Source organism: Pseudoalteromonas sp. 78C3 (assembly GCF_002836695.1).
Lineage (GTDB): Bacteria > Pseudomonadota > Gammaproteobacteria > Enterobacterales > Alteromonadaceae > Pseudoalteromonas > Pseudoalteromonas arctica.
Window position 1 is genome coordinate 1 of the sequence record NZ_PJAV01000130.1, and the last position, 43,157, is coordinate 43,157.

General features: G+C 38.3%; 32 protein-coding genes and 1 pseudogene. 22 read left to right on the forward strand and 11 right to left on the reverse strand.

The features are described from left to right. Positions 1–326 precede the first annotated feature (326 nt). Positions 327–1,568 carry a malic enzyme-like NAD(P)-binding protein gene (locus tag CXF76_RS07075; RefSeq protein ID WP_007582028.1) on the forward strand — a complete coding sequence of 414 codons (1,242 nt, stop codon included), beginning with the start codon at positions 327–329 and terminating at the stop codon, positions 1,566–1,568. A gap of 82 nt (positions 1,569–1,650) precedes the next feature. Here CXF76_RS07075 and metJ read toward each other — a convergent pair whose 3' ends face one another. Continuing rightward, positions 1,651–1,971, reverse strand: coding sequence for a met regulon transcriptional regulator MetJ (metJ, locus tag CXF76_RS07080; RefSeq protein ID WP_007586263.1), 321 nt, complete (start codon positions 1,969–1,971; stop codon positions 1,651–1,653). A 289-nt stretch (positions 1,972–2,260) separates the two neighbouring features. Here metJ and metB point away from each other — a divergent pair, with 289 nt between their 5' ends. Continuing rightward, the gene (gene metB / locus CXF76_RS07085; RefSeq protein WP_010553801.1) at positions 2,261–3,508 is read left to right on the forward strand and encodes a cystathionine gamma-synthase; all 1,248 of its coding nucleotides are present in this window, start codon (positions 2,261–2,263) and stop codon (positions 3,506–3,508) included. 5 nt (positions 3,509–3,513) lie between these two features. Beyond that, positions 3,514–5,859 (forward strand): bifunctional aspartate kinase/homoserine dehydrogenase II, encoded by a 2,346-nt coding sequence (gene metL, locus CXF76_RS07090; RefSeq protein ID WP_024589893.1) that lies wholly within the window; start codon positions 3,514–3,516, stop codon positions 5,857–5,859. Between the two features lie 64 nt (positions 5,860–5,923). Here metL and CXF76_RS07095 read toward each other — a convergent pair whose 3' ends face one another. After that, complete coding sequence (locus tag CXF76_RS07095; protein WP_024589892.1) at positions 5,924–8,416, reverse strand: penicillin-binding protein 1A; 2,493 nt, start codon at positions 8,414–8,416, stop codon at positions 5,924–5,926. Positions 8,417–8,546: 130 nt separating this feature from the next. On the opposite strand from CXF76_RS07095, the gene CXF76_RS07100 reads away from it, so the two are divergent. From CXF76_RS07100 to CXF76_RS07140, 9 genes are all read left to right on the forward strand, one after another. Further along, positions 8,547–9,626 carry a pilus assembly protein PilM gene (locus CXF76_RS07100; protein WP_024589891.1) on the forward strand — a complete coding sequence of 360 codons (1,080 nt, stop codon included), beginning with the start codon at positions 8,547–8,549 and terminating at the stop codon, positions 9,624–9,626. Continuing rightward, positions 9,614–10,186 carry a PilN domain-containing protein gene (locus CXF76_RS07105; protein WP_007586268.1) on the forward strand — a complete coding sequence of 191 codons (573 nt, stop codon included), beginning with the start codon at positions 9,614–9,616 and terminating at the stop codon, positions 10,184–10,186. Before CXF76_RS07100 ends, CXF76_RS07105 begins: the two co-directional genes overlap by 13 nt. Beyond that, complete coding sequence (locus CXF76_RS07110) at positions 10,176–10,781, forward strand: type 4a pilus biogenesis protein PilO (RefSeq protein WP_007586270.1); 606 nt, start codon at positions 10,176–10,178, stop codon at positions 10,779–10,781. The genes CXF76_RS07105 and CXF76_RS07110 overlap by 11 nt, the downstream gene beginning before the upstream one ends. Next, a complete protein-coding gene (locus CXF76_RS07115) occupies positions 10,778–11,317 on the forward strand; it encodes a pilus assembly protein PilP (protein ID WP_007586272.1) in 540 nt (179 codons plus the stop codon). The genes CXF76_RS07110 and CXF76_RS07115 overlap by 4 nt, the downstream gene beginning before the upstream one ends. Further along, entirely contained in the window at positions 11,304–13,409 is a 2,106-nt protein-coding gene (locus CXF76_RS07120) for a type IV pilus secretin PilQ (protein ID WP_024589890.1), read from the forward strand. Before CXF76_RS07115 ends, CXF76_RS07120 begins: the two co-directional genes overlap by 14 nt. Before the next feature lie 184 nt (positions 13,410–13,593). Beyond that, the gene (gene aroK, locus CXF76_RS07125; RefSeq protein ID WP_004589350.1) at positions 13,594–14,112 is read left to right on the forward strand and encodes a shikimate kinase AroK; all 519 of its coding nucleotides are present in this window, start codon (positions 13,594–13,596) and stop codon (positions 14,110–14,112) included. 27 nt (positions 14,113–14,139) lie between these two features. Beyond that, positions 14,140–15,210: a 3-dehydroquinate synthase gene (gene aroB / locus CXF76_RS07130; protein WP_010553793.1), complete on the forward strand. Its 1,071-nt coding sequence runs from the start codon at positions 14,140–14,142 to the stop codon at positions 15,208–15,210. Then, positions 15,211–16,554 (forward strand): SPOR domain-containing protein, encoded by a 1,344-nt coding sequence (locus CXF76_RS07135; RefSeq protein ID WP_101163336.1) that lies wholly within the window; start codon positions 15,211–15,213, stop codon positions 16,552–16,554. It abuts the gene before it with no gap. Between the two features lie 53 nt (positions 16,555–16,607). Continuing rightward, positions 16,608–17,465: a Dam family site-specific DNA-(adenine-N6)-methyltransferase gene (locus tag CXF76_RS07140; protein WP_024589888.1), complete on the forward strand. Its 858-nt coding sequence runs from the start codon at positions 16,608–16,610 to the stop codon at positions 17,463–17,465. On the opposite strand, the gene CXF76_RS07145 is transcribed toward CXF76_RS07140, so the two are convergent. Both CXF76_RS07145 and CXF76_RS07150 read right to left on the reverse strand, forming a co-directional pair. After that, positions 17,422–17,607 (reverse strand): DUF2970 domain-containing protein, encoded by a 186-nt coding sequence (locus CXF76_RS07145; RefSeq protein ID WP_081709141.1) that lies wholly within the window; start codon positions 17,605–17,607, stop codon positions 17,422–17,424. The genes CXF76_RS07140 and CXF76_RS07145 overlap by 44 nt on opposite strands. A gap of 3 nt (positions 17,608–17,610) precedes the next feature. Beyond that, a complete protein-coding gene (locus CXF76_RS07150; RefSeq protein WP_024589887.1) occupies positions 17,611–17,913 on the reverse strand; it encodes a hypothetical protein in 303 nt (100 codons plus the stop codon). A 161-nt stretch (positions 17,914–18,074) separates the two neighbouring features. Between CXF76_RS07150 and rpe the strand changes: the two genes are divergently transcribed. From rpe to trpS, 3 genes are read left to right on the forward strand one after another with little or no spacing between them, the layout of a single operon-like run. Further along, positions 18,075–18,758, forward strand: a complete 684-nt coding sequence (gene rpe / locus CXF76_RS07155) for a ribulose-phosphate 3-epimerase (protein ID WP_024589886.1) — start codon at positions 18,075–18,077, stop codon at positions 18,756–18,758. Continuing rightward, entirely contained in the window at positions 18,758–19,423 is a 666-nt protein-coding gene (locus CXF76_RS07160; RefSeq protein ID WP_024589885.1) for a phosphoglycolate phosphatase, read from the forward strand. The genes rpe and CXF76_RS07160 overlap by 1 nt, the downstream gene beginning before the upstream one ends. A 32-nt stretch (positions 19,424–19,455) precedes the next feature. After that, positions 19,456–20,460, forward strand: coding sequence for a tryptophan--tRNA ligase (trpS, locus tag CXF76_RS07165; protein WP_024589884.1), 1,005 nt, complete (start codon positions 19,456–19,458; stop codon positions 20,458–20,460). A gap of 115 nt (positions 20,461–20,575) precedes the next feature. On the opposite strand, the gene CXF76_RS07170 is transcribed toward trpS, so the two are convergent. Continuing rightward, entirely contained in the window at positions 20,576–21,496 is a 921-nt protein-coding gene (locus CXF76_RS07170; protein ID WP_101163337.1) for a TraB/GumN family protein, read from the reverse strand. A 36-nt stretch (positions 21,497–21,532) separates the two neighbouring features. Next, positions 21,533–21,898 carry a hypothetical protein gene (locus tag CXF76_RS07175; protein WP_024589882.1) on the reverse strand — a complete coding sequence of 122 codons (366 nt, stop codon included), beginning with the start codon at positions 21,896–21,898 and terminating at the stop codon, positions 21,533–21,535. Positions 21,899–22,192: 294 nt separating this feature from the next. On the opposite strand from CXF76_RS07175, the gene CXF76_RS07185 reads away from it, so the two are divergent. Further along, positions 22,193–24,334 (forward strand): winged helix family transcriptional regulator, encoded by a 2,142-nt coding sequence (locus CXF76_RS07185; RefSeq protein ID WP_024589881.1) that lies wholly within the window; start codon positions 22,193–22,195, stop codon positions 24,332–24,334. A gap of 405 nt (positions 24,335–24,739) precedes the next feature. On the opposite strand, the gene uvrA is transcribed toward CXF76_RS07185, so the two are convergent. Beyond that, entirely contained in the window at positions 24,740–27,565 is a 2,826-nt protein-coding gene (uvrA, locus tag CXF76_RS07190; RefSeq protein WP_101163338.1) for an excinuclease ABC subunit UvrA, read from the reverse strand. Between the two features lie 162 nt (positions 27,566–27,727). Here uvrA and CXF76_RS07195 point away from each other — a divergent pair, with 162 nt between their 5' ends. From CXF76_RS07195 to CXF76_RS07205, 3 genes are all read left to right on the forward strand, one after another. Next, on the forward strand, positions 27,728–29,095 hold the full coding sequence (locus CXF76_RS07195) for an MFS transporter (protein WP_010553785.1): 1,368 nt from the start codon (positions 27,728–27,730) through the stop codon (positions 29,093–29,095). A 20-nt stretch (positions 29,096–29,115) separates the two neighbouring features. After that, entirely contained in the window at positions 29,116–29,838 is a 723-nt protein-coding gene (gene ssb / locus CXF76_RS07200) for a single-stranded DNA-binding protein (protein ID WP_007586300.1), read from the forward strand. Positions 29,839–30,078: 240 nt separating this feature from the next. Next, complete coding sequence (locus CXF76_RS07205) at positions 30,079–32,808, forward strand: response regulator (RefSeq protein ID WP_101163339.1); 2,730 nt, start codon at positions 30,079–30,081, stop codon at positions 32,806–32,808. A gap of 228 nt (positions 32,809–33,036) precedes the next feature. On the opposite strand, the gene pntB is transcribed toward CXF76_RS07205, so the two are convergent. The 4 genes from pntB to CXF76_RS07225 all read right to left on the reverse strand — a co-directional run bounded on the left by pntB (position 33,037) and on the right by CXF76_RS07225 (position 38,562). Next, complete coding sequence (gene pntB, locus CXF76_RS07210; protein ID WP_101163343.1) at positions 33,037–34,431, reverse strand: Re/Si-specific NAD(P)(+) transhydrogenase subunit beta; 1,395 nt, start codon at positions 34,429–34,431, stop codon at positions 33,037–33,039. A 10-nt stretch (positions 34,432–34,441) separates the two neighbouring features. Beyond that, on the reverse strand, positions 34,442–35,974 hold the full coding sequence (locus tag CXF76_RS07215; protein ID WP_101163340.1) for a Re/Si-specific NAD(P)(+) transhydrogenase subunit alpha: 1,533 nt from the start codon (positions 35,972–35,974) through the stop codon (positions 34,442–34,444). 118 nt (positions 35,975–36,092) lie between these two features. After that, positions 36,093–37,112, reverse strand: a complete 1,020-nt coding sequence (gene adhP / locus CXF76_RS07220; protein WP_197173245.1) for an alcohol dehydrogenase AdhP — start codon at positions 37,110–37,112, stop codon at positions 36,093–36,095. 58 nt (positions 37,113–37,170) lie between these two features. Continuing rightward, positions 37,171–38,562: an NAD-dependent succinate-semialdehyde dehydrogenase gene (locus CXF76_RS07225; RefSeq protein ID WP_101163341.1), complete on the reverse strand. Its 1,392-nt coding sequence runs from the start codon at positions 38,560–38,562 to the stop codon at positions 37,171–37,173. 290 nt (positions 38,563–38,852) lie between these two features. On the opposite strand from CXF76_RS07225, the gene CXF76_RS07230 reads away from it, so the two are divergent. From CXF76_RS07230 to CXF76_RS07240, 3 genes and pseudogenes are all read left to right on the forward strand, one after another. Then, entirely contained in the window at positions 38,853–41,240 is a 2,388-nt protein-coding gene (locus CXF76_RS07230; RefSeq protein ID WP_101163342.1) for a PAS domain S-box protein, read from the forward strand. Then, the gene (locus CXF76_RS07235; protein ID WP_024589873.1) at positions 41,230–41,844 is read left to right on the forward strand and encodes a response regulator transcription factor; all 615 of its coding nucleotides are present in this window, start codon (positions 41,230–41,232) and stop codon (positions 41,842–41,844) included. The genes CXF76_RS07230 and CXF76_RS07235 overlap by 11 nt, the downstream gene beginning before the upstream one ends. A gap of 219 nt (positions 41,845–42,063) precedes the next feature. Then, a pseudogene (locus tag CXF76_RS07240) lies at positions 42,064–43,157 on the forward strand (EAL domain-containing protein); the annotation flags it as partial.

The window sequence follows — 43,157 nt, forward strand, 5'->3', positions numbered from 1 at the left end:
GGTTGATAAAAGTAGCTAACGTGGGCTTATCTGTTTTTAAAGTAGGGTAGTAGGCTGTTATTCTAAGTTTATGCTGATACTTTAAGTATACATTTTATAAGATTTTGATAGGCATAAAAGCACCTTAAAACTTACTTTTTAGGTGAATTTTTATTTATTAAATGTTGATATAATCCTGCAAAGTTACTGAAAAACCTCTTAAAATTAAAGGATATAGCATATAACAGGATAGACCTGATATTGCTTGGAATTTAAAAATAATAAGGGTATCGTACCCCAAGACTCCATCTCTCACTTTAACTTAAATTGCAGGATACCATCGCGTTATGTCTGACTTTCGTGAACAAGCACTACATTACCACTCACATCCCGTACCAGGTAAAATTAGCATTGAGCTTACAAAACCAGCTGAAACGGCTCATGATCTTGCACTTGCGTATAGCCCAGGTGTTGCCGAACCTGTACGTGAAATAGCTGCAGATCCTGCAAATGCTTATAAATATACTGGTAAAGGTAACATGGTTGCGGTTATTACTAATGGTACTGCAATTCTAGGCCTTGGTAATTTAGGTCCTTTAGCGTCTAAGCCTGTAATGGAAGGTAAAGCGCTATTGTTTAAACGTTTTGCAGGGCTTGATTCTATCGATATTGAAGTTAAGCACAAAACAACAGAAGACTTTATTAATACGGTTGCCAACATTGCCGACACATTCGGTGGTATTAACCTTGAAGATATTAAAGCACCAGAGTGTTTTGAAATAGAAAAAGCATTAATAGAGCGTTGTAGTATTCCTGTTTTTCATGATGATCAACACGGTACTGCCATTGTTACGGCTGCTGGTATGTTAAATGCGCTAGAAGTACAAGGTAAGTCAATTGAAGATGCAATTATTGTATGTTTAGGTGCAGGCGCTGCCGCTGTTGCGTGTATGGAGCTGTTAATTAAGTGTGGTGCACTGCGTGAACACATTTATATGCTTGACCGCAAAGGTGTTATTCATACCCGCCGCGATGACTTAAATGAATACAAACAGCTTTTTGCTAACAATACCGATAAGCGTACATTGCAAGATGTAATTGCAGATGCTGATGTGTTTGTGGGTGTTTCTGGCCCTAACTTATTAGCGGCTGAAGATTTAAAGCTAATGGCTGCAAAACCAGTTGTGTTTGCATGTTCAAATCCAGATCCTGAGATTGATCCTGCACTTGCGCACGGCGCACGCAACGATTTAATCATGGCAACAGGGCGCTCTGATTACCCTAACCAAGTTAATAATGTTTTATGTTTCCCGTTTATTTTCCGTGGTGCGCTTGATGTACGTGCAAGTGCTATTAACGATGAAATGAAAATTGCTGCAGTAGATGCTATTCGAAGTATTGCCAAAGAGCCAGTACCTGCAGAAGTTTTAAAAGCCGCTGGAGTAGATAAACTAGAATTTGGTGCGCAGTATATTATTCCAAAACCAATGGATCCACGTTTACTGCCGCGTATAGCAAGAGCTGTTGCACTTGCTGCTATTGAGTCAGGTGTTGCACAAATTGAGCTACCTGAAAACTATATGCAGTAAATCTATACAGTAGAGCTATGCAATAAAATTTAGACATAAAAAAACCTCAGTAATTACTGAGGTTTTTTTGTCTTTGTAATATTTATTCTTCGTTTAAAACGGGTACTTCTAGACCCATTTCTTGCATTATTTTTTTAACTTCTTCTGGCACTTTTTCGGCGTTATCTTTACGTAAGTCATCGTCATTTGGTAAAGGTTGGCCAGTAAAAGCATGCAAAAATGCCTCACATAGCAATTCACTATTTGTAGCATGGCGAAGGTTATTGATTTGACGACGTGTACGTTCGTCAGTTAATACCTTTAATACATTTAGCGGGATCGAAACGGTGATCTTTTTAACTTGCTCTGATTTTTTACCGTGTTCTGCGTATGGGTGAATATACTCACCATTCCATTTAGCCATAAGATGTATCGTTGCCTCAGATTATTAATTTCTCACACGGTATAAAAAGCGTGTAAATATGCGTGAAATTCTATCGATTTAAAAAAGATAGTCAAATAATAGATACAGATCTATCTTAATAAGCCTATTGTAGGTGTAAAGATAAGCACACTTTTGTGAGCTAAAATGTGTTATTCGCAGAGGCCTCTTCTACTTTTAGCCATCTAGAGCTTTAAAATACTTTGACTTATCAAAACGGATAACTTACTCTTTTAGACGTCTAAACATCCAAATTAATCAGGTGACGAATATGAGCGAAAAAAACAAAGCGACCATTGCTGTACGTAACGGCGTTGATGCTGATAAACATCATGGTGCGGTGGTACCGCCAATTTATTTATCGACTACTTATTCGTTTGCCGACTTTGATACTAAGCGTGAGTATGATTATGGTCGTAGCGGTAATCCTAATCGTGATATTTTAGCTGAGACGCTTGCTAAGCTTGAAGGTGGCGCTCGTGGCATAATTACAGCTACAGGCATGGCTGCCGTGCATTTAGCTACTCAGCTACTTAATAGTGACGATACGTTAGTAATTCCACATGATTGTTATGGTGGCAGCTATCGTTTATTTACATCTTTACAAAAACGCGGACTACTAAAGCTCGAAATATTAGATTTAACAAAAGAAGAAAGCCTTCAACAAATTTTAGTAATTAAACCTAAGCTTATTTGGATAGAAACCCCAAGTAACCCAGTACTTCGTTTAACAGATATTAAAGCGGTTACCGATGTTGCAAAGCAATGCGGTGCATTGGTGGCTGCAGATAACACGTTTTTGTCGCCTGCTTTACAAAACCCTATTAAGTTTGGTGTAGATATTGTGGTGCATTCAACCACTAAATACATTAACGGACACTCAGATGTAGTAGGCGGCGCTGTTATTGCCGCAACACAAGAGTTAGGCGATGAGCTTGCTTGGTGGGCTAATAACATTGGAATTACGGGTGCGCCTTTTGATAGCTATTTAACGCTTCGTGGTTTACGTACTTTAAATGTGCGCCTAAGGCAGCATCAAGAAAATGCACTGGCAATAGCTAAGTATCTTGAAAGCTCTGAATATGTAAGCCAAGTTTACTACCCAGGTCTTGAGTCACATCCTCAACATGAACTGGCTAAAGCACAGCAACTTGGTTTTGGTGGCATGGTTAGTTTTGATATTAAAGGCGATATAAATGACGCTGCGGCATTTTTAACTAGTCTTAAAACGTTTAGTTTAGCTGAGTCACTAGGTGGCGTAGAGAGCTTAATTTGTCACCCTGCAACTATGACGCACGCAGGTATGGAGGCAACAGCACGTTTAGAAGCGGGTGTGGGCGATACGCTTATTCGTATTTCGGTAGGTATTGAAGATATACACGATTTAGTCGCTGATTTTGAGCGAGTGTTTGAACTTGTAAAACCAGGGCAAAATAAAAATGTTGGCCGTGTAGGCAAAGGTGCAGGCACTTCTGGTGGGAACGTTAAATTAAGTGCAGCCCGTCCGGCGCTTTGGTGATTAATATGGTCAATTGTGTACATAAATTTGGTGGTTCAAGTTTAAGCTCAAGTGAGCGATACCAAAGCGTAGCAAAAATAATAATTACACATACTCAACCGGGTGATTGTGTGGTGGTATCGGCTGCGGGTAAGACAACCGATACGCTAGTATTACTTTGGCAAAGCTATCAAAAACAAGATACTCAAGCAGTAGCTGATATTTTACTGCAGTTAAATAACCATCAAAGTGATTTAATAAAGCAGCTATTAGAAGCCGATTTCAAACGAAGTGCACTTAAAACACTAAGTATCGAACTTAGCTATATTGCAGAACTTGCTCAAGCTGAGCAGCTAAAAGAGGCTGCATTACTTGCACATGGCGAACTGTGGTCAGCACGTTTACTCGCTACTTATTTACAGCAGCTAAATATTGAGGCATGCGCTCAAGATGCACGTACTCTTTTTACCTTAAATGATGGCGAATTAATGCATGCGCAAAATGCGCAGCAATGTGGGCAGTTAATTTTGCCTAATAAAATAAATGTTGTTACTGGGTTTATTGCCGCAGATATCAAAGGCGAGACTGTAACACTTGGCCGAAATGGCAGTGACTACAGTGCAACACTACTTGCAAATTATTGCAATGCTAAGCAAGTATGTATTTGGACTGATACACAGGGGGTGTATAGCACTGATCCTCGCAAGGTACAAAAAGCGATTAAATACGGCAAAATTTGCCGTGGGCAGGCTAATTTATTAGCTCGTTTGGGTAACCCTGTATTACATGCAAAAACACTATCGCCTCTTAAAAACACAGATATTAAGCTAGCTGTTCGCAGTAGTTTTGACGTACAAGCAAGTCCAACAGATATAGTAAAAGAAGGTTCAGCGAAGAAAAAGCGCTTTATAACTACGTTGCAAAATGTTGACCTATTAATGGTTGAAGGATTAAGTGAAGGTGAGGTTGCAAGTGTTAGTCAGCTTATTCAGCATAGCCTTCATCACTTTAACCATAATGGTGAAGTGTATTTAGTAGTACCTGCAGCACAAACTTATCTGGTTATTAATTATTTTGCGGGTAGGGCAAATATTAGCGAGTCAAATTTAAACGGTTGTGCAATTGTAGCGCCTGAGCAAGACGTTAATACATTAAGCTTACAAGCATTAGATTTATTAAAACTCCACAGCATAAAACCTCGTTTTGTCCATCAAGATACTGGCTATGCTTTATTGCTTACCGATCAATTTATAGATAGTGATATACAAAGTGACTTACACGATAAGCTAATTAATAAAGGCCAAGAAATCGCAATTATAGTTGCGGGGCTTGGTAACGTTGGCGACGTTTTCATTAAACAGTTATCGGCACAATTTGAGCGTTTATCGGATGACTTTAGTATTAAATTAGTCGGTCTAATTCGCTCTAAAAAAATGCTGTTTAATGCAAGTGGTATTAATACACAGCAATGGAAAACTCAATGGCAGCATGAGGCAAATAGCTATCAATCTGCAGATTTACTGAATGCTATAAATGAGCTCGATTACGAGCATAAAATTGTAATTGATATTACCGCAAGTGAACAATTTAGCTTGTTATATCCAGACTTTGTAGATAGAAACTGTCATTTAATTAGTGCTAATAAATACGCTGGAACAGCACCGACTACTTGGTATAAAGCACTTCGTAGTAATATTACAGAACGTAATTTACATTGGCGATATAACACCAGTGTAGGCGCTGGCTTACCTATTAACTTTGCTTTGGCTGATTTGCAAAATAGTGGCGATAAAATAACACGTATAGAAGGTGTTTTCTCAGGCACGCTTTCGTGGCTATGCAGTAAATATGATGGAACAAGGCCATTTTCTGAGTTGCTACTGGAAGCTCAGAAAATGGGATTCACAGAGCCAGACCCTCGCGAAGATTTATCTGGGCGAGATATGCAGCGTAAGCTACTTATTTTAGCCCGAGAGCTAGGTGTTGAGCTTGAACTTGACGATATTAGCTTATCAGCATTGATGCCAGATGAGCTTGCGCTGGGAAGTTGGGATGACTTTTTAAATAAAAAAGCACAGCTAGACGCGTTCATCGAAGAGCATGCAGTGACAGCAAAGTCTAAAAATTCAGTACTTAGATATACGGGCTTGTTAGAAATCACACAAGGTGAAGTAATTGCTAAAGTGGGAATAGCGTATGTGCCTAATGGCGATGCGTTAGCAAACCTTACACCTGGCGATAATATTTTTGTAATTAATAGCAAATGGTATAGCGATAATGCATTAGTGATTCAGGGGCCAGGAGCGGGTAGGGAAGTGACCGCTGCGGGTGTGCACTCTGATTTATATTGGCTTGTTCAAAACTTAAAATAAAACTTTGGTTTAAACAAAAACGGCAGCTTAAATAAGCTGCCGTTTTTGTATTACATACATATTATTAAAATAGCTCTTCTTCTGTTTTAGTGTCTTCTTCAAATATATCGTTAGGCTGAGATAGCACATACTTTGTAGGTGCAGTACCTTTTTCAAAATATTCAAATCGACTCGTGTAGTCATTTTTATGGCTTAATAAACCAGTAGCTAAATCAATACGAATAGAAACAAGTCCCTCAGGCGGCTCAATTGGGGCTTCAGGCTTGCCTTCAAGTGCCGCTTTCATAAATTCAACCCATGCTGGCTGCGCGGTTTTAGCGCCAGATTCCGCACCTGATATTTGGCTGCTATCTAGGTTGTTATTATATGTAGAGCGACCAAGAGCGTTGCCCGGATTATCAAAGCCAACCCAAACTGAGGTCATCACATTACTATTAAAGCCGCTAAACCAGGTATCTACTGAGTCATTAGTTGTGCCTGTTTTACCCGAAATATCGCGACGATCTAGCGCTTGTGCTCGCCAACCGGTTCCACTCCAACCTGTTTTATGAGCCCAGCTACCACCCCCCCAAATTGCACTATTCATAGCGTCAGCAATTAAAAATGCATTTTGCTTAGAAATAATTCTCGGCGCACATTTTTTCGTTTGCTCCATTTCATCATCACTATTATGCATCGAGAGTACATTGTGTGTTAGCAAAGGCTCTTCGTCACAGGCAAGAGCAGGGTTTGCTTTAAACAATACATTGCCGTAAGCATCTTGAATTTCTGAGATAAAGTAAGGTTCAATTAAGTGACCACCGTTGGCAAATGTGCTCATGCCTCTTGCAAGTTCAAGCGGGGTAATAGAAGCACTACCCAGTGCTAATGATTCACTACGATTAATGTCAGCGTCTTTAAAACCAAATTTTAGTAAGTGGTCAGCTGTACGTTGCAATCCAACACCACGTAGTAAGCGCACCGAAATAACGTTTTTAGACTGTGCTAAAGCACGGCGAATTCGAATAGGACCATTGTAAACAGCAGGGCTGTTTTTAGGACGCCATGCTACGCCTTGGCTCTTATCCCATTGGTTTATAGGTGCATCATTTAATATAGACGCAAGCGTGTAACCTTTTTCAAGTGCTGCCGAATATATAAAAGGTTTTATATTAGAACCCACTTGACGCTTAGCTTGTATCGCTCGGTTGTATTGACTTTGCTCAAAGCTGTAACCCCCTACAATAGCTTTTATTCTACCGTCTTGTGGATCGAGGGATACAATAGCGCTTGATGCTTCTGGTATTTGGCTTAATAAGTAGCTGTTATCTTCGTTTTGACGTACCCATATTTGCATACCTGGCGTTAAAATATCAGTAGCTGCTTTTGGAGCAAAGCTTTGGCGGTAGCGAGTAATATACTTACGCGCCCATTTTAAACTATCCCAAGTGAGGGTTGTTTGCTCACCGTTTTTAAGTAATACAGTAGCTGTTTTATTATTAACACTGAGTACTGCTGCAACTTTTAAAGTGCCTAACTCATTTACGCTCTGTAATTTACTGAGTATTTGCTGCTCAGTTAAAGCTGGTTGTGTTTCAGGATTCCATAAAACATCAGTTGGACCTCTAAAACCATGACGCATATCGTAACTGTGTAAGTTATTTACAAGTGCGTTTTGCGCTGCTTTTTGAACCTTTGACTCTACTGAGGTAAAAATTTTAAAACCTGAGTTGTAGGCTTTATCTACCCCATAGCGCGAAACCATTTCAGCGCGCACCATTTCAGAGATATACGGTGCGTATAAGTTTATTTCTGCACCGTGAAAATAAGCTGTAATAGGTTGGCTAGTTGCTTCGTTATATTGCTCTTGTGTTATATAGTCTTCGGTCAGTAAACGGCCTAAAACTACATTTCGGCGTGCTTTTGCACGCGTTGGGTTACGAATTGGGTTTAAAGCTGAAGGTGCTTTAGGTAAACCTGCAATCATCGCCATTTGTGCAAGTGTTAAATCTTTTAGCTCTTTACCGTAATAAACTTGCGCTGCTGCACCAATACCGAAAGCACGATTACCTAATTCTATTTTATTAAGATAAAGCTCTAAGATTTCGTCTTTTGTTAACACTCCTTCAATATGAAGCGCTATAAATATTTCTTTAACTTTACGGATATATGCTTTTTCGCGTGTTAAAAAGAAATTACGAGCAAGCTGCATAGTAATAGTACTTGCACCTTGTTTTTTCTCGCCAGTAGATATAAGAACAACAGCCGAACGTACTATACCAATAGGGTCTATGCCTATATGATCGTAAAATCGATTATCTTCTGTCGCTAAAAATGCATTAATGAGTGTTTGAGGAATTTCATCAATAGTCACTGGAATACGACGTTTTTCACCAAATTGATTGATTAAAAGCCCATCTTTAGTGAATACTTGCATAGGAGTTTGTAATTGCACGTCTTTTAAAACTTGCACACTGGGGATATCAGGTTTAACGTAGTAATAAAGGCTGACCAAAGTAATCAGACCAATTAACACACAAATGATAAAAAATTGTAAAGTTCGTTTTAATAAAATCACTTATATTTCCCTAAATGGACTCCCAATTGCGAGTTTTGACTGCTAGTATATATTGATTAAAAAATGAATAATATTTTTTCATATAAAAATTATAACTTGTTTATTATTAAAACAAAGGCCAAGTTGAAACATGCTAAGTCAACTATTTCAAAAACCGTCCCAAATGATGGTAGGAATTGATATTGGATCGCACTCTATTAAGGCTGTGCTTTTACGTGAAATTGAAACTGGATTTCGACTCGAAGCACTTGCAATTGAGCCGATGCCAAAAGGCGCTATGAGTGAGCGCACAATTCAAGATATTGAAGCGATTGGTAACGTAATTACAAAATTAAGAAAAAAATTACCAAAGTCGTTAAAATCTGCAGCAGTGGCTGTTTCTGGCCAAACAGTCATTACAAAAGTGATCTTCATGGATGTATCGTTAACTGATGCTGAACTTGAGTCGCAAATTGAAATTGAAGCCGATAGTTTAATTCCATATCCTCTTGATGAAGTGAGCCTCGACTTTGAGAAGCTTTCGACGAATGAGGCCGATCCTAGTAAAATGAATGTTTTGCTTTCAGCTGCTCGTACTGAGAGTGTAGAAGCGCGTGTTGGCGCTTTAGAAGCTGCAAATTTAGAAGCTAAAATAGTTGATGTAGAAAGCTATGCATTAAGTCGTGCAATGGATGTGTATTACCAACAATTACCTAGCGACGCATTTAATAAATGTGTGGCTGTGGTTGATATTGGTGCGGTTTTAATGCTCGTGAGCGTTGTTCAAGCAGGGGAAACAATTTATACACGTGACCAAGTTTTTGGTGGCGACCAATATACAAATAGTATCGTTGCTTATTATAATAAAGGATTTGATGAAGCTGAAATTGGTAAAACATCAGGTGATTTACCGCCAAACTACACCTTTGAAGTATTAGCCCCTTTTCAAACTTCGTTACTTCAACAAGTGCGACGCGCGGTGCAAATGTTTTTAACAACCAGTGGCAAAGAGCAAATCGACTATATTGTATTAACGGGTGGTACATCGATGATTAAAGGTATTGACCGATTACTCATTGAAGAACTAGGTATTCACTCTGTCGTTGCTGAGCCTTTTGAAAATATGGAAATTTCTCCAAAAGTAGATCGTAATGTAATGCAGCGTCACAAAACGCAGTTTGCAATTGCGACAGGGTTGGCATTAAGGAGCTTTTCAACATGCCACATATAAATCTACTTCCTTGGCGTGAATCGCAGCGCGAAGAATCGAAAAAGAAATTTGTAACTATACTTATTGGTGTCGTTATACTTTGTTTTGCGAGTATGTACTTATTAAGCTCTTTTTATAGTGCATTAAAAGACGGTCAAAACTTAAAGAATAACTATTTAAGCTCAGAAATTAGCATGCTAGATAAAAAAATAAGTGAAATTAGAAGTTTAGATAAAAGAAAAGAAAACTTACAACAGCGTATGAGACTCATTGAAGAATTACAAAGCAGCCGTAATTTGGGTACGCAAATAATGGATGAAGTTGCCAAAATAGTGCCGGGTGGGGTTTACTTAACAAAACTCGAGCGCAGAGGCAGCCAAATACATGTATTGGGACGCAGTGAATCTAATAACCGTTTATCAACAATGCTGCGCCAAGTACAAAGCTCATATTTACTAGAGAATCCTTCAATGCAAGGTATTGTTGCAGGCGATCAATCTTCGCGTTTACTTAGTGATTTTAATATGGAATTTTATGTAAAACCATTTGATAAAATTGGTGAGGTTAGCGATGAGCCTTGATTTTAAAGCACTGAGTGAAATTGATTGGAATGAAATAGAGCTCGATAACATTGGCGATTGGCCTATTGCAGTTAAAGCAATTTGCTGTACGTTTGTTGCCGGACTTGTATTGTTTTTTAGTTATAGCCTATTAGTTTCTGATGAAATTGATAGTTACCACAGTGCAGTTGCGAAAGAGGTCGAGTTACGCACAACTTATCGCACTAAATACGCAGTCGCGAGTAAGCTTGAGATCTACCGTCAACAAATGATTGAAATGGAAGATAAGTTTTCACAATTATTAAAACGTTTACCTACCTCTAACGAAACCCCTGGTTTACTTGATGATTTGTCGTATGTTGGCACAACAAGTGGTCTGACTTTTTTAAAAATAGGTTGGTTACCAGAAGTCGAGAAAGAATTTTATACTGAATTACCGATTAAAATAGAAGTGATAGGGACCTACCATGAATTTGGTGAGTTTGTGGGTAAAGTAGCTCAGTTACCACGAATTGTAAGCTTACATGACTTTTCTATTTTATCATCGGGCGATAAACAGTTAACATTTAGTGTTGTTGCAAAAACATATCGCTATGAAGAAGGGGTTAAAAAATGAAGCTCCTTCGCGTAGTACCTGTAGTAATGGTGTTTGTTTTGAGTGGTTGTAATGATGATACGTCTGAGCAAAAAGAATTTATTGATCAGGTAAAAGCAAGCACAACACCAAAGGTTGAATCAATTCCTGAGCTGACAAAGTTTGAAATATTTGAGTACAGTGCTGGTCAGCTACGTAGTCCGTTTGTAGCGCCTCAGCCTGAGATAATCCAAAATAAATTAACGCAAGTAAAAAACTGTTTGCACCCAGATCAAGAGCGTCGCCGCGAACCGTTAGAAAAATACCCGCTAGATAACTTAGCAATGAAAGGCACAATTGGTTCTAGTGGACAAATATGGGCATTAATAACAGCAGCTGACGCTACTTTGCATCGTGTAACGGTAGGGAATTACCTTGGTAGTTATGATGGCAAAGTAAAAACAGTAAGTAACGACTATATAGAGTTAGTGGAATTAATCCCTGATGGGTCTGGCTGTTGGAAAGAGCGCTTGACTAAATTAGAAATGTTAGAGGCGGCAACAGATGGCGCAAATTAATAATAAAAAAGGTAAAAATAGCATGCATAAGGATGTACTTTGGCTTCATCGTATTTCACGAACATTACTGGCTGCTGTTGCTTTAGTCACTGTAAATTCAGCCGTTGCAGGGCCGTTACTTTATGATGTTCGTTATAATCCATTACTTAAAGGCGAAACTGAGTTACAGCTTGTTTTTGATGAAGAGTTAACGCTTGAGCCAAAAGTTCAGGTGTTTAATAGCCCAGCCCGAATCGAAATGTTTTTTGATACCGCAGAGTTAGAGGTTGGTTTAAATGATGTTGAAGTTAATCAAGCTGGAATTAGCAGTGTTACTAATGTTTTAACTAACAGTGGTTTAAAGGTAACGGTAAACTTAGATAGATTAAAAATTTATGAAACTGAAGTTCATAACAACTTAGTATCAATACGCGTGTCTGATAATCCTCTTACAGAATCTGAAAATGAAGATGTAGCGATGGACTCAGGTGACGTAAGTGGAAATTACATCAACCGTATCCAGTCAATTGATTTTAGACGTGGTGAAAAGGGTGAAGCGAAAGTACTCGTATTTCTACAAGACACTCAAGCTGCAATTGAAGTCCATGAAAGTGGCGGGAAAATTTACGCTGACTTTCATCACACCGATATTTTAGATGACCTACTTTATGAATTAGATGTATTAGATTTTGGTACTGTTGTAAGTAATATCGAGACTTTTAAAGAAGACGGATTAAGTCGTGTCGTTATTGAGCCAAATGCTCAGTTTACATTTACGTATCAGCAAATAGATAATATTTTAACGCTGACGGTAGAAAAAGATGAAACGCAAAACGCCTATTTAGATGGTGGAGTTGAGTATCAAGGTCGCCCTATGACCTTAAATTTTCAAGATATCTCTGTGCGAGCAGCACTACAAATTATTGCGGGTTATAACGATTTTAACTTAGTAACCAGTGATTCAGTGACAGGTAATATAACACTGCGTTTAGATGGCGTACCATGGGATCAAGCGCTTGACGTAGTACTGCGTATTAAAGGGCTAGACAAACGCATGGATGGCTCTATTTTAATGGTAGCGCCTGCAGAGGAGCTTGCGGCACGTGAAGCCAAAGATTTAAAAGCTAAACAGCAAGTTGAAGACTTAGAGCCACTCTATAGTGAATACATTCGATTAAACTATGCTAAAGCCGAAAATTTTGCTGACTTATTAAAAACAGATACGAACAGCATCATAACTGCCCGTGGTAGTGTTTCGGTTGATCAGCGTACAAATACCTTATTAGTAAAAGATACTGTAAAGAGTATAGAAAACATTCGCCGGATGATAGAAACGCTCGATATTCCGGTACAGCAGGTTGTAATTGAATCTCGAATGGTAACTGTGCGCGATAACGTTACTGAAGACTTAGGCGTACGCTGGGGCTTTAGTGATCAAGGCAGTAGTGTTGGTATTTCAGGCTCCCTTGAAGGCGCAGAAGGTATTTATAATGCGACATCTACTTCAAATGCACCAAGTATTTCAGACCGATTAAATGTAAATTTACCTATTACTAACCCTGCGGCTAGCATTGGCTTACACATAGCAAAGCTGGCTAACGGTACGCTGATTGATTTAGAACTAAGTGCTCTTGAAGAAGAGAATAAAGGCGAAATTATTGCTAGCCCGCGTATCATAGCGGCTAATCAGCAAAAAGCGCGAATAGAGCAAGGTACTGAAATCCCTTACACTGAGTCAGCTTCAAGTGGTGCTACTACTGTAAGCTTTAAAAAAGCGGTACTAAGCTTAGAAGTAACACCTCATATCACACCTGATAATAAAGTAATTCTAGACTTAATTATTACTCAAGATACTCGTGGTGATACTGTACAAACGGGAACAGGTGAAGCAGTGTCTATTGATACCCAAGAGATTCAAACTCAAGTGTTAGTTGAGAATGGACAAACCGTAGTACTCGGTGGTATTTTCCAGCAGCAGATCATTAATACTACGAGTAAAGTGCCAATTTTAGGTGACATTCCTTACGTAGGAAGACTATTTAAAACCACAAGTGAGTTTAATGAAAAGCGTGAATTACTTATTTTTGTGACACCAAAAATACAAATTGATTAAAATACAGTGGTTTTATGTTAACCAACGGGTGATTATTTAGATTAATTGCTCGTTATATGGCTTTTTATGCTAATTGACTTGAAATACCCCCGCAATTACTGAGATAATCCCCTCCTTAATTTTGGGGCCAGGTCGTTAGGCGGGGTTTTATTTCAAATTTTAGAGTTTGTTTGTACTAAAAGATATGGCTGAGAAACGTAATATATTTCTAGTTGGCCCCATGGGGGCTGGCAAAAGCACGATTGGTCGTCACATCGCTGACCAATTACACCTTGAATTTGTTGATTCTGATCAAGAAATCGAACGCCGCACAGGTGCAGATATTGCATGGGTATTCGATCTTGAAGGTGAAGAAGGCTTTAGACTTCGAGAAGAGTCTGTTATTGGCGATTTAACCGAGATGCAAGGTATTGTACTTGCTACCGGTGGTGGTTCAGTAATGAGCAAAGAAGTTCGAAACAAGCTTTCGGCTCGAGGTATCGTTGTATACCTAGAGACACCTATAGAGAAGCAAGTTGCACGCACGCAACGCGACAAGCGTCGCCCATTACTGCAAACTGAAGAAGCACCTCGTAACGTACTAGAGCGCTTAGCAGAAGAACGCGAGCCACTATACAAAGAAGTTGCTGATTTTGTTGTACGTACCGATGAGCAAAGCGCTAAAGTTGTTGCTAACCAAATCATCGAGAAATTAGATTTTTAAAAACCAATAATAAAGGAATAGCCAAGCATGCTTAAATTAACTGTTAATTTGGACGAGCGAAGTTATCCTATTTATATTGGGCAATCTGCACTTCAAGATAATGGCCGCCTGGTTCACCACATTGGTGATTGTCGGCCTATCATCATTACTAATGACACAATAGCGCCTTTATATTTGCAAAGGTTACTTGATTCATTAGCTGATCTAAATCCGCTATCTTTTATTATTCCTGACGGTGAGCAATATAAATCATTGGAATGGTTTGAAAAAATATCAGCATTTTTACTACAAAATAACTGTGGCCGAGATACGTGTTTAATTGCGTTAGGTGGCGGTGTTGTAGGTGACCTAACTGGTTTTGTAGCGGCTTGTTATCAGCGCGGCGTACCGTTTATTCAAATACCAACGACAGTGCTTTCACAGGTTGATTCATCGGTAGGTGGAAAAACGGCAGTAAATCATCCGTTAGGTAAAAATATGATAGGGGCATTTTATCAGCCTCAAGCGGTTTTTATTGATACGCAAACATTACACACTCTACCTGCACGAGAGTTTGCAGCAGGTATGGCTGAGGTAATTAAGTATGGTCTGATTTACGATACCGAATTATTTGCCTATTTAGAGCGAAATGTGACTAATTTACAGCAACTAGATGAAGCATGCTTACAGCATATCATTTTTAGATGTTGTGAAATAAAAGCGCTTATAGTTGCTCAAGATGAAAAAGAACATGGCTTACGGGCTTTGTTAAACTTAGGCCATACATTTGCCCATGCAATTGAGGCACAGATGGGTTATGGCGTTTGGTTACACGGCGAAGCTGTTGCAACAGGAATGGTATTAGCAGCTAAACTTGCCAAGACACGCCAAGATTTAAGCGCAGATGAAGTTGATCGAATTATTAAGCTGCTTGAGCTATATAATTTACCAACAGAAATTCCAAAGCAAATGACTAGCGAGCAGTTTTTAACGCATATGCGTAAAGACAAAAAGAATAAAAAAGGCACTATCCGCTTTATTCTACCTACCCAATTTGGCCAGTGTGCATTAGTTGATAATGTATCTGATGATCAAGTTAGAGACTTAATCGAGCAGTAAATGCAGTCACAAATTTTACCAAGCCGTGCGGCTTTGGTGGATAGAATCGCACTGCAATTTGAGTACGGGCAAAATTTAATTGTTTTACTTGGCACTTCTGGGCTAGGTAAAAGTTATATGCTCGAAACCTTCATTACAGATAAATACAACGACTTTAATAAAGCCTTTGTGCAAGTAAGTGCACAAATGACTGACGCTCAGCTAATGAGTGAGTTATTAGAGCAAAGCTTTAACTCTCCCCTGATTGATCATAACTTAAGTTTACCTGAAAACTATTACCAATTACTGCAGCAGCAACCATGCGGGCCATGTTTATGGGAACTTGATGGCGGTAGGCAATTATCTGATGAGATGTTAATTGAGCTTGAGTTACTTTCTAAAAACAGCCCAAATACGCTATATATTATAATAGCTTCACAGTCTAAACTGGCTTTAAATAACGCTGTTGAAATTTATTTGGAGCCGCTAACGCTTCGAGAAAGCAAGATGTTATTGCAGTGGTACTTTACAGACTTACCCTATGATGAAGACCCTGTATTTAGTACTTTTTTAGCTGAGGCTCACGGTAATCCCAGCTTATTGCTTGCTTGGCAACCTAGTGAGCACATAGCCGATATTATTGTAAAAGACAAAGTGTCTTGGCGATTACACTTATTGATTTTGATGTTGCTGATTATGTTTTTAATTATTGGTCTGCTTTATAAGTCGGATATGACACAGTGGTGGCAACAGTATTATCAGCAAGAAGAAACACAAGTAATAAATACAGCAATATCTATAGAGCAAGTAAGTGAGCCGGCTATAAAGAAAAATGACTCAATAATTAACTTAAATGACCCCAAAGTTGTTGAGCCAGATATTAAAGCAGAGCGTGTACACATTAATGATGTGCCTGCCATCATGCAAAGCCTTACCGAACCTACGAATACCGTTAACGTATTAGACAATGATGTTGATGATAGTACTAATAATAAAAGCAGTGTATCAAGTGACGTTAAATCTGAAGCTCTAAAAGTAAATACAGCAGAGCAAACCCAGAGTAGCCAAAATAATATATGGTACATGCAGCAAATAGATACAAATAGTGTTATTCAATTATTAGCCGTAACTCAGCAGGAAGTTAGCGATAATTTTATTGCTCAATTCAATCTACAGCAGCAAACTCATACTTACCAAACAAAGCGAAATAATAAAATATGGTGGGTTGTTACATTTGGCAGTTTTGAAAGTATAAACGAAGCAAAATCAGCAATGGATACTTTATCTGCTGAGGTTAGAAAAAATAAACCTTTCTATAAAAAAATTAGTAAAATAAAGCAAGAAATAGCACTCGTTGATCAGTAAAACACACTGCTTTAGTGTAAAATCGCGCAACACCAGATTGAAGTAAAGAGCCAATGCAGCAAAAGAGTAGAGCCTTCCTTAAATGGGCCGGCGGAAAATACAGCCTAGTTGAAAATATTAATGCGCGATTAAACCAAGCTAGCAAGCATGCTGATACGTTGGTTGAACCTTTTGTTGGTGCAGGCTCTGTGTTTTTAAATAGTGACTTTAAACACTATATTCTCAACGATATAAATGCAGACTTAATTAACTTATACAAAGAGCTAAAAAGCTCTCCAGATGAGCTGATTAGTGACGCTAAAAAGTTATTTGTAGATTTGAATAATCACGCAGATGCTTATTACGAATATCGTGTGCAGTTTAATCAAAGTCGTGATGTATATGAACGTTCAATATTGTTTTTATACATGAACCGCCATGGTTACAACGGACTTTGTAGGTATAATTTAAAAGGTATTTTTAATGTGCCTTTTGGTAAATATAAAAAGCCTTACTTTCCTGAAAAAGAAATGTATTTTTTTGCTGAAAAAGCACAAAAAGCAACCTTTACCTGTTTAGATTACGATGACGTTTTTAAGTTAGTGCCTAACAATGCAGTTATTTATTGCGACCCACCTTATGTACCATTAAGTAAAACAGCTTCTTTTACGTCTTACGCTAAAGGGGGGTTTAATTTAGATGATCAGGCTAATTTGGCTAATCTGGCTGAGAAGGCTGCCTTTGAAAATGATACACCAGTGCTTATCTCTAATCACGATACCGTATGGACTCGAAAAATTTATAGCCAAGCATCACTTGATCAAATTCAAGTAAAGCGCACTATTAGCCCCAAAGGTGGCTCTAGAAATAAAGTTGACGAGTTGATGGCTATGTATTTAGCACCCAAGCAACCACTGCGTAAATTGCGATAACAAAAGCAATAAATAGTACAATCGCAATTAGGATGATAGAGATAGGAGAGTGTTGTTTAAAATCGACTTGGCGTTTATTTTCAGATTGAACACCAAAAAATGCTGCTAGCACACTTTGCAACGCACTAAAAAATTGCAGCATTATTTAAAATAAAGGTTTTAAAGATGGAGTGTTTTTAGAATCATCGGAGCTAGTAAGTAGCTCTAGTAAATCGAGGTAATGAAACTGAGCACTACGGCTATCGCCAGTTAACCACGAAAACCACGATGACTCTTCTTCAGCTTTAATACACGTGATTGTAGTTAATGTGTTTTGAGGACTTACCACTTGTGTATTATGACAATTACCTACTGAGCTTAATTCTTGCTCAGAGCTTGAACCAAAGCTAAACGCCCCGATAAGCAGTAATGCCGACGCAATTAATATCCCAGTTTTAAAAGCACGCATGATGAAATCCAATAATTTGTTACTTTTTTAATCATAGCAAATATTGATTAAAAATCAAACTTAAAGTTACCTGAAATAGGGGCTATTACGCCATATTACTTGGGTAACATCTTCAATTAAGTTACATTAACGCAATACACTATTTATTGATGGAGTTAATCATGTTTAACCCAGAGCAAAAATATTTAATAGCCCCTTCTATTTTGTCTGCTGATTTTGCAAAACTAGGCGAAGATGTTGATAAAGTACTCGAAGCGGGCGCTGACGTGGTTCACTTTGATGTAATGGATAATCACTATGTACCTAATCTCACAATTGGTCCTATGGTGTGTAAAGCACTAAGAGGTTACGGCATTACAGCACCTATCGACGTACATTTAATGGTTAAGCCTGTAGATAGTCTTATTCCATTGTTTGCAGAGGCTGGCGCATCAATTATTACTTTTCATCCAGAAGCTAGTGAGCACGTCGATCGTACAATACAGTTAATAAAAGATCACGGCTGTAAAGCAGGCTTAGTGTTTAACCCAGCAACAAGCCTAAGTTATTTGGACCATGTTATTGATAAGCTAGATACCATTTTACTTATGTCGGTTAACCCAGGTTTTGGCGGGCAAAGCTTTATACCTCATACGCTTGAAAAATTACGCCAAGCAAAACAGCGTATTATTGAGTCAGGCCGAGATATTCGCTTAGAGGTTGATGGGGGTATTAAAGTCGATAATATTGCTGCAGCAGCACAAGCGGGTGCTGATATGTTTGTTGCAGGCTCAGCTATTTTTAATCAACCAGATTACAAGGTTGTGATTGACCAAATGCGTAAACAGCTTGGAAGTGTAAAATAATGAAGTACGACGTCGCCTTATTTGATTTAGATGGTACTTTGGTTGATAGCGTTTACGACTTGTATATTGCTATTAATTTAACCTTGAGCAGTCTTGCTTTCCCTATTGTTAGTCAACGCTTGGTTGAAAGCTGGGTCGGTAATGGGGTTGAAGTCCTCGTTAAACGCGCTTTGAGTGGCGATATGCAAGTGAGTGCACATCTAGATGAGTCACTTAGTAGTAAAGCAATATTACAGTTTTATAAGCACTATGAACAACAAGTTGGTGAGTATAGTGTTTTGTACCAACATGTAGAAACCGGGCTTGCAGCACTTCGTGGTATGCCTAAAGCATTAATCACTAATAAGTCTCGAATATTCACAGAAAAACTACTTGATAAACTGGCACTAACGAGTCATTTTGATGTGATTGTATGCGGTGACGACATGGCAAAAAAACCATCGCCAGAGCCATTGCTATTTGCCTGCAAAAAACTAAATGCAGAGCCTAATAAAGCAATAATGATAGGTGATTCTAAAAGCGATATACTTGCAGCTAAAGCCGCTAATATAGACGTAATTGCACTTAGTTATGGCTATAACCAAGGTGAAAATCTTGAGGATTATAATCCACAGTACCTATGCGATCACTTCTTAGATATAATACCTGTTCTAACGCAGCGTTAAATATTATTAATTAAGCAAAATAAAGGAAAATCATGAGTAAACCAGTAGTTTTAAGCGGCATTCAGCCAACCGGTGGTATGACAATAGGCAACTATGTTGGCGCTATTAACCAGTGGCTAAAGTTACAGGAAGACCACGAAAGTTTCTTTATGTTAGTAGACTTACACGCTATTACGGTTCGCCAAGAGCCTGAGTTACTGCGCTCTCGAGTGTTGGATGGTATTGCTCTTTACGCGGCATGTGGCATTGATCCTGAAAAATCTGCGTTATTTGTACAATCACAAGTACCTGAGCACGCACAGTTAGCGTGGGTATTAAATTGTTACGCGCAAATGGGTGAGCTTAATCGAATGACTCAGTTTAAAGACAAGTCATCTAAGCATGCAAATAACGTAAACGTGGGCTTATTTTCATATCCGGTATTGCAAGCTGCGGATATTTTATTATACCAAGCTGATCAAGTACCCGTTGGTGAAGATCAAAAGCAACACTTAGAGCTGACTCGCGATATAGCCACACGCTTTAATAATTTATACGGCGACGTATTTAAATTACCAGAGCCGTACATTCCTGAGTTTGGTGCACGCGTAATGAGCTTGCAAGACCCACTTAAAAAGATGTCTAAGTCTGACGAAAACCCAAATGGTTATATCATGTTATTAGATGAGCCAAAGCAAATTGTGAAAAAGCTTAAAAAAGCAGTAACTGATTCAGATGAACAAGCACGTATTTATTTTGATCGCACAGAAAAGCCTGGTGTATCAAACTTGCTTACTTTATTGAGTGTTGCAACTAAGCGCTCAATAGAAGACCTAGTTCCTGAGTATGAAGATAAAATGTATGGCCATTTAAAGAAAGATACAGCAGATGCAGTTGTAAATATGATTGAGCCAATTCAAGCCCGTTTTAAAGAGATCAGAGAAGATCAAAACCTACTTAATAGCATAATGAAATCAGGTGCTGAAAAAGCAAGTGTACGTGCTGAGAAAACATTGAAATCGGTATACGATGCGCTTGGTTTTATTCCTCGCGGGTAAGTTTATTAAAATAAAAAAATGCCGCTTGTTAGCGGCATTTTTTATATAGCACATATCAACATGATAGACCCAAATAGAAACAGTAGCGATATCGCTAGTTTATCTGTTTTATCCATTATTCAGCCCCTCTTACTGTTATATCTGCCGTGCTATCAATATCAACTAGAGAAACTTTATAGCCCTTGTTTTCAAGTAAGGTAAGTAAACTATCTTGTCCTGCAAGGTGGGCAACTCCAACAAGTACAAACTCATTTTTGTCGTTGTTAAACATGGCTTCTACTTTTGGTAACCAATCATTATTTCTATCTGTAATGATTTGTTTATAGCTATTCGGATCATTTTGCTGCATATCTTCAAGTGCCACTTTATTCAGTGTGTCTGTATCACCTTTGCGCCAGGCAGCTAAAAGTCCTTTAAACATATCGCCATAGTTGTGAAGCTCGGCTAAGTTACGTTTAATGAAATCGTTTTCGTTGCCTTGACCCATTGTTTTAAAAAACTCTAACTGAAATTCGATTGTTTCTAAGTAATTTTTTGTTTTGTTATCTTCAGTCGCTTTTTTAGTAAAGTAAGCATCAACCCCTTCACCCATTAAATTTTGCTTTTGAAGCTCCATCGACATTAAGACAATACTAACCATAGCAGGGCGAAAACCGTCTAACTTAGCTAGGTTAGCGCCAAACTCGCTAAGCTTATTTTCAAGTAAAGCCTTAATCTCGGGTTCTAGCTTTTGACTCAACGTTTCGTTATTTGTATACGATAGCGCACCTAACATTTGCATTTGTGCATTGGTGTCGGCTGGGTCAGGTAACGGTGCTTCTAAAATAATTGTATCTGCTTGTTCATAAGCATGGTTAAACTCAGCGGGTAGTGGCATTTCAGCTTTAGGTAGTATGTGAACTGTACCGCCAATAAATAGTGAGTCATTACCATTGCTTACTTGCCATACAGAGCTTTGAGCCTGTGCTGTATTTGCTAAAAGGCTGCAACTAATTAATACGCTGGCAGATACTAATTTTTTTGTGAACTTTTTCATGATAATTCCTTAATGTAACTTTTAATTTTATTGTTTTTAGTTCGATAACACATTGCTGAAATATGTAGTGATTGACGATGTTACCTTTGAAAGATTTTTATCAATTTGCGAGTTTATTTTGCTCATTGAAGAGTCAAGCTCAGCTGATATTTTTTTATCTATTGAAGAAAGTAATGTCTGCTTATCAACATTACTTTTTAAAGACTCAGAAGCGTCTATTTTGTTTGTTTTTTGTAGTTTTTGATTAACAGGGTTAATTGCCTTTATGCTTTCACCAATCATGCATTTCTCAAAATTATTTTGAACGGTGTTTTGTTTAGTGTCAGCTGCAATAACTGAAGTAGTATTAAAAGCAGTTGCTAGTAGTAAAGCCGGTAGTACTTTTTTCATTGTGCTGTTCATAATTAAACCTTTTATATTTTTTGCTGCAGCCAATTTAGAATCACAAATGATTTTTTACTAAGCTGCTTGTTGATGACGGTTTAAAGAATATCGCTGAATTTATTAAGAGTCGCTTATCTAGTTATGAGCAATTAATAGATAAGGTTTTAAAGCTAAATAATTGTTTAAATTTAGTATGTTAGCTTTAAACCTTATAATGCTAATATAAGGTTTAAAATGCTTTTTCTATAAAATAAAGTGTAGATGTGATACGGTTTATAAAAATAAAAATAAAAATAAAAATACGTAAAGACTATGAATTATCAAATCGGACCTTGGCAATTTATTAGTAATCGCTGTGTGATTACTTCAAACCATTTAGAAAGGGAATTAGATCCACTTTTAGTAAAGTTATTACTCCACTTTATAGATAAGCCTCAACAAATCGTTTCCCGCCAAGAGCTTATTGAGAGTGTGTGGCAACAAAGCTTTGTTGACGATAATGCGATTAACCGTGCAATCTCAGAGTTAAGAAAGCAGCTTGCCCACCCAATTGAAAAAGCGCCGCTTTTAAAAACGCATTACCGTAAAGGATATAGCCTAACGGTAATACCTGAGCGTTTAACGCAAGCAAACGTTTCGAAAGAGCCTGCAAACATTTTGCCTGACTCTCCGGGTATTTCTGCCAAAAATGAAGAGATAGCTACTGCAACTATTTCGCAACCAGTTCAAAGAACGAATAGTAAAAAGTTTTTGATTTATTCTTTATTCGCCATTATTTGCCTGTGCTTTTTAGTATGGTTTGGGTTGTTTTTTATTAATACACCTTCTAGTGAAAAGATTAAACAGATCACGGTTAATAAGGTAGCAAGCACGTGGAATATAGGCAGTGAGGTTCATCCTGAGATGTCCTCAGATAAACAATATTTAGCTTATACAAATGTTGAACCTGAAAATGACGTAATGCATGCATTTGTAAAACGACTATCTGATCAAAGGGAAGTTGAAATTACCTATCCTGGCTTTCAAGTATCCATTTTATCGTGGCAGTTAAATCAGCACTCTGTGTTGTTACAAGCGACAAACTTAAAGCAGCAAAAGTGTGAAATGGTACTGGTTGATTTAAGCCAGTTTCCTGTTATAGGAAAGGCTACATTAATTAAAAAGTGCGACCTTAGATACACAGGTTATGCGCAAGTAGACGAAAGTGGTGAGCATATTTATTACACCGAATATAAAAATGAGCATGAGGGTTCAGGTTTATATAAATATGATTTAGAACTTAAAAAAGAATTCATAGTGATCCCACCACCAGGCGTCATGTATGGCGTAATCATGCCTCGTTTATCTCATTCTGGTAGTAAAATAGCATATGTACTTAGTCAAAAGGGTAAGCCTTTTTCTGTATTTAGCTACAACTTTGAGACCCATGAAACCAAGCGGTTATTTAAAGCAAAGAAAAGCATAATTAGCTTCGCGTTTGATTGGCTTGCAGACGATAAAGGCGTGATTGTTTTTGAAGACTCTGATCTTTCAACCATTGTGTTTGATGAAAATAATATTATTAAACGCACACTAACGGTTACCCCAGCAATTTCACCTTATTATATTGCAGTTCAATCTGCTAATAGCCTTTTTTACTCAGCAAATAAAACACAAACATTTTCGTTAATTAAAGCGACTAATCTTTTTAGCGATACTCCTGAGTATGAAGCACTCTACAAAAGTGATGAAGACGACTACATCATTGCAGAAGTCATTAATGAGAAAGGGCCAGCGCATATTTTTGTATCCGAGCGCTCTGGTAGCAGTCAGTTGTGGTTATCTCAAAATGGACTTACAAAGCAACTTAGTAACTTTACTTATGAAGGTAAATCTACCTTTGCTATTGGCGGACTAAGGGTATCGAGTAAGCAAGATCGTGTTTTATTAAGAGTTAATAGTGATATTGCATTTTTTGACGTTATGTCGAACAAACTCTATACCATAGCTGAGTTTGAAGGGCGAAAAATACTAAGCTATGTATGGTCTAAAGATAATGAAAGTATAATTTATTTAGAGCGAAGTGGTTCAGAAAATCTATTTGCTCAGTTTAATTTATTAACCCGAGACACAACTATATTAGAGGATGTTAAAGCCAACAAATTAATTTCAGGCGCTGACGGTACTAATTATGCAATTACTAATAATCAGTTAATTAAATTATCAAATAAACAGAGTTGGGAATTGCCTAAAGACGCGCGACAAGCACAAGTTTTTGCCATTAATGGTAATTACCTTTACTACTCTGATGCAATTTCAAGAGTTGCTAGGCTTAATTTAGAAGATAAAACAGTAAAAGATGTGCACGTGGATTTTAAACCCATCGCATTTTTTATTAGTAATAACAATCAGATTTTATTTACAGAATCGAAATATAAAGACATGCAAATAATACAGATAAGTTGGAACGACTAGGGCGTGTCTATCTTTTTAGATTAAGTTTGTAGCAGTGTGTTGTTTTTCTTTAATAACATTTTCGATTGTTATACCAATTCGCTTAATTAAGTGATCTATTTTGAGGATGGAAAAACGTGTTGATAGCTAGGCAAAAAATTCGCTATTTAGTTGCTCTCGGCAATTGCTCCTGCATTGCTCTACCTTCTGCATCCATGCAGTCGTAAATGAGAATTTTTTAACACAGGTAGCGACACGTTTAGCCCCGCAAAATGATTAAGTATTATTGCGGATTGGTATTATGTTGATAAAAGAAAAGTTAGAGCAAAAAAATAGCGAGAAGTGAGTCTTCTCGCTATTTTTAATCAAATGTAATCTCGACAGTTAAATAACCTTAATGCCGATTGATTTTTCACAACTAAACCTCTATTTATTTAATAGAGGTTTTAAGTAATGCCCAGTATGTGAACGCTCACATTCGGCTACTTCTTCTGGTGTACCGGCAATGAGTATTTCACCACCGCCAGCACCGCCTTCAGGTCCTAAATCGATAACCCAATCTGCTGTTTTAATTACATCAAGGTTGTGCTCAATAACAACAATTGTATTGCCGTGATCGCGCAAGCGATGAAGCACAACAAGCAGCTGTTCAATATCAGCAAAGTGTAAGCCTGTTGTTGGCTCATCTAATATGTAGAGCGTTTTACCTGTATCACGCTTTGATAGCTCGCGCGCTAGTTTTACACGTTGCGCCTCACCACCTGAAAGAGTAGTAGCGGCTTGACCTAAACGAACATACGACAAACCAACGTCCATAAGCGTTTTAAGCTTACGAGCAATAGCCGGTATTTTATCAAAGTAATCATGAGCGTCTTCAACAGTCATCTCAAGCACTTGGTGTATGTTTTTACCTTTGTATTGTACTTCGAGGGTTTCGCGGTTATAGCGTTTACTCTTACATACATCACACGGTACATACACATCAGGTAAAAAGTGCATTTCAACTTTAATTAAGCCGTCACCTTGGCAAGCTTCACAGCGTCCGCCTTTAACGTTAAAGCTAAAGCGACCTACTTTGTAGCCACGTGAGCGCGCTTCTTGTGTACCTGCAAATAACTCACGAATGCCGGTAAATATACCTGTGTAGGTTGCTGGATTTGAACGCGGAGTACGACCAATCGGGCTTTGATCAATATCGATCACTTTATCAAAATGATCTAAACCACTAATTGATTTATATGGTGCCGCTTCGGCAGTTGTTGCGCCATTTAACTCTGTATGAGCAAGTTTAAACAAAGTGTCGTTTATTAGCGTTGATTTACCCGAGCCCGATACACCTGTCACACAAGTCATTAAACCAAATGGGATTTTTAGATCTACATTTTTAAGATTATTACCCGTTGCGCCAAATAGCTCTAGCCACTTGTCGTTCGTTGGATGACGTTCTTTTGGTATTTCTATTCTACGTACGCCTGATAAAAACTGGCCCGTAACAGACTCTTTGCTTGCTAAAATATCGTCGCGTGTTCCTTGAGCAATAATATGCCCACCATGAACACCCGCGCCTGGGCCAATATCAATAATATGGTCAGCGGCACGAATAGCATCTTCATCGTGCTCTACCACAATAACGGTGTTACCTAAGTCGCGTAAATGTACCAATGTTTGTAATAAACGGTCGTTATCGCGTTGATGTAATCCAATAGATGGCTCATCTAGTACGTACATTACACCTACAAGACCGGCACCAATTTGACTGGCTAAGCGGATACGCTGAGCCTCACCACCTGATAGTGTGTCGGCGCTACGTTCAAGTGATAAGTAATTTAGGCCAACGTTAATCAAAAATGATAAACGGTCGCGAATTTCTTTTAGTATTTTTTCAGCTATTTGGCCTTTTTGTCCGGTTAGCGTTAACCCTTCAAAAAACTCCATAGCTTCACCAATACTCATGCACGTGATTGCAGGTAAGTTGGTTTGCCCAATAAATACATTTCGAGATTCTTCGCGTAAACGCGAGCCATTACAGCTAGGACATGCTTGGCTTGTTTGGTATTTAGCAAGCTCTTCGCGTACAGAGTTTGACTCTGTCTCGCGGTAGCGGCGATTCATGTTGTTTAAAACGCCTTCAAACTCGTGATTACGCGTAATTAAATCGCCACGGTCGTTACGGTAATTAAACGCAATTTTAGTGCTACCAGAGCCATCTAAAATAATTTTTTTCGAGTCGCTGTCTAAATCTTGATAAGGCACATCTAAATCAAAACTATAATGCTCAGCAACGGCTTGTAGCATTTGATAGTAATAAAAGCTGCGTTTATCCCAGCCTTTAATTGCACCGCCAGCAAGACTTAACTCTGGGTTATGCACTACGCGATTAGGATCAAAATATTGACGTATACCTAAACCATCACAGGTTTGGCACGCACCAGCAGGGTTATTAAACGAAAACAAACGCGGTTCTAGCTCAGTCATTGCATAGCCACAAGTAGGGCAGGCAAAGTTTGCTGAGAATAGAATTTCTTCAGCGCTGCTATCATCCATGTATGCTACATGTGCAACGCCATTAGACATTTCAAGCGCAGTTTCAAACGATTCTGCTAAGCGTTGTTGTAAGCCATCTTTTACTTTAAATCTGTCTACAACAACTTCTATTGTATGTTTTTTATGAAGCTCAAGTGTTGGTGGATCAGACAAGTCACATACTTCACCGTCTATACGGGCGCGAATATAACCTTGGCTTGATAGCTGCTCTAATAACTTAACATGCTCACCTTTACGCTCTTTTACTATTGGCGCAAGCAGCATTAACTTACTGCCTTCAGGCAGTGCCAAAACAGTATCTACCATTTGACTAACGGTTTGCGCAGCAAGTGGTAAATCATGTGTAGGGCATCGTGGTTCGCCAACGCGGGCAAACATAAGTCGTAAATAATCGTAAATTTCGGTAATAGTACCCACAGTGGATCGTGGGTTATGAGACGTTGATTTTTGCTCAATAGAAATTGCAGGAGAGAGGCCTTCGATGTGATCTACATCAGGCTTTTCCATAAGCGATAAAAATTGTCTTGCATACGCAGAAAGTGATTCAACATACCGGCGTTGTCCTTCTGCATAAAGTGTATCAAATGCAAGTGATGACTTCCCCGAACCAGATAGACCAGTAATAACTATTAATTTATCACGTGGGATGGTTAGGCTGATGTCTTTTAAATTATGCGTACGGGCGCCTCGGACTTCAATGTTTTCCATGCTATCTCGTTTATTACCAAAATTATTTACTCAGTATCGCATAATACGAAGCAATATTAATCCTTGATCAATGAAAAATCCTTACTTATAGGCGATTAATTATTGCCAAGCTTATGGTAGAATCCCAACCTCAATTTTTCATAGAGTAAGATCACGCAGATAATGACCGCATCTTCACTTAATTCACGAGAAAAACGCGCCGCAGTATCGCTGGCGAGTGTGTTTGCATTTAGAATGCTCGGCTTGTTTATGCTGATGCCTGTATTGGCTATTTATGGACAATCGCTTGAAGGTTTTTCGCCTATTTGGATTGGTTTTGCCATTGGTGCGTATGGTTTAACGCAAGCCGTATTGCAAATACCTATGGGTCGATTATCCGATAAAATTGGTCGTAAAAAGGTTATTGTTGGTGGCTTAGTCGTATTTGCTATTGGCTCTGTAGTTGCTGCATTAGCTGACTCTATTCAAATGGTTACCGTAGGCCGCGCTCTACAAGGTATGGGCGCAATAGCCAGTGCACTACTCGCGTTTGCTTCAGATTTAAGCCGCGATGAGCAACGACCAAAGGTAATGGCCGTTATTGGTATGAGCATAGGAATGAGCTTTGCCTTTGCTATGCTACTTGGGCCAATTGTTGCAGCTTCGTGGGGTATTGCGGGTGTATTTTGGTTGACTGCTATTTTAGCTGTTTTTGGTATATTTATAGTGACTATGCTAGTGCCAAATGCGGTAAATAAAGCGCCCAAAGGCGATACATTAGCAAGCTTTAGCGACATTAAAAAACTAATTAAGCACCCTCAGTTAGCACGATTAAATGCAGGTGTATTGCTATTACACTTAACGCTAACCACAATATTTGTCGTACTGCCGAGTCAATTAATTAAAGATGGCTTAGTTGCCGACCATCACTGGTATTTATATATTCCAGTGCTATTTTTAGCATTTTTATTAATGGTACCAATAATGATTGTAGCCATTAAAAAAGAGAAAGAAAAACAAGCATTTATTGGCTCAGTAGCCTTGTTAACTATTAGTATGCTAGCAATGTCGGTATGGGTTAATAGTGTAGTAGGCATTGCTGTGTGTATGCTGCTTTATTTTGTGGCGTTTAACTTTTTAGAAGCCACTATGCCTGCGCTTGTATCGCGAATAGCACCTGCAAGCCAAAAAGGTTCGGCAATGGGTGGCTACTCATCTAGTCAGTTTTTAGGCGCCTTTTTAGGCGGTATGTTAGGTGGTTATGTAGCACAAACTACAACGACGCAAGCTGTGTTTGCGGCAGCGGCACTTGTTGGGTTAATATGGCTTATTATTGCGTGGAAAATGCAAGTCCCACCCAAAAGTAAAGTTATTAGTTTAATGACCAAATTAGATTCTGAAGAGCATGCTCAAACACTTGCTTCTCAGTTAGTTGCTTTACCAGGCGTAATAGAAGCAACTGTGGTTCGCGATGAAAGTCGCAGCTATTTAAAGATTAATGATAAAGAATTTGACCTAGACCAAGCACGTAAAGTAGCTGGTTTAATCTAACATTTATAGGAGATGGTTCCATGGCACGCGGTGTGAACAAAGTAATTTTGGTTGGTAATTTAGGGCAAGATCCTGAAGTTCGTTATATGCCTAACGGCAATGGTGTAGCAAATATTACCTTAGCAACTTCGGATAGCTATAAAGATAAAAACACTGGCCAAATGGTTGATAAAACTGAGTGGCATCGTGTTGTGTTCTTTGGCAAATTAGCTGAAATTGTTGGTGAATATTGTCGTAAAGGTTCACAAATTTATGTTGAAGGTAAACTTCAAACACGTAAGTGGACCGATCAACAAGGCCAAGAAAAATACACTACAGAAATAGTTGTAGATGGATTTACTGGTCAAATGCAAATGTTAGGCGCACGTGGTGGCGATCAGCAAAGTGGTGGTTACCAAGGTAATCAGCCGCAAGGTGGACAACAAGGTGGTGGTTACCAAGGTAATCAGCCGCAAGGTGGTCAACAAAGCGGTGGTTACGGTCAAAATAACCAAGGCCAAGCTGCACAGCAAAGTGGCTATAATCCGCAGCAACAAGCCGCACCAGCAGCACAACCAAAACCGGCTCCAGCACCACAGCAGCAAAGTAATCAATATCAGCCGCAAGGTGGTTATGCACCACAGCAAAAAAGTGCACCACAACAGCAAGGTGGTTTCGCTCCTAAACCACAAAGTGCTCCGCAAGGTGGCGCATCAAACCCAATGGAACCAACCATTGATTTTGACGACGATATCCCGTTCTAAATGATATAAAGTTATTAGTGTAATACTCATATTAGACCTCGTTTTTACGGGGTTTTTTTATACGAGTTGTGTAGTGAAGGCAACCCAGAACTATCAATGAATATCGTCATTAAGCAATAAAATGAAATAGTATTAGTAAACATGTTAAATTATGGTGGTATTTACATTTTATTTAATTGATATATATATCGTTAACACTTACCATTAAAGGACTTTCACCTTGATTACACAATGAGAAACATGAAAACTAATATCTTATTTTTATTTCTTGTTTTTCAATTTGTGAGTCCAATTTCAAACGCTCAATCTTCTTCAAATGTTACTCATGTTTTATTTATAAATTCAACAAACCAAGATATGCCTTGGCACAAAAGTGTTGATTCTGGACTGCGTAAAAAACTTATAGAACGTTCTTTTAGTTATGAACTCTTCGTTGAAAATATGGATGTAAACCGATTCGATGAAGCAAATCAAAAACAGTTAATGAAGGACTACCTCAAACAAAAATATAAAAATAAGCACATCGATATCATTGTTACTCAGTCTCCTTCTGCTGCAGTACTTTTATCGCAATTAGATGACTTTTTTATAAATGCTCCAAGAATATATTTGGAACCAGGCGCTCAATTTAGTTTGCCTAAAAATACTAACGGAGCAGTGATCCAAGCTAAATTAGATTACGCGCAAGCAACAGCAAGCGCTGTTAATTTAATGAAGCCTAAAAAATTAATCGTTATATTAGATACAAAAAACGATATTGGGATGAGCTTTTATCGAGGGCTCTTTTCGGTTATTAACCGTGACTTTTCGTATTTAGACGTAGAGAAGTGGTTTGATCTTTCAATGCCAGAGCTGCTCACTAAAGTAAAAAATGCGCCAGATGATTCAATTATATTGTTTACTCCCATTTTCAGGCATTACGACAATAAATCCCTTAGCCCTTATCAGCTCGTAGAGCAATTAGCAAAAGCAAGTTCTGCGCCCGTTTTTAGTTATTGGGAGGTACTATTAGGCTCAGGTGTTGTTGGTGGATATGTGTTGTCGGGTGAAAAAATAGGTGAACGTATTGCCGATTCGATAATTTTATACAATGAAAATAAAAGCTTAAGTGCAATCAGTGGTGAAGGGCTAAGTGTTTACGCTTACGACTGGCGTCAATTAAACAAGTTCGATATAGCTCCACAAAGCTTGCCAGAAAAGTCGATCATATCTTATTACGAGCCAACCTATTTTGAGCAAAATAAAACATTAATTTACAGCGCTACTGCGATTATTTTTATTCTTAGCAGCTTTTTAGTTTTCGTATTGTTTTTAAATCAACGGCGCATTCAACTTTTAAAAGAGCTTGATGAAGAAAAGCAAAGATTAGAGTCTCGCGTTGATCAGCGTACTGAAGAACTGTTGCAAGGCAAAGAAGAGGCCGAAAAGCTGACATCCGCTAAGTCTGAATTTTTAGCAAATATGAGTCATGAAATTAGAACCCCTATGAGTGGGATTATTGGCTTAACCAACATTTTGCTCGAAAAAGGTTTGCCCGGGGAATATGAGCATTATTTAAATAAAATTAAATATTCTTCAGATCAACTCCTTGTAGTTATTAACGATATTTTAGACTTTTCAAAAATTGAGTCTGGAAATATTAACCTTGAGGAATTTCCTTTTTCTGTAAATTTGGTTGTTGACTACATCAAAGCAACTTTTGATGAGCTAGCTCAAAGCAAAGGGATCACATTTGATATTGTCATTGGTAAAGAGGTTAAGCTCGATTTAATAGGTGATGTAGTTCGAATAAACCAAGTACTGCTAAATTTATGCTCTAACTCAATTAAATTTACTACACAGGGCTTTGTATCGGTATTAATAGAATCAAAAAGATCGTTAGCCGATCCTAAGAGCGTTTGTTTGTATTTCATTGTTAAGGATTCCGGTATTGGGATTGCCGAGCAAAGCCTTGCCGATTTATTTGAATCTTTTACTCAAGCTGACAGCTCTACAACCAGGAAATTTGGCGGCACAGGTTTAGGTTTAACTATAAGTAAGCGTTTATGCCAATCGATGGGTGGGGATATAACGGTAAAAAGTACTCAAGGTGTAGGTAGTGAATTTATAGCTTCGATTAAGGTGAAATTGAATAACCAAGCGTTGATTGATAACACTCCCGACCTAACATTTACTGATTCGTTTGAGGTATTAATTATAGATGATAATGAAGATGATCTTAAGGTAATTGAAAATCAGCTAACGGCTATGGGGCTAGTATGTACGGCCTGTCAATCTGCTAAACAAGCTATTGATATTATTGAACACAATAAAGATAAATTTAAAGTTATTATTGTCGACTGGGCAATGCCATCAATGAGTAGCGAAGCTTTTTTAATACGCATTTTCAATATTAATCCTCAACTTTATAACAACACGATTGTGCTTATAATGAGTGACGAAAGTTTACTTAATAATGCAGCCAAAAAAGTAAGTATAAAAACTATTTTGCAGAAACCTGTATACACGAGTGTTTTGTATGAGGCGATTGAAAGTAAAGTAGTAGACTCTCTTAATGAAGTTCCTATAGTAAACACCGTAAGTGAAGCGTCGCTGGCAGGTATAAAAATATTGGTTGTGGAAGATAACTCGATCAATAAACTAATCGTTACAAACATACTAGAGAAGGCTGATGCTCAAATTTACTTGGTCGACAATGGATTAGAATGTATTCAAGCCGTGAAATTACAATTGTACGATATTATTTTGATGGATATTCATATGCCTATTATGGACGGGGTTGAGGCGAGTAAAATTATTCGTAGCGATAGTGACAAAGCAATCGCAAATATTCCAATAATTGCTTTAACAGCTAATGTTATGAAAGATGATATTACACGATACTTATCCATTGGCATGAACGCCCATGTTGCAAAGCCTATTAAAGCGCAAAATCTACGTGAAACTATAATCCGCTGTTTAAATAAATAGCTGAGCCATTAAAGTGATTTAATAATTATATATATCAAATGCCTGTCGTAATATCTCCCGTTGCTTGAGCCTGTTTTGAATAACTTAAAATAGAATTTGACTCAAAGGTTTAATAGGTAGTTTAACTAGTTATAATCACGGCAATTAAGCGGATCTCAAAAATATAAAATCTAAGTAATGCAAAAATAACAAAGCCATGGAATCCTCCACGGCTTTGCAACGTTACTTTTATAGTGCAGCAACAACTTCGACTAACGTGTCTTTGGCATCTCCAAAGAGCATCTGTGTGTTTTCTTTAAAAAATAGTGGATTTTGTACCCCAGCATAGCCGGTTGCCATACTGCGCTTTAAAACGATAGACGCTTTACCATGCCAGCATTCAAGTACCGGCATGCCGGCGATAGGGCTATTTGGTTCATCAAGTGCTGACGGATTTACAATATCGTTTGCACCAATCACAAGAGAAACATCGACTTGTGGAAAATCGTCGTTTACTTCATCCATTTCAAAAACAATGTCGTAAGGAACTTTAGCTTCAGCTAATAACACATTCATTTGTCCAGGCATTCGCCCTGCAACAGGATGTATTGCAAAGCGCACGTTAATGTCTTTTTCACGTAATTTACTTGTGAGTTCAGAGACTATTTGCTGCGCTTTTGCAACGGCCATTCCGTATCCAGGAATAATCATTACTTCTTTTGCGTTCATGAGCAGCTCTGCTGTTTCGGTTGCACTGATTGTTAGTACTTCACCTTGTTCTTGATCCCCAGCAGGTAAAGCTTTTACATTGCTACCACCGAATCCACCGGCAATTACCGATAAAAAATTTCGGTTCATAGCTTTGCACATTATATAGCTCAAAATAGCTCCGCTTGAACCAACTAATGCACCAATTACAATGAGTAAATCGTTATTTAGCATAAAGCCTGTCGCGGCAGCGGCCCAGCCTGAATAACTATTAAGCATAGATATAACAACCGGCATATCGGCACCGCCAATTGCCATAACCATATGAATACCAAAAACTAAAGCAAGCGCTATCATAATAACCAGTGGCAACATGCCATTACCAACAGCAGACTGCACAACGAATTGCTGCCCAAGCCACGCTACAGCAACTAATAAAACAAGGTTAAATATGTGTCGCCCTGGTAGTGTTAAAGGTTTACTGCCTATTCGACCAGATAATTTACCAAAAGCGGTAATTGAACCTGAAAATGTAATAGCACCAATTAAAACACCTATATAGGTTTCAATATCGTGAATGGTCAAATCAATTCCTGAAAAATGACTAGAAGCATCCGCAAAGTTAGCATACCCGACCATTATAGCCGCGAGTCCGACTAGACTGTGCAAAATAGCAATCAGCTCTGGAATTTCAGTCATTTGCACTCGTTTTGCTACAAGTAAGCCAATACTGCCACCCACTAATAATGCAATCATCAACTCAATATAGTTATTGGTAACAACACCTAAAACAGTCGCAAAAAGAGCAATAACCATGCCTGAAATACCATACCAATTACCTTTACGGGCAGTTTCTTGATTGGATAGGCCGTTTAAAGCCAAAATAAAAAGAACCATCGCAGCAATGTATGCCACGGTTACAATACCAGTACTGATCATGACAACCTCACTTACGGAACATTTTGAGCATGCGATGTGTTACAGCAAAGCCGCCAACAATATTAATACTCGCAATTAACACGGTAAAAACGGCAAACCATTTAATGGTGTCGTCTGGTGAGCTTATTTGAATTAAAGCACCGATAACAATAATGCTTGAAATGGCATTGGTTACACTCATTAAAGGCGTATGTAGTGCAGGCGATACACTCCAAATAACCATATAACCTACAAAGCAGGCTAAGACAAAAACGGTAAAATGAGACATAAAATCAGCGGGTGCAACGCCACCAAGCCCAAGCAATGCTAATGCACCGATAGCGGCGCCAATAATAGGTCCAAATACCGATTTCTTTTTCTCAACAATAGTAGGTTTAGGTGTAGCCGCAACCTTTTTAGGGGGGGCAGATAGTGTGGGCGCTGGTGGCGGCCAAGTTATTTTTCCTTCAGTACATATAGTTGCACCTAAAACAACGTCGTTTGTCATATCAACAAAGAGTTTGCCATCTTTTTCCGGGGTCATTTCGGCTAACAGGTTGTGTAAGTTATTACTGTATAATTGGCTCGATTGTGCAGCAAGGCGACTTGGTAAATCGGTGTAACCAATAATCGATACACCATGGCATACGGCAACCTTACCCGGAACTGTTAATTCACAGTTTCCACCTTGTTCGGCTGCAAGATCGACTATTACGCTGCCGCTCTTCATTGATGCAACCATCTCGCTGGTGATCAACTTAGGCGCTGGTTTTCCGGGTATGAGTGCGGTAGTAACAATTATATCAACGTCTTTAGCTTGCGCTGCAAACAATGCCATTTCGGCTTCGATAAATTCATCGCTCATTACTTTAGCGTAACCGCCTTCGCCTGAGCCGTCTTCATCTTTAAAGTCGAGCATTAAAAACTCAGCGTCCATGCTTTCAATTTGCTCTTTTACTTCAGCACGTGTATCAAATGAGCGAACAATTGCGCCCATACTTTTTGCAGCCCCAATAGCGGCTAAACCAGCAACACCGGCACCAATTACAAGTACCTTGGCGGGAGCAACTCTTCCTGCCGCTGTAATTTGTCCGGTAAAAAACCGGCCAAAATGTTGAGCTGCTTCTACAATTGCACGATAGCCTGATATGTTGGCCATTGAGCTGCGGGCATCCATTTTTTGTGCCCGAGAAATACGAGGAATGCTATCTATTGCAATGGCGGTGATACCACGCTGAGTTAAATCTTTTAGCATCTCTGGGTTTTGTGCCGGCCATAAAAAACAGATTAATGTTTGTCCGCTTTTTAGTAATGTATTTTCATCACCTTCAGGTGCTTGTACTTTTAGTACAATATCAGACTGTGCCCATACATCTTGTGCTGAGTTAACTATTTTACAACCAGCTTCACCATACGCATCATCGGCGTAATTAGCCGCCATTCCTGCACCAGTTTCAATGACAACATCAAAACCAAGCTTTGTTAATTTACTTACTACATCAGGGGTCGTCGCGACTCGTCGCTCGCCAGTGTGGATTTCTTTTGGAACACCAATTTTCATTGTCGAACCTCGATTTAAATGCCATGAAGAGGAATTAATATGTATCTGGGCGTTATGGAATTAGCGATACGATGAAATATGTTATTTACTAACATGAATCCACCGTATTTATTACTGTTTAAAGTGTAAAATCAATAACTACACGAGATGGTACTTTGCCATGTTCGAGTCTTTCAAATATTTCATTAATAGCGCTTAAAGGCTGTAATTCAATATCCGCCTTAACTTTGCCTTGTGCCGCAAAAGCGAGCGCTTCGGCCATATCTTTGCGGTTCCCAACAAATGATCCTTTAATAGTGATGCAATTTGCTACTACATCAAATAATGGCGTCGGAAACTCACCAGGCGGTAAGCCAACTAAAACACATGTACCGTGTTTACGGGTCATATTAACCCCTTGCTCAAATGCTGGTAGGGAAGGAGCCGTAATAAGTACGCCATGGGCGCCACCTTGCGTTATTTCTTTGACGGTGTCTGCTGCATTATCTGTTTTAGCATTTACGACTGCATCGGCGCCAAGTAAGGTTGCGTGTTCAAGCTTACCGTCATCAATATCTATCGCACACACTTTAAGACCCATCGCCTTGGCATATTGAATCGCTAAATGACCAAGTCCACCACAACCTGAAATTGCTACCCACTCACCTGGTTTAGCATCGGTTTCTTTAATACCTTTGTAAGTTGTAATACCAGCACAAATTATAGGGGCCGCTTGTACTGCTGATAAGCCATCAGGAATAAGTGCAACGTAATTAGGATCGGCAATAATATACTCGGCGAAACCACCATCTTTAGTGTAGCCACCAAACTCAGCATCAGGACATACTGGTTCATAAGCACTTAAGCAAAATTCACAGTGTCCACAAGCTGAATATAGCCACGGAACACCGACTCTATCGCCTACTTTTACGCTTGTAACACCTTCGCCAATTTTGGTAACTAGCCCAATGCCTTCATGGCCAGGAGTAAATGGTGGAGTTGGTTTTAATGGCCAATCACCGTTTGCTGCATGTAAATCTGTGTGGCATACACCGCAGGCTTCTGTTTTAACTAATATTTGCCCTGCATTAGGTGATGGAATATCTAAATCGCGTAGAACTAAAGGTTTGCCAAATTGCTCAACAACGGCTGCTTTCATTTTGTTATTCATAATCGTTCCTATTAATATTTAAGGGGTTTTTATTAAACTGCGCTATTTAAAATGGCGCATCAATGTCAACAACGTCGATTAGTTTGTGGTTAACAAACTCTTTAATACCCAAGCCAATTAGTTCACGACCATAACCAGAACGGCGAACACCACCAAATGGTAAGTCGGCTTTTACCATCGTTGGATGGTTTACAAACACCATGCCGGTAGATATTTTTTTAGCAACTTCTAAGCCATGATCAGGGTTTGACGTAAATACAGAGCCACCTAAGCCAAATGGAGAGTCGTTCGCAATTCTAATTGCGTCATCTTCATTTTTTGCACGAAATAACATAGACACAGGACCAAAGAATTCCCAGTTGCGAGCCGGATTATCTTCGCTAATATTCGTTAAAATAGTGGGTTGTACAAAGGCGCCTTGACTAGGTACTTTAGGACCCACTTCAGTGGCTGTTGCACCAAGCTTGATCGCTTCGTTAATTTTAACTTTTAGTTCATCAGCTGCACCTTGTGATGACAATGGCGCCAAAGTTGTAGTGGGATCAAGCGGATCACCTGCTTGCAACTTAGCAACACCAGCAGTATAAAGTTCAACAAACTCATCATAAACTTCATCTTCGATGATCATTCGTTTAGACGATACACATACTTGCCCACCGTTCCAGTGACGACCAAATACTGCCCAATTAACCGTTTTTTCCATTTCAGCGTCAGCAAGTACAACAAATGCATCTGCACCACCAAGCTCTAATGTAGACTTTTTAAGTGCTTTACCAGCGGTAGAAGCAACGATTGCACCAGCGCTTTCAGAACCGGTAAGTGCAACACCACGAACTAATGGATGAGAAATGATCATTTCTGTTTGGGAATGTGCGGCGTATAGGTTTTTAAAAGCGCCTTTTGGCAGACCAGCTTCGAGCATAAGTGCTTCAAATGCTGCTGCACATTGTGGAACAATACCCGCATGTTTTAGTAGCATAGTGTTACCCGCTGACAATTGCGGCGCAATAATACGAGCAACTTGATAATACGGGAAATTCCATGGCTCAATGGCAAGCAATACACCAAGTGGTTCATGGATAATAATTGCCTCGCCCTCAGCTGGATCTGCAACGGGTAATTTTTCTGATGCGAGAAGTCTCTCAGCATTATTCGCGTAGTACTCTAAAATAGCTGCGGATAATTCAACTTCAGCCTTTGCTTCTGATGTTATTTTACCCATTTCTAAAGTTAATAAGTTGGCGTAACTAACTACATCTTTACGTAATAAGTCAGCCGCTTTTTGCATTATTTTAGCGCGAGAAGAGAAAGGTGTTTTTTTCCATGATTGAAATGCAGAATCGGCATTTTCTATTGCTTGAGTAATTTCAGCATCAGTAGCATCAGGAAAAGTTTTTATAACCTCACCTGTATATGGATTTGTTGTTGCATAGCTCATGATAATATCCTCAGTTAAATTAAATAAGACTCTTATTTTAAAATTAATAACGCTTAGAAGCTGCGTGTATAATTATGGTAAAACAAGTACTAAAGTGAGGCTATTCGTGGTGTTACGTAAATACATGTGGGAATCCACATCTTGAAAGTATAACTGTTTGATTTATTTATTTTTAATCACTCAGTTAATCCTTGACGCGGATGGGAGTGATAACGGATTATAAAATAATGCAGTGCGTAGTGGGTAAACGCATTAGTTATTAATCAACGAGGCGCTAGTTTAAATTCATCATGAATTACAGTGATAAAAAATCGAAAGTATTTTCCTCATCCCAATTAGCTATTTTATTGTACGCAATAATGGTAGGAATACTGGTTACGTGTTTAATGATTTTTATAGTATTTCATATAGATTCCCAAGAGCGAATCCATATTGAACGAGTAACGCAAAATACTGCCCAAGGTATTAAAACACTGCTTAAAGATGACTTGGAAGAGCGAATAACATCACTGTCAGAGTTATCTAAGTTGTCTTCTATATCAAGCGATATGCCACAAGGTGATTGGGAAGTAATCAGTAAAACATTGTACGATTCGCAACATGGCTATCAAGCCATAGGTTGGATTGATAGATCATTACATGTGCGAAAAATAATACCAAAGCAAGGTAATGAGATCGCCATCGATTTTAATTTGGCATTAAATCTGCCTGCATTGTTAGCCGCAATAAAAGCACAAAATACAGAACAAGCAGTCGTCACAACACCTTTGCAATCTATTTATGGTGGAGAGGGTATCGGAATATATATTCCTGTTTTTAACACCAATAAAAAACTAGAGGGTTTTATTGCAAGTGCGTTGATTTTTGAACCTTACATTAAGGCAGTTGTACCTGCATTTTTACTTAAGGAATATCATTTTACGCTGTTTATTGATGGGCAAAAAGTATATTCAGATCAAACAAATTCATTTCCTGTTACAAGCATTTGGGATAAAAAAGCATCCTATGATTTACAAGGTCATAAGTGGGAGATAAGCATATCGCCCAGTGATGAGTTTTTGTATATTGCTCACTATAAAATCATGAGAATTTTAATTTCACTTGGTATTTTTATTGCTTTTTTAATTGTGTTGGCTGCTTATACTTATTTATTTGCACGCAGTAAAATAAAAGACGGGCGTTATAAGATTGAATATTTATTAAAAAATCTTCCCGGCATGGCATATCAGTCTTTTAATACTATGAGCTGGCCTATGATACTGGTTAGTGATGGGTGCGAAAGTTTAACTGGTTATTCTCGAGCTGAGTTTAAAAAAAATAGAATGCTGTGGAGGGAAATAATACATTCAGATGATTATGAGCGGGTACAGGCGTCACTTACAGAGGCTGTCAAAGAAAAACGCTCCTTTGAACTTGAATATAGAATTAATACCAAAAATAGTGGGATCAAATTAGTGTGGGAAAAAGGAGGACCGGTTAGTTCTATTTTTAATGGTGAAGTTATTATTGAAGGATTTATTAATGATATTACCTCTATTAAGCAGGCTGAAGCTGACCTAATTAGTAGTTATGCTTTCTCTGATGCGGTAGTAAATTCAGTTGTTGAAGCCGTTATTACCATTGATCAATACGGGCTTATACAAAGTTTTAATTTTGCTGCGCAAGCTATGTTTGGTTATGCCTCAGATGAAGTAAAAGATAAAAACGTAACAATATTAATGCCTACATCATTTAGTAAAAACCATGACCAGCATTTAGCTCAATATTTAAAAACGAAGCAGACGCATATTATTGGTGTGGGTCGTGAGCTTGTAGCTAAGCATAAAGATGGCACAACATTTCCAATTCACTTATCTGTAAGTGAAATACAGAATCATGAAAGTACAATGTTTGTAGGTTTGATTCGAGATATTACCAAGCAACGTGCGTCAGAAGACCAAGCCCGGCTTCATACTGAACAATTAGCGCATACCGAAAGGGTCAATGCATTGGGTGAAATGGCAGCAGGAATTGCACATGAAATAAATCAACCTCTGACGGCTATTTCTCTTTTCTCTCAGACGGCAAAAAACTTTTGTGAGAAAGGGAGGTTTGACAAACTCCCCTTAATATTTGAAAAACTAAGTTTACACTCTCGTCGAGCGGGAGCCGTTATTGAGCGTATGCAGTTAATGACCAAAAAAGGGCAACGATCAAAAGAAGTCATTGATTGTATATTTTTAATAAAAGAAGTAACAAACCTAGCAGAATCAGAAGCGCGACTTCGCAATATTACTGTCAGAATAATTACATGTGATGAACAAATTGATGTGTTTGTTGATCGGGTGCAAATAGAGCAGGTTATTCTTAATTTATTACGCAATGGTATGGAAGCTATGCAGTTAAATGCTTATAAAAATGATTCAAAAATAGAGCTCGAAATAAAATTGAATGAAGATAAATATGTTGAGATATCAGTGGCTGATACCGGTGCAGGGTTACCTGAAGAAATGAGAGAGAAGTTATTTAAACCCTTTTCATCAACCAAAGAAAATGGCACAGGCATCGGTCTATCTATATCTAAAAGCATTGTTGAAGAACATGGTGGGCATATTCACTTTTATGACAATAAGCCAACAGGAGCTATTTTTATGTTTACTTTGCCAACACATAATAGAGGAGTCGTTTATGAGCGATAAGCAAAGCGTTTTTATAATTGATGACGATGAAGGTATTCGTGAAGGGCTTGAAATACTACTAGACTCTATTGATATTGACGCTCAGAGCTTTAGTTCAGGCGCTGCGTTTTTGGATGTATATAATGAAACCATGGCTGGTTGCTTAGTATTGGATATACGCATGCCTAAAATGAGTGGTTTAGAGCTACAACAAAAACTTAAAGATTTAAATTGCTCATTACCAATAATATTTATTACCGGGCATGGTGATATCCCGATGGCTGTAGAAGCGATGCGTTTAGGAGCAATTGATTTTATTAGAAAACCATTTAATGAACAGCACTTGATTGACCGTATTAATGAGGCATTGGTACTTGATGAAAAACAACATGAAAAATCACTCGATAAGCATAAAAATAAGATTAATGTTGAATCGTTGTCGAGTCGAGAACGTGAAGTGTTTGAACGAGTGACTGATGGGGCAATGAATAAAGTAATCGCGTGCGATCTTAGTATTAGTGAACGCACAGTTGAAGTTCATCGCTCTCATGTAATGGAAAAATTAGGTGCTAAAACACTCGCTCAATTAGTGCGAAGTAAAATTATGTATGAGCAATTAAATTAATTATCAGTCCATCTATTTAATAATGCTGAAATGACACAGACTTTTAAACAGCCCCCATGTAGGCTTTTATCTAATACCTAACTAATTTAAACTATTATGTCTCGTTTATCCGAGGCTTTTTATTGAATGTAGTAATAAATGTTTAAACTTGCTTTACGACCTTGTACTTCTATAGATATTGAACAACACTTTAGTTAATAATTTAACGAGTGGCAGGCTATGCAAAAGAGTAAACTCTGGCTTTTAAAGTACTTCAAAGGTATCTCTTTTGTCTTATTTTTGATGATACTTATTAGTTTTAATTTTATTTTAAATGATGCATTACATCAAAAAGTTCATGCTTCTGGCCAGCAGTTCGTTAAACAAGTTTACGAGCTGAATTTATCTCCTTCTATAAACAATGAAGTGTTGGCCGCATTAGCTAAAAGTGAAGGTTTTGTGTTGGAAGTGCCAAAGCCTGCAGAGCATTTTAGGCATTTAGTGAATATAGAGCGCGAAGTTTTTTCTTACAAAACATTAAGTTTGAGCCTCTATCATTATCCTGCTTGGGTAACACAAAGTTACTTATTTATATTGCTAAACTTGATCATATTAGGCGCAGCTAGCTGGTCTTATCGCTGGTGGGGGTTATTGAATGTAAGCCGCAAAATTACGCCTAAAAATACAATGATACAACCTACTAAAATTATTAAACAAAAACAAAATAAAATACGATTAATTAAACAAGTAAAAAAATGCGAATTAAGTTCTTTGTATGGGGGTAATACAGCATCACATAGCTTATTTTTACTCATTGAATGTAACTTTGATAAGAAAACCGATAAAGAAGCTATTTTTAAAGTGTTAATCACTAGAAAATTGACTGAATTTAAAGATGTGTCGGTAAAAATACTAAATTCCAGTTACTTGGCCGTAACCTTGCCACACATTCCTATTCCCGAGTTAGATAGCTACGTTGAAAAGCTCCATAAAAGTGTGTTTTTACTATGCCAGAATCATCAAAAAAGTATGACTCATAAAAACATTAAAATAGGTGCGTGCGACTATCGATTAGGCGCAGATAAAATTGCGGTTTATCAGTTAGCAAAATCAGCACTTATGCTATCGCAAAACAGCTTAGTGCAGCATTCTCACCGCTTAGCGTTAAATTACTGTCAAGAAAAACCACTTTCTAGTAAGCAAGTTATCGAAAATATTAAAAAGAATAAATTTATATTATTCTTCCAGCCTTTATTTGAGCTCTCTAGCGGGGAAATTTTAGAACATGAAGCTCTTATCAGAGTTAGGCATAGCCAACTTGGATTACTAGCTGC

What these genes read in the sequence shown, in the direction of transcription:
- CXF76_RS07145 (WP_081709141.1), bottom strand. Translation starts at nt 17,607, where the DNA reads ATGCTGCAATTTTTTAGTGCGTTGCAAAGTGTGCTAGCAGCATTTTTT.
- uvrA (WP_101163338.1), bottom strand. Translation starts at nt 27,565, where the DNA reads ATGGAAAACATTGAAGTCCGAGGCGCCCGTACGCATAATTTAAAAGAC.
- CXF76_RS07115 (WP_007586272.1), top strand. Translation starts at nt 10,778, where the DNA reads ATGAAGCTCCTTCGCGTAGTACCTGTAGTAATGGTGTTTGTTTTGAGT.
- aroB (WP_010553793.1), top strand. Translation starts at nt 14,140, where the DNA reads ATGCTTAAATTAACTGTTAATTTGGACGAGCGAAGTTATCCTATTTAT.
- CXF76_RS07110 (WP_007586270.1), top strand. Translation starts at nt 10,176, where the DNA reads ATGAGCCTTGATTTTAAAGCACTGAGTGAAATTGATTGGAATGAAATA.
- aroK (WP_004589350.1), top strand. Translation starts at nt 13,594, where the DNA reads ATGGCTGAGAAACGTAATATATTTCTAGTTGGCCCCATGGGGGCTGGC.
- CXF76_RS07215 (WP_101163340.1), bottom strand. Translation starts at nt 35,974, where the DNA reads ATGAAAATTGGTGTTCCAAAAGAAATCCACACTGGCGAGCGACGAGTC.
- CXF76_RS07185 (WP_024589881.1), top strand. Translation starts at nt 22,193, where the DNA reads ATGAATTATCAAATCGGACCTTGGCAATTTATTAGTAATCGCTGTGTG.
- trpS (WP_024589884.1), top strand. Translation starts at nt 19,456, where the DNA reads ATGAGTAAACCAGTAGTTTTAAGCGGCATTCAGCCAACCGGTGGTATG.
- CXF76_RS07235 (WP_024589873.1), top strand. Translation starts at nt 41,230, where the DNA reads ATGAGCGATAAGCAAAGCGTTTTTATAATTGATGACGATGAAGGTATT.
- CXF76_RS07170 (WP_101163337.1), bottom strand. Translation starts at nt 21,496, where the DNA reads ATGAAAAAGTTCACAAAAAAATTAGTATCTGCCAGCGTATTAATTAGT.
- ssb (WP_007586300.1), top strand. Translation starts at nt 29,116, where the DNA reads ATGGCACGCGGTGTGAACAAAGTAATTTTGGTTGGTAATTTAGGGCAA.
- metJ (WP_007586263.1), bottom strand. Translation starts at nt 1,971, where the DNA reads ATGGCTAAATGGAATGGTGAGTATATTCACCCATACGCAGAACACGGT.
- CXF76_RS07175 (WP_024589882.1), bottom strand. Translation starts at nt 21,898, where the DNA reads ATGAACAGCACAATGAAAAAAGTACTACCGGCTTTACTACTAGCAACT.
- CXF76_RS07195 (WP_010553785.1), top strand. Translation starts at nt 27,728, where the DNA reads ATGACCGCATCTTCACTTAATTCACGAGAAAAACGCGCCGCAGTATCG.
- metB (WP_010553801.1), top strand. Translation starts at nt 2,261, where the DNA reads ATGAGCGAAAAAAACAAAGCGACCATTGCTGTACGTAACGGCGTTGAT.
- CXF76_RS07225 (WP_101163341.1), bottom strand. Translation starts at nt 38,562, where the DNA reads ATGAGCTATGCAACAACAAATCCATATACAGGTGAGGTTATAAAAACT.
- adhP (WP_197173245.1), bottom strand. Translation starts at nt 37,112, where the DNA reads ATGAAAGCAGCCGTTGTTGAGCAATTTGGCAAACCTTTAGTTCTACGC.
- CXF76_RS07230 (WP_101163342.1), top strand. Translation starts at nt 38,853, where the DNA reads ATGAATTACAGTGATAAAAAATCGAAAGTATTTTCCTCATCCCAATTA.
- rpe (WP_024589886.1), top strand. Translation starts at nt 18,075, where the DNA reads ATGTTTAACCCAGAGCAAAAATATTTAATAGCCCCTTCTATTTTGTCT.
- CXF76_RS07140 (WP_024589888.1), top strand. Translation starts at nt 16,608, where the DNA reads ATGCAGCAAAAGAGTAGAGCCTTCCTTAAATGGGCCGGCGGAAAATAC.
- CXF76_RS07105 (WP_007586268.1), top strand. Translation starts at nt 9,614, where the DNA reads ATGCCACATATAAATCTACTTCCTTGGCGTGAATCGCAGCGCGAAGAA.
- CXF76_RS07150 (WP_024589887.1), bottom strand. Translation starts at nt 17,913, where the DNA reads ATGCGTGCTTTTAAAACTGGGATATTAATTGCGTCGGCATTACTGCTT.
- CXF76_RS07135 (WP_101163336.1), top strand. Translation starts at nt 15,211, where the DNA reads ATGCAGTCACAAATTTTACCAAGCCGTGCGGCTTTGGTGGATAGAATC.
- CXF76_RS07160 (WP_024589885.1), top strand. Translation starts at nt 18,758, where the DNA reads ATGAAGTACGACGTCGCCTTATTTGATTTAGATGGTACTTTGGTTGAT.
- CXF76_RS07205 (WP_101163339.1), top strand. Translation starts at nt 30,079, where the DNA reads ATGAAAACTAATATCTTATTTTTATTTCTTGTTTTTCAATTTGTGAGT.
- CXF76_RS07120 (WP_024589890.1), top strand. Translation starts at nt 11,304, where the DNA reads ATGGCGCAAATTAATAATAAAAAAGGTAAAAATAGCATGCATAAGGAT.
- metL (WP_024589893.1), top strand. Translation starts at nt 3,514, where the DNA reads ATGGTCAATTGTGTACATAAATTTGGTGGTTCAAGTTTAAGCTCAAGT.
- CXF76_RS07100 (WP_024589891.1), top strand. Translation starts at nt 8,547, where the DNA reads ATGCTAAGTCAACTATTTCAAAAACCGTCCCAAATGATGGTAGGAATT.
- CXF76_RS07075 (WP_007582028.1), top strand. Translation starts at nt 327, where the DNA reads ATGTCTGACTTTCGTGAACAAGCACTACATTACCACTCACATCCCGTA.